49 protein-coding genes, 1 tRNA gene and 2 pseudogenes (1 of these 52 running past the window's edge) are annotated in these 56,163 nt (G+C 66.6%); 27 read left to right on the plus strand and 25 right to left on the minus strand.

Features of this window, described 5'->3' with window-relative positions; genetic code table 11:
* Positions 1-127: the end of a type 1 glutamine amidotransferase domain-containing protein gene (locus tag M673_RS07215; RefSeq protein WP_061977714.1), read on the plus strand. Its footprint begins 437 nt before the window's first position; only the last 127 of its 564 coding nucleotides appear in the window; the start codon falls outside the window, past its left edge; the stop codon is at positions 125-127.
* Positions 128-264: 137 nt separating this feature from the next.
* Positions 265-516 (plus strand): aa3-type cytochrome c oxidase subunit IV, encoded by a 252-nt coding sequence (locus M673_RS07220; RefSeq protein WP_061974875.1) that lies wholly within the window; start codon positions 265-267, stop codon positions 514-516.
* Between the two features lie 99 nt (positions 517-615).
* Here the strand turns inward: M673_RS07220 and M673_RS07225 are convergent, their stop codons facing one another.
* From M673_RS07225 to M673_RS07240, 4 genes are all read right to left on the minus strand, one after another.
* Positions 616-1,116, minus strand: a complete 501-nt coding sequence (locus M673_RS07225) for a DUF992 domain-containing protein (RefSeq protein WP_061974877.1) — start codon at positions 1,114-1,116, stop codon at positions 616-618.
* 202 nt (positions 1,117-1,318) lie between these two features.
* Complete coding sequence (locus M673_RS07230; RefSeq protein WP_061974879.1) at positions 1,319-2,194, minus strand: tetratricopeptide repeat protein; 876 nt, start codon at positions 2,192-2,194, stop codon at positions 1,319-1,321.
* A gap of 320 nt (positions 2,195-2,514) precedes the next feature.
* The gene (rpsU, locus tag M673_RS07235) at positions 2,515-2,754 is read right to left on the minus strand and encodes a 30S ribosomal protein S21 (RefSeq protein WP_061974881.1); all 240 of its coding nucleotides are present in this window, start codon (positions 2,752-2,754) and stop codon (positions 2,515-2,517) included.
* Between the two features lie 130 nt (positions 2,755-2,884).
* Complete coding sequence (locus tag M673_RS07240) at positions 2,885-4,906, minus strand: FUSC family protein (RefSeq protein ID WP_187301308.1); 2,022 nt, start codon at positions 4,904-4,906, stop codon at positions 2,885-2,887.
* Between the two features lie 232 nt (positions 4,907-5,138).
* Here M673_RS07240 and M673_RS07245 point away from each other — a divergent pair, with 232 nt between their 5' ends.
* Positions 5,139-6,047, plus strand: coding sequence for a hypothetical protein (locus M673_RS07245; RefSeq protein ID WP_061974885.1), 909 nt, complete (start codon positions 5,139-5,141; stop codon positions 6,045-6,047).
* Between the two features lie 117 nt (positions 6,048-6,164).
* On the opposite strand, the gene M673_RS07250 is transcribed toward M673_RS07245, so the two are convergent.
* Entirely contained in the window at positions 6,165-6,461 is a 297-nt protein-coding gene (locus M673_RS07250) for a hypothetical protein (protein ID WP_061974887.1), read from the minus strand.
* A 202-nt stretch (positions 6,462-6,663) separates the two neighbouring features.
* Here M673_RS07250 and M673_RS07255 point away from each other — a divergent pair, with 202 nt between their 5' ends.
* The 3 genes from M673_RS07255 (at position 6,664) to M673_RS07265 (ending at position 9,491) form a co-directional block, all read left to right on the plus strand.
* Positions 6,664-7,575 (plus strand): class I fructose-bisphosphate aldolase, encoded by a 912-nt coding sequence (locus M673_RS07255; protein ID WP_061974889.1) that lies wholly within the window; start codon positions 6,664-6,666, stop codon positions 7,573-7,575.
* A 217-nt stretch (positions 7,576-7,792) separates the two neighbouring features.
* Positions 7,793-8,215 carry a transcriptional repressor gene (locus M673_RS07260; RefSeq protein WP_061974891.1) on the plus strand — a complete coding sequence of 141 codons (423 nt, stop codon included), beginning with the start codon at positions 7,793-7,795 and terminating at the stop codon, positions 8,213-8,215.
* A gap of 487 nt (positions 8,216-8,702) precedes the next feature.
* Positions 8,703-9,491 (plus strand): outer membrane protein, encoded by a 789-nt coding sequence (locus tag M673_RS07265; protein WP_061974893.1) that lies wholly within the window; start codon positions 8,703-8,705, stop codon positions 9,489-9,491.
* A 157-nt stretch (positions 9,492-9,648) separates the two neighbouring features.
* Here M673_RS07265 and M673_RS07270 read toward each other — a convergent pair whose 3' ends face one another.
* Entirely contained in the window at positions 9,649-10,602 is a 954-nt protein-coding gene (locus M673_RS07270) for a carbohydrate kinase family protein (RefSeq protein WP_061974895.1), read from the minus strand.
* 87 nt (positions 10,603-10,689) lie between these two features.
* Positions 10,690-11,442 (minus strand): DUF3750 domain-containing protein, encoded by a 753-nt coding sequence (locus tag M673_RS07275; RefSeq protein WP_061974897.1) that lies wholly within the window; start codon positions 11,440-11,442, stop codon positions 10,690-10,692.
* A 218-nt stretch (positions 11,443-11,660) separates the two neighbouring features.
* Between M673_RS07275 and M673_RS07280 the strand changes: the two genes are divergently transcribed.
* Positions 11,661-12,671, plus strand: coding sequence for an asparaginase (locus M673_RS07280; protein ID WP_061974899.1), 1,011 nt, complete (start codon positions 11,661-11,663; stop codon positions 12,669-12,671).
* 54 nt (positions 12,672-12,725) lie between these two features.
* Here the strand turns inward: M673_RS07280 and M673_RS07285 are convergent, their stop codons facing one another.
* Positions 12,726-13,958 carry a TIGR03862 family flavoprotein gene (locus M673_RS07285; protein WP_061977715.1) on the minus strand — a complete coding sequence of 411 codons (1,233 nt, stop codon included), beginning with the start codon at positions 13,956-13,958 and terminating at the stop codon, positions 12,726-12,728.
* Between the two features lie 257 nt (positions 13,959-14,215).
* Here M673_RS07285 and M673_RS07290 point away from each other — a divergent pair, with 257 nt between their 5' ends.
* Both M673_RS07290 and pyc read left to right on the plus strand, forming a co-directional pair.
* Complete coding sequence (locus M673_RS07290) at positions 14,216-14,611, plus strand: VOC family protein (RefSeq protein ID WP_061974901.1); 396 nt, start codon at positions 14,216-14,218, stop codon at positions 14,609-14,611.
* Between the two features lie 149 nt (positions 14,612-14,760).
* Complete coding sequence (gene pyc / locus M673_RS07295) at positions 14,761-18,222, plus strand: pyruvate carboxylase (RefSeq protein WP_061974903.1); 3,462 nt, start codon at positions 14,761-14,763, stop codon at positions 18,220-18,222.
* A 43-nt stretch (positions 18,223-18,265) separates the two neighbouring features.
* Here the strand turns inward: pyc and M673_RS07300 are convergent, their stop codons facing one another.
* Both M673_RS07300 and M673_RS07305 read right to left on the minus strand, forming a co-directional pair.
* Positions 18,266-19,303, minus strand: coding sequence for a glycosyltransferase family 2 protein (locus M673_RS07300; protein WP_061974905.1), 1,038 nt, complete (start codon positions 19,301-19,303; stop codon positions 18,266-18,268).
* Between the two features lie 108 nt (positions 19,304-19,411).
* A complete protein-coding gene (locus M673_RS07305) occupies positions 19,412-21,730 on the minus strand; it encodes a Tex family protein (RefSeq protein ID WP_061974907.1) in 2,319 nt (772 codons plus the stop codon).
* A gap of 195 nt (positions 21,731-21,925) precedes the next feature.
* Between M673_RS07305 and M673_RS07310 the strand changes: the two genes are divergently transcribed.
* The 3 genes from M673_RS07310 (at position 21,926) to M673_RS07320 (ending at position 25,989) form a co-directional block, all read left to right on the plus strand.
* Complete coding sequence (locus M673_RS07310; RefSeq protein ID WP_061974909.1) at positions 21,926-22,747, plus strand: bifunctional allantoicase/(S)-ureidoglycine aminohydrolase; 822 nt, start codon at positions 21,926-21,928, stop codon at positions 22,745-22,747.
* 212 nt (positions 22,748-22,959) lie between these two features.
* Positions 22,960-23,916, plus strand: coding sequence for a substrate-binding domain-containing protein (locus tag M673_RS07315; RefSeq protein WP_082639220.1), 957 nt, complete (start codon positions 22,960-22,962; stop codon positions 23,914-23,916).
* A gap of 24 nt (positions 23,917-23,940) precedes the next feature.
* Positions 23,941-25,989: a HAMP domain-containing methyl-accepting chemotaxis protein gene (locus M673_RS07320; RefSeq protein WP_061974913.1), complete on the plus strand. Its 2,049-nt coding sequence runs from the start codon at positions 23,941-23,943 to the stop codon at positions 25,987-25,989.
* A 70-nt stretch (positions 25,990-26,059) separates the two neighbouring features.
* Here M673_RS07320 and M673_RS07325 read toward each other — a convergent pair whose 3' ends face one another.
* From M673_RS07325 to M673_RS07335, 4 genes are all read right to left on the minus strand, one after another.
* On the minus strand, positions 26,060-26,401 hold the full coding sequence (locus M673_RS07325) for a CsbD family protein (RefSeq protein ID WP_061974916.1): 342 nt from the start codon (positions 26,399-26,401) through the stop codon (positions 26,060-26,062).
* Between the two features lie 158 nt (positions 26,402-26,559).
* The gene (locus M673_RS07330; protein ID WP_061974918.1) at positions 26,560-26,739 is read right to left on the minus strand and encodes a DUF3606 domain-containing protein; all 180 of its coding nucleotides are present in this window, start codon (positions 26,737-26,739) and stop codon (positions 26,560-26,562) included.
* Between the two features lie 23 nt (positions 26,740-26,762).
* Entirely contained in the window at positions 26,763-26,927 is a 165-nt protein-coding gene (locus M673_RS24550; RefSeq protein WP_187301309.1) for a hypothetical protein, read from the minus strand.
* A gap of 236 nt (positions 26,928-27,163) precedes the next feature.
* Positions 27,164-27,886 carry an ArsR/SmtB family transcription factor gene (locus M673_RS07335; protein ID WP_306302807.1) on the minus strand — a complete coding sequence of 241 codons (723 nt, stop codon included), beginning with the start codon at positions 27,884-27,886 and terminating at the stop codon, positions 27,164-27,166.
* A gap of 382 nt (positions 27,887-28,268) precedes the next feature.
* Here M673_RS07335 and M673_RS24105 point away from each other — a divergent pair.
* A pseudogene (locus M673_RS24105) lies at positions 28,269-28,422 on the plus strand (EamA/RhaT family transporter); the annotation flags it as partial.
* Positions 28,423-28,741: 319 nt separating this feature from the next.
* Here M673_RS24105 and M673_RS07345 read toward each other — a convergent pair.
* The 6 genes from M673_RS07345 to M673_RS07370 form a co-directional block, all read right to left on the minus strand.
* Positions 28,742-29,758, minus strand: coding sequence for a DUF3829 domain-containing protein (locus M673_RS07345; protein WP_061974921.1), 1,017 nt, complete (start codon positions 29,756-29,758; stop codon positions 28,742-28,744).
* 40 nt (positions 29,759-29,798) lie between these two features.
* Positions 29,799-30,302 (minus strand): hypothetical protein, encoded by a 504-nt coding sequence (locus M673_RS07350; protein WP_061974923.1) that lies wholly within the window; start codon positions 30,300-30,302, stop codon positions 29,799-29,801.
* Between the two features lie 96 nt (positions 30,303-30,398).
* Positions 30,399-30,845, minus strand: a complete 447-nt coding sequence (locus M673_RS07355; RefSeq protein ID WP_061974925.1) for a hypothetical protein — start codon at positions 30,843-30,845, stop codon at positions 30,399-30,401.
* Between the two features lie 29 nt (positions 30,846-30,874).
* Positions 30,875-31,150 (minus strand): hypothetical protein, encoded by a 276-nt coding sequence (locus tag M673_RS07360; RefSeq protein ID WP_061974927.1) that lies wholly within the window; start codon positions 31,148-31,150, stop codon positions 30,875-30,877.
* A 9-nt stretch (positions 31,151-31,159) separates the two neighbouring features.
* The gene (locus M673_RS07365; RefSeq protein ID WP_061974929.1) at positions 31,160-31,402 is read right to left on the minus strand and encodes an ABZJ_00895 family protein; all 243 of its coding nucleotides are present in this window, start codon (positions 31,400-31,402) and stop codon (positions 31,160-31,162) included.
* Entirely contained in the window at positions 31,399-31,812 is a 414-nt protein-coding gene (locus tag M673_RS07370; RefSeq protein WP_061974931.1) for a hypothetical protein, read from the minus strand. The genes M673_RS07365 and M673_RS07370 overlap by 4 nt, the downstream gene beginning before the upstream one ends.
* 792 nt (positions 31,813-32,604) lie before the next feature.
* Here M673_RS07370 and M673_RS07375 point away from each other — a divergent pair.
* The 4 genes and pseudogenes from M673_RS07375 to M673_RS25215 form a co-directional block, all read left to right on the plus strand.
* On the plus strand, positions 32,605-32,985 hold the full coding sequence (locus M673_RS07375) for a hypothetical protein (RefSeq protein ID WP_082639222.1): 381 nt from the start codon (positions 32,605-32,607) through the stop codon (positions 32,983-32,985).
* A gap of 108 nt (positions 32,986-33,093) precedes the next feature.
* A complete protein-coding gene (locus M673_RS07380; RefSeq protein ID WP_061974933.1) occupies positions 33,094-34,683 on the plus strand; it encodes a DUF2125 domain-containing protein in 1,590 nt (529 codons plus the stop codon).
* A gap of 82 nt (positions 34,684-34,765) precedes the next feature.
* On the plus strand, positions 34,766-37,060 hold the full coding sequence (locus tag M673_RS07385; RefSeq protein WP_061974935.1) for an FdhF/YdeP family oxidoreductase: 2,295 nt from the start codon (positions 34,766-34,768) through the stop codon (positions 37,058-37,060).
* Between the two features lie 426 nt (positions 37,061-37,486).
* Positions 37,487-37,789 (plus strand): annotated as a pseudogene (locus M673_RS25215) (tyrosine-type recombinase/integrase); the annotation flags it as partial.
* A 218-nt stretch (positions 37,790-38,007) separates the two neighbouring features.
* Here M673_RS25215 and M673_RS07395 read toward each other — a convergent pair.
* Positions 38,008-38,081: transfer RNA gene (locus M673_RS07395), tRNA-Gln, on the minus strand.
* Positions 38,082-38,661: 580 nt separating this feature from the next.
* Here M673_RS07395 and M673_RS07400 point away from each other — a divergent pair.
* Positions 38,662-39,951, plus strand: a complete 1,290-nt coding sequence (locus M673_RS07400; RefSeq protein ID WP_082639626.1) for a Ppx/GppA phosphatase family protein — start codon at positions 38,662-38,664, stop codon at positions 39,949-39,951.
* Positions 39,948-40,691: an RlmE family RNA methyltransferase gene (locus tag M673_RS07405; protein WP_061974939.1), complete on the plus strand. Its 744-nt coding sequence runs from the start codon at positions 39,948-39,950 to the stop codon at positions 40,689-40,691. Before M673_RS07400 ends, M673_RS07405 begins: the two co-directional genes overlap by 4 nt.
* A 65-nt stretch (positions 40,692-40,756) precedes the next feature.
* Here the strand turns inward: M673_RS07405 and M673_RS07410 are convergent, their stop codons facing one another.
* Positions 40,757-42,145, minus strand: a complete 1,389-nt coding sequence (locus M673_RS07410; RefSeq protein ID WP_061974941.1) for an MFS transporter — start codon at positions 42,143-42,145, stop codon at positions 40,757-40,759.
* 592 nt (positions 42,146-42,737) lie between these two features.
* On the opposite strand from M673_RS07410, the gene M673_RS07415 reads away from it, so the two are divergent.
* Together M673_RS07415 and guaB are read left to right on the plus strand one after the other, a co-directional pair.
* The gene (locus M673_RS07415) at positions 42,738-43,742 is read left to right on the plus strand and encodes an MBL fold metallo-hydrolase (RefSeq protein ID WP_061974943.1); all 1,005 of its coding nucleotides are present in this window, start codon (positions 42,738-42,740) and stop codon (positions 43,740-43,742) included.
* Positions 43,743-43,846: 104 nt separating this feature from the next.
* A complete protein-coding gene (gene guaB / locus M673_RS07420) occupies positions 43,847-45,352 on the plus strand; it encodes an IMP dehydrogenase (RefSeq protein WP_061974945.1) in 1,506 nt (501 codons plus the stop codon).
* 19 nt (positions 45,353-45,371) lie between these two features.
* Here the strand turns inward: guaB and M673_RS07425 are convergent, their stop codons facing one another.
* Positions 45,372-46,322, minus strand: coding sequence for a hydrogen peroxide-inducible genes activator (locus M673_RS07425; RefSeq protein ID WP_061974948.1), 951 nt, complete (start codon positions 46,320-46,322; stop codon positions 45,372-45,374).
* A 97-nt stretch (positions 46,323-46,419) separates the two neighbouring features.
* Here M673_RS07425 and M673_RS07430 point away from each other — a divergent pair, with 97 nt between their 5' ends.
* The 4 genes from M673_RS07430 (at position 46,420) to M673_RS07445 (ending at position 50,635) form a co-directional block, all read left to right on the plus strand.
* The gene (locus M673_RS07430) at positions 46,420-47,925 is read left to right on the plus strand and encodes a catalase (RefSeq protein WP_061977718.1); all 1,506 of its coding nucleotides are present in this window, start codon (positions 46,420-46,422) and stop codon (positions 47,923-47,925) included.
* Positions 47,926-48,075: 150 nt separating this feature from the next.
* Positions 48,076-49,374, plus strand: coding sequence for an RsmB/NOP family class I SAM-dependent RNA methyltransferase (locus M673_RS07435; RefSeq protein WP_061977719.1), 1,299 nt, complete (start codon positions 48,076-48,078; stop codon positions 49,372-49,374).
* The gene (locus tag M673_RS07440) at positions 49,371-49,823 is read left to right on the plus strand and encodes a TspO/MBR family protein (RefSeq protein ID WP_061974950.1); all 453 of its coding nucleotides are present in this window, start codon (positions 49,371-49,373) and stop codon (positions 49,821-49,823) included. The genes M673_RS07435 and M673_RS07440 overlap by 4 nt, the downstream gene beginning before the upstream one ends.
* 158 nt (positions 49,824-49,981) lie before the next feature.
* Positions 49,982-50,635: a 5'-methylthioadenosine/S-adenosylhomocysteine nucleosidase gene (locus M673_RS07445; protein ID WP_061977720.1), complete on the plus strand. Its 654-nt coding sequence runs from the start codon at positions 49,982-49,984 to the stop codon at positions 50,633-50,635.
* A gap of 34 nt (positions 50,636-50,669) precedes the next feature.
* Here M673_RS07445 and M673_RS07450 read toward each other — a convergent pair whose 3' ends face one another.
* Complete coding sequence (locus M673_RS07450; RefSeq protein ID WP_061974952.1) at positions 50,670-52,034, minus strand: esterase-like activity of phytase family protein; 1,365 nt, start codon at positions 52,032-52,034, stop codon at positions 50,670-50,672.
* Positions 52,035-52,190: 156 nt separating this feature from the next.
* Here M673_RS07450 and guaA point away from each other — a divergent pair, with 156 nt between their 5' ends.
* Positions 52,191-53,747, plus strand: coding sequence for a glutamine-hydrolyzing GMP synthase (gene guaA, locus M673_RS07455; RefSeq protein ID WP_061974954.1), 1,557 nt, complete (start codon positions 52,191-52,193; stop codon positions 53,745-53,747).
* Positions 53,748-54,035: 288 nt separating this feature from the next.
* Here the strand turns inward: guaA and M673_RS07460 are convergent, their stop codons facing one another.
* Positions 54,036-54,938: a LysR family transcriptional regulator gene (locus M673_RS07460; RefSeq protein WP_061974956.1), complete on the minus strand. Its 903-nt coding sequence runs from the start codon at positions 54,936-54,938 to the stop codon at positions 54,036-54,038.
* A 105-nt stretch (positions 54,939-55,043) separates the two neighbouring features.
* Here M673_RS07460 and M673_RS07465 point away from each other — a divergent pair, with 105 nt between their 5' ends.
* Positions 55,044-56,069, plus strand: coding sequence for a zinc-dependent alcohol dehydrogenase family protein (locus M673_RS07465; RefSeq protein ID WP_061974959.1), 1,026 nt, complete (start codon positions 55,044-55,046; stop codon positions 56,067-56,069).
* Positions 56,070-56,163 lie beyond the last annotated feature (94 nt).

Consider the following 56,163-nt stretch of genomic DNA (forward strand, 5'->3'; position numbering starts at 1 on the left):
CGACGAGACCGTGGTGACGGATCAGGCGCTCATCACCTCGCGCAACCCCGGCGATCTCGACGCCTTCGTGGCGAAGATCATCGAGGAGGTCGAGGAAGGTCGGCACGAGAAGCGTCAGGCCGCCTGACGACGGTCTCAGAAGATTTCTAATGGCGGGGCGTCTTCGGGCGCCCCGTTTTCGCATCCATGCGTCAGCTCGATTGCCCGGCCTCCCGCTTTTGGCTATTCAGGGACAAGCTTTGAGCGATCGCGGGGGAGGAAAGCATGGCGGAGCATTCGGGTTTCGAGGTCGGCAAAAGCGCGCCGATGGACTACCGCGAGCATCAGAAGACCTATCTCGGTTTTCTCTGGCTGGTGAAATACGGCACGGCCGGCATCATCGCCATTCTGATCGGCATGTTGATGGGCCTCATTGTCGGGGCCGGCGTCATCATGAGCGTTCTCAGCGTTATCATCACCATGGTGGTTCTGCATTTCGCCGTTCTGAAGGGCGACGAAGTCACGATGAAGCACTGACGGTGCGCGGCTCCGGCCGTAGCGTTCTCAAGCAATGGCCTTCAAACGAAAAAGCCCCGCCGCGAGCGATCGCGGCGGGGCTTTTTCGTTGGTGGTGGATCAGGGCTTGTAGACGACGCCCGCCGACCCTGCGTCTTCCAGCGTCAGTCGGGCGACACCCACCGTCGCGTTGACGCCTTCTTGGATCTGCAGGCTGGTCGGCTGCAGCGTGAAGCCGCGATCCGGCCCGCCGATCAGCGACTTTCCGCCGAAGCCCGCGGCGAAGGAGGCGTCGATGCTGGTGCCATAGTAGCGGCCGGCCAGTGACTGGGGCTCGCCGCTAGTGAAGCTCCCCGCGAGGACCGACCAGACCATGCGGGTGCGCCCGGTAATGCCGAGATCAATGCCGTAGGTGTCCAGCGTCCCGACATAAGTCTCGGTCGCCTTGAGGCGGCCGAACGGGGCATAGGTGCAGAGCACCGTCTCGCTGGACGTGACGATCTGGTTGATCGTGCCTTGGCTGCGGCAGGTGAGGGTGCCGACCTTGGCGCCGGCGGAAGCGGGCGCGATGGAGGCGGCGAGGGCGAGCGCGCCGAGCGCGGCTGTGAGGGGGAGTTTCATGGTCTGCGATACTCGTGCTGACAAAGACTATATCGCATCAACCCCTTAGGTCGCTCTCTGGTTTCGCGCTGCGGAAAGATTTCGTTCACAAAGATTAACAGAGGTCACGAACCGTCGCCGGATTGGCTAATGAAAAACCCGCCGGCGCAGCGGCTGCTGCGTCGGCGGGTCGGGTCTTTGCGGAGGCTGGAAGCCTTTGGCGTCAGGCGCCGGGGGCCGAGCCGCGCGTGCGCGAAACGCCGTCCTTGGCCGGCTGGTAGTTGGGGTCGAGCTGCGCGGCATGGGCGAAGGAGCGATAGGCCTTGGCCTTATCGCCGCGCGCTTCCAGGACGAGGCCCTGGTTGGCCCAGAACTCGGCGCGCTTGCCGTCGAGCTGGATGGCGCGGTTGATGTCGTCCGTCGCGTCCTCGACATTGTTCAGCGCGAGATAGGAGATGGCGCGGCCGGAATAGGGCTCGGGCGCATTGGCGTCCATCGAGATCGCCGTCGAGAAATCCTCGATCGCCTGCCGATGCTGGCCGTCGAGCTGATAAAGAAGGCCGCGATTGTGGTAGGCGCGCGGATCAGTCGTGTTGAGGTCGATCGCCTTCTGGAAATCGACCAGCGCCTCGCGATTGCGATTGGCGACGCGGTAGATGTTGCCGCGTCCGATATAGGCCGTGTCGTAGTTCGGGTTGATCTGGAGCGCGCGGTTGTAGTCCGCCACCGCTTCCGGATTCTTGTTCATCTGGCGCAGCACCAGCGCTCGGTTGGCATAGGCTTGGTAGAACTTCGGATCGAGCTGGATCGCGGTCGAGAAATCCTTGATCGCCCGATCGTTGTCGCCCGAGCGGCCATAGGCGATGCCGCGCACGTTGTAAGCTTCGGGATTGCTCGGATCGGCGTTCACCGCCGAGGTCAGCGACGAGAGGTTCTGCGAGGAACCCTGCGCCTGATCGAGCGCGATCGACTGGAGCGCCGGCCCGGTCTGGCAGGCCGAAAGGGCGAGGCCGGAGGCGGCGAGCAGGATGCCCGGCGAACGGAGGAAGGCGGCGAGGGGACGGGCTTTCGTCCAGCAGGTCTTCGTGAGATTGAACACGCGGCGACTTCCTTCAAGGCACGGCGATCAAAGCCGGACGAATCCAGCGAGATGGTCTTGTGGCTGGCTCGGACAAGGGCCTCGGGCCGGCGCGCCAGAATAAGGGAACAAGCTTGTGCGGACCCGGCCACAGGCCGACGCGAATGGCAAGGCGCCCGGAATCACGATGCCGTTTGGCAACTCGGTCGGCGCAAGCCAAAACGCAAGCAGTGAGCGTCGCGCCTCCATTCGCCGAGCGGGGCCGGTCCCAAACGGGAAGAGGCGACGCAGCCCTTTGCCGCGTCGCCTCTCTCAATGCTTATAAAACGCGAGCCGTGCGATTAGCGCGCAACGGCCGGCTTGGCGCGGCCGCCGGCCACGAGGCCTTCGCGCTGAGCCTGCTTGCGAGCCAGCTTGCGAGCGCGACGAACCGCCTCGGCCTTCTCGCGAACGCGCTTCTCCGAGGGCTTCTCGTAGAAGTTGCGCATCTTCATCTCACGGAAGACGCCTTCCCGCTGAAGCTTCTTCTTGAGAGCGCGGAGAGCCTGATCGACGTTGTTGTCGCGAACGAGTACCTGCACAGAATGATCCGTTTCCAAGGGTTCAAAAGTTGCGCGGAGGGACGGCGGTGCACGCCGCGCCTCCCGCGGGAAGCTGTCTTCCCGTCATCGTGGCGGCTTCCATATCAGAAGGTCGAGCCGCTGTCGAGCGTCAACGCTCCTCCGCTCGGCTCTTTGGTCCGCCGCCCGCAGATCCCTTGCCGCCACCGTCCGGCTCGGCCAGCGCCTGACGGAGGATATGGCGAAGGGCATGCAAGGCAAGGGTCGCATCCTGCGCCGCCGGGTCTCTTCTATCGGTCAGCGCGTCGGACGGCGACAGGTTGACCGAGCCCGTCTGGCGGAAAAAATGCCCGACGCCCGAGCGCAGGGCCGCGATGTCGGCCCGGCACTGGGCGATCGTCCCATCGAGCGGGTCCGGCGCGTCGGCCGGGCGTTCGGGCGCGCCAGCTTCGGCCGCCGTGCTGGCGAGCCGATGGCCCCAATAGGCCAGCGCTGCCAGACGCAGGAGGCCCAAGCGCACGAGGCGGCGGCGCGGGGCGGAGATCCAGCCGCTTTCCAGAGGGCGCACGGCGGCCACGATGTCGAGATGGCGCCGGTCGAGCGCTCGCGTTACGGCCAGCACTTTCCAGGCCGAGGCATTGCCGCGCCGATTCTCCGAGAATACCTCCAGCAGCCGGTCGAGCTCGCCGAGGAAATGATCCACCGCGCGCCGGGAGATGGTCTCCGTGCGTTGCGGGAAGACGAAGAAGGACACGATCGTACCCGCCAGTGCGCCGACCAGCGTCTCCTTCAGCCGGAGCAGGAGTAGGTCGGGCGAGAAGCTGCCCAGAAGTCCGTAGACCAGCGACAGGCCCACCGTCATGAAGAAGGTGAGCGCGCCGTAGGAGATCTGGACGAGATAGAAGGCCGCGAAGATGCACGCCACGATGAGGCCGACGGAGGCCGCGAAGCTTCCGTGCAGGAGCGTCGCCACCACCATGCCCACCACGATGCCGGCTGCTGTGCCGATGGCGCGATCGACGCTGCGCAGAACCGCGTCGCCGCGCGACTGCGTGTTGACGAAGACGAGGAAGGCCGTCAGCACCGCCCAGAACCAGCGCTGCTCCGACACCCAGAGCCCACCCGCCATGGCCAGCGCGCAGGCCAGCGTCACCTGCAACGCCAGCCGAAAGGCTGGCTCACTGTGCCAAGCGTGAGCCGGCCCCATGGCCTTGGGCAGGGCCAGCGCGGGTCCTTCGAGCTCGGTGGCGCTCAGCCCGCCGGCCATGCGGCGCAGGTCGAGCCGGGACTTGGCCAGCCGATCGAGGGCCGAGGCGAGACGGCCCCCCGAATCAGCATCGCCCTCGCGCTCTTCCAGGGCGGCGGCCAGCGTCGTTTCCGTGGCGAGGTGAAGGTCGAACAGCTTGATCGCGAGCTTGGAGGCCAGCGTGTTGCGCGCCGCGCCTTCGGCGTCGTCCGGCAGCAGGCCTTCGGCGACGGCGATGGCATTCTTCACCGCCTGCTCGGCAGCGATCGCCTCGCGCCGCGCCTCGGGCGGCCAGCCCGCGCGCTTGCCGGCTCGAGTGCGCGACACCATGCTGCCGATTCGCTCCTCCACCGCGCGCAGGGTCTGCGCGAAGTCGAAGGCCGGCCGATCCGGCAGCAGATATTCGCGCACCGCATGGGCGACGAGGCCGGAAAGGCAGAGCGCCAGCGCGACGGAGGGCAGGTCAGCGAGAGCGGGCCGGAAATAAGCGCCAATGAAGCAGGCCATGAAGGCGAACATGCCGACCGCGTTCCACCGCACGCCCCATTTGCGGGCATAGACGGCGAGGAACGTGACGGCGAGAAACAGGCCGTCGATCAGCCAAGGCCGGTTTCCCAGCACGGAAGCGAACCCGAGCGTTCCAAGACCGGCCAGCGCGCAGAACAGGCGCGTCCGTGCGCGGGCGGCCAGCGTCCGGTCCTTGATCGCGACGGCATTCTGGAAGGCCAGGGTCAGGCCGGCCGAGAAACTGGCGACTGACAGCGTCAGAAAGCCCGTGAGCACCGCCAGTGTCAGGCCGACGAAGATGATGGTCAGGGTAACGCGCGCGGCCATGCGCAGGCGCACGAGGCCGGGGTCGGAGCCGGTGATCCGGCCGCGCACGCGTTCCAGAAATAGGCCGGTAGAAGGGCGGTCGGCTTGCAGCATGGCCATGGCTTGAAGCGAGGCCGGCCTTGCGTCAACCGGCTTGCGGCAGGGCGGCGCGCGATCTGAGGCCATTCAGGCGGCGGACGGCGCGATAGGGTAGTCGGGAAAGAAAAACGCGCTTCGCCATCTGGAAGCCCGGCGCTCCAGACCATTTACCTCTGCGTGGAGCCTTTGACGAAGGCCCGCCCTTTGCTGGCGCCCCCGAGGCGCCGCGCGAGTATGGAGTGAGGAAATGGTCGATATTGTGGATCGTGGCGCAGCCGCGGGTTTTGGGGCTCGCCGTATCTCATGGGGCGCGATCATCGCGGGCACGATCCTGACGCTCGTCGTTCAGATCATGCTGGCGCTGCTCGGCCTGGGCATCGGCTTGGCGACGATCGATCCCACCGCGGATGGGTCGCCTTCGCTTAGCACCTTTTCCTCGGCCGGTGGCCTCTGGACCGCGCTCACGGTTCTGATTGCGACCTTCGTCGGCGGCTATGCGGCGGCCCGCTTCGCCGGCACCACCACGCGCCGCGACTCGGCCCTTCATGGCATCACGACCTGGGCAACCTCGACGCTCGTGGTCATCTATCTTCTGACGAGCGGCGTTTCGGCGCTGGTGTCCAACGCCTTCGGCGCGCTGGGCTCGACCATCTCGACGCTCGGCTCGGCCGCACAGTCGGTCGTGCCGAACTCCATTGACTCGCTGCCGCCACAACTTCGCGATCAGGCACGCCAGCTTCTGGCACGCGGTCAGCAGCAGGCCGATCAGGCCGCCAACACCGCGCAGACGGAAGCCAACCAGGCCGCCGACAACGCGCGCCAGGCCGCAGGCACGCAGGATCTCGGCTCGGCCGTCTCTGAAATCTTCAAAGGCCTTGGCCGCGACGCGACGCCGGAGCAGCGCCAGTCCGCAGTGAACGCCATTTCCTCGCAGGCCGGCATCAGCCAGCAGGAAGCCGAACAGCGCCTGAACCAGTTCCAAGGCCAGTACGACCAGGCGATGGCGCAGGCGCGCCAGGCGGCAGCGGAAGCAGCAGACACGGCGTCGACCACGGCCTTCGTCGCCTTCATCGGCCTGCTGCTCGGTCTCGTCGTCGGCGCCGTCGGCGGCGTCCTGGGCCGCACGGACCGTCTCGCCGGCTACTACAGGGACTGATCGTTCCGACCGGTGCGGTCAAAATGGATCAAAGGAAAAGGCGGGCTTGGCCCGCCTTTTTCATGTTCGCTGTCTGAAGCGCCAGCGTGAACGCGAGACCTCTCTCGCGACGCGCTGTCAGAAGTAATTCAGGAAATACAGGCTCGAGGCCAACGCTATACCGAGCGCGGCGGAGGGCCAGAGGGCCGACATGGAGCGGCCATAGTTCACCTGCGGCTGCTGCGCTTCGATCTCCGCCAAACGGCTCGGCAACGGCCGGTGACTCCTCAGAGGCCGGGTGGCAGAGACGGGAAGGGCTGCGCCTAGTGATGCCAGGTCGGCCCTGCCGTTCGTGCGGCCGAGCTTGAGTTCGCCGCCGCTGAGCAGCGTCGGGTCGCATCCGAAGCCTGCGGGAAACTTCGTCTGCCCTTGCATAAGCGTCTTCTCCGTCACGTCCGAAGAGAAACGCGGGACGCATTAACCAGTTGCAACGAATTTGAACCTCAGCTCCAAAATTTCAAACGATTTTAATACCTTGCACTCTCTCGCGCCATCTTTACGCCCTTCACCCCAGCCGGCAAAAGGCTGTCTCAGGCCGCCGGCGAACGCGCGGACCGGAAGGAAAATGGGGAAATCGATGCTGAGAACCGACACCGTCCGCAAGATCCTGTCCTGGTACGAGGGCGAAACGCCGGGCCTGAAGTCCAATCTGTCCCGTCTGCTCATGCATGGACGTCTTGCCGGCACCGGTCGTGTGGTGATCCTGCCCGTCGATCAGGGCTTCGAGCACGGCCCCGCGCGCTCCTTCGCGCCCAACCCGGCTGCCTACGACCCGCATTATCTCTACCAGCTCGCGATCGAGTCAGGCGTTTCGGGCTATGCCGCGCCGCTCGGCCTCCTGGAGCAGGGCGCCGACACGTTCGCTGGCGAGGTGCCGTTGATCCTCAAGCTCAACAGCGGCAACTCGCTGGTGACCAAGCAGGACCAGGCGCTGACCGGCACGGTCGAGGACGCGCTGCGGCTCGGCTGCGTCGGCGTCGGCTTCACCATCTATCCCGGCGCCGACGAATCCTACGGCATGATGGAGGAGCTCCGCGAGATCACCCTGCAGGCCAAGTCGCGCGGGCTGATGACGGTGGTCTGGTCCTATCCGCGGGGCGGCAAGGTGTCGAAGGCCGGCGAGACCGGCGTCGACATCATCGCCTATGCCGCTCACATGGCCGCGCTGCTCGGCGCCACGATCATCAAGGTCAAGCTACCGTCCGACAATGTCGATCTGGCCGAAGCCAAGTCGACCTACGAGAAGAATGCCATCCCGATCGCGACCGCCGCCGATCGCGTGCGACACATCATGCAGGCCTCCTTCGCCGGCAAGCGTATCGTGGTCTTCTCCGGCGGGGCCGCCAAGAACACGGACGAGCTGATGGACGAAGTTCGCGCCATTCGCGAAGGCGGCGGCAACGGCTCGATCATCGGCCGCAACTCCTTCCAGCGCTCGCGCGAGGACGCTCTTAAGCTCCTGGCCGAGGTCATGGACGCCTACGCCTAAGGACCCGCGACGACATCTGCGCGCGGGCGACAGCCGGCCGATCGACCCGTCGGGCTTTTGTTCCGGCTTTCGAGCGGCTTGCGCCGCAAGTGCTTGTACTCGCGCGGGCGGACCGCTACCTGCAGGGGCGGGGGGACGATGCGTCCCTCCGCCTTTTCAGGTTCGGGGACTAGGCGGTCGGCGTCCGTCCTTCGAAGTCGAGGGAGCCGGTCCTGGCATGAAAGACGAACATCGCCTGACCCGCAACGAGACCCTGGTCCTTACCGTGCTGCGGGAGGATTGCGGTCCCCAGACCGCCTATCAGATCCTCGACCGGCTGCGCGGCGATGGGTTGAAAGCGCCGCTTCAGGTCTACCGCGCCTTGCGCTCCTTGTCGGACCGGCATCTCGTGCACCGGCTCGAGAGCCTCAACGCCTTTGTCGCCTGCAACCACCATCATGGCGACCATCACCACGCGGCGGTCTTCTCGATCTGTCAGGCCTGCGGGCGCGTCAGCGAGGCGACGGACCCGGCCCTGGACGAGGCGCTGGCCAATCTGGCCCGGCGCGAAGGTTTTGCACTGCGGGATGCCGCGGTCGAGATGCGCGGCTTGTGCAGCGCCTGTGTGGAATCGGGGCGCGAGGCCAAGCAGGCCTCCTGACCGCCTCGACATCGTGGCAGGATTCGGGCGTGATCGGGGCAAACAGGGTCTTCGTCGCGCCTAGCGTCTAGCCGACGCGACGGGCGAAGGGACCGAAATCGGCTTCGGGCAAGCCGCCGATTTTAGAATCCCGCTCTCTTTCGCAATTGCGAGCTTCAACTCTTCATTACATCTGCCGACAAGCGTGATCGGCCTCCCAAAATCAGCGGAAAGCCTTTCTGTGTCAGAGGTTTGACCGGAATGGGGCGATCCGGCTGAGTTAAGCAAGGCTTAAGATAGTCGCGGTATTTCTCTTACCGAACGCTGATGACGGTCTGAGGCCATGTTGCCCACCTGCCACACAGCGGTCGGTATCGAAATTGGTGCCATTGTTCGGGCACGGTGTCGAACCATAAATCATCGCAACCCCGAGGCAATCGGGTCAAAACTTCCGGGCCAGAAGGCTCGGCAGCACTAACGTCGCCCCGGCGACAGTGGAGTATCGAACATGAAACGCTTTGCCCTTCTTCTCGCTTCGGCCGCTTTCGTCTCGCCGGCTCTCGCCGCCGACGTCGTGTACGAAGAGCCCGCGGCTCCGGTTGTCGCTCTCGCTCCGGCTTACAGCTGGACCGGCTTCTACATCGGTGGTCAGGCCGGTGTGGCCTTCAACCGTGACGCCGGCGACGTTCGCTACACCCCCGGCACCGGCGTGTTCTCGACGACCGCTTTCTCGGGCGGCTCGGACAACAGCGACGACGCAGCCTTCATCGGCGGCGTGCACATCGGCTACGACTACCAGATCAACAACTTCCTGGTGGGCGCCGTCGCCGACATCAACTACATCGACGCGTCGTCGACCTCGACCTACACGATCACGTCGGCTCCGGGCGTCGTCGACTCGTTCGGCCTGACCAACGACATCAACTTCGTCGGCACGGTCCGCGCCAAGCTCGGCGTCACCGCTGACCGCTTCGCCGTGTACGCCACGGGCGGTCTCGCCTACGCCGACACCGAGACGAAGTACTTCGCTCCGGGCACGCTGCGCGCGACGAACGGCTTCGTGCCGACCGTCAACAGCAACTCGGACGACGTCGGCTACGCCGTCGGCGCCGGTGTCGACTACCTCGTCACGCCGAACCTCTCGCTCGGCCTCGAGTACCTCTACACCAACCTCGGCGAGACCGACACGAAGATCACCTACACCAACGGCATCACCCAGACCTCGTTCAACGCCAACTCGTCGAGCGACCTGGACTTCCACACCGTGTGGGCCAAGGCTTCGTTCCGCTTCAACTAAGAAGCGGCGGACCGGCTTCCTCGGAGGCCGGCGCCTCTATCCAGCCCGCTGCGACGCAAGTCGCGGCGGGTTTTTTGTTGATGCCAGAAGTCACACAACGAAAAAGGCCGCGTGGGCAAACCACGCGGCCTTTTTGCGAATGCGGGAGAGGGGCCTGTCAGGCGAGGGGAGGCAGGTCGAGATCGGCGCGCCGGGGCAGATCGGCGCCGCAGCGCGAGCAGGTGATCGCGGCGGCGCGCACAGCGAAGCCGAGAAGATCGCCCAGCGCTTCCTCGTTCAGCGACCCGGCGGCTTCCGCGCTCAAATGCCCGGCCTCTTTCAGCCCGGCCAGCAGGGCCGCCTGGAACGTATCACCAGCGCCCACCGTGTCTGCCACGGTGATGGAGCGGCCCGGCACGCGGACGCTGACGCCGGAGCGCGTCGCCGCGATCGCGCCGTGCTCGCCGAGCGTGACGACGGCGAGCGCGGCACCCGCCGAAATCCAATCGGCCAGCACCGACTCCACCGTGCGGCCGGGATAAACCTGTTCGAGATCCTCTTCGCTGGCCTTGACCAGCGAGGCGAGCGGAACGGTCGCGCCGATGCGCGAGCGCCAGATGTCGAGATCGGGCTCGATGCTGGCGCGAATGTTGGGATCGTAGGAAATGAAGCGCCGGGAATGCTCCTGCGCGGCGAGGCGCGACAGTGCGCTGGCCGTCGGCTCCGTCACCGTCGAATAGGAGGCGAAGTGGATGGCCTCGACGGCGTCGGGAAAGGCGGAGGGCACTTCGTTCGGCTCGATGGAGCGGTCAGCCGTCCCCTCGATATAGAAGTCGTAGCGCGGCGTGCCGGCGCTCGACAGCGACACCATGGCGAGCGTCGTGTTGCGGTCCGTGTTGATCAGAAACTGCTGATCGATCCCCTCGCACTCCATGAAGGCGCGGATACGCCGGCCGAACAGATCACCCGAGACCTTGGTGAAATAGGCGGTGGAATGGCCGAGCCGTGCCAGGCCCAAAGCCACGTTCAGCGGCGAGCCGCCGATGCGGCCGGACAGGGCGATGGAGGCGACATCCGCTTCCTCGCCGCCGGCAAATAGGTCGAACAAGGCATCGCCGCAGCTCAGAAACATCCGCTTCCCCCAGAGTGAGCATCATGTACCCACGCTCGCTAGCAAAATTGCGCCAGCGTGCAAATGCGCAGAGCCGGTGCTTGATGCTCAAACACGGCCCGAAGAGAAGGAATAGGCGCCGAAGGCGGGGATCTTGATCTGCCAGCGGAACGGATCGACGCCCGCGACCAGCCCCAGGAGATTGAGTTCGAACCCGCTCCGAAGGCCGACCGCTACGCCGGCATAGCCGAATAGGGACGCCTGGAATTCGCCAGCCTCCGTGTCGAGGCGCAGAAGATGTCCGTCGGTCGGATAGTCCCGCCCGACCGCAGCCGGCGGCAGCACGGCGCCGAGCGCCGGCACTTCGCGCAGGACATAGGCAATGAAACTGTTGGAGTTCGGCCCGGGGAAGAGGCGATAGCCGCCCTGCGCCGCGAAGGGGTAGCTCGCGATGGCCTTTTCGATGTCCGGAAGGGCGCGCTCCGCTGCCTCGCCCTTCAGTGTCGCGACGAGGCGAGGCTCGTTGGAGTACCAGCGGCCATCGGCGGCATAGGCGTTTCGGCGAATAGGCGCGCCCCAGCCAACCTTGTCGTAGCGCTCGTAACGCCGGGCGTCCCGTGCCTTGGTCACGATCCAGGAGTGTTCGGAGAGCGCGCCTTTAAGCCCACCGGTGCGGGCCGCGAGCACATAGATCGCCGCCTCTGGGCTGGCGTCGGGTTTCGGCAACAGCGCGGCCGACGTCCAGTCCGCGTCGCGATAGGAGGCGGGATGATTGCCGCTCCACCAGAGGATGGCGGCGAGCGCGGTGGGAAGGAGATAGACCAGCGCGAAGCCGATCAGGAGGAATCGCAGGACGGGCATGGCTCGGCTTCGGTGGCAGGGCAGGGGTTCGGCATGGTAAGGGCGGACCGGGACGACAGGGGGTGTATGGCGCCCCCGGCATGGGGCAAAGTCGGCACCCTTCGAACCAGTCGATCCGAGGGGCGCCATTCGCATATGGGTCCGCCCTGCCGCACAATCGATAAGCCGCCAGTGCCTTTCTTTTCCGAGGACAGCGCGAACATGGGAAGAGGGCTGGGATGCAGGAACTCGCGGTTGAAGTGACGAGGGGCGGTCTGGTCGAGAGCCGCCATCGCGTCATCTTGTCTGTGGTCGACGCCGAAGGGCGGGACGTGATCGCGGCGGGCGATGTCGACCGCTTCGTCTTTCCGCGATCGGCGGTGAAGGTTTTCCAGGCCATCCCATTGATCGAAAGCGGCGCGGCCGATCGGTTCGGCCTGGGTGACCGCGAGCTGTCCCTCTGCTGCGCCTCGCATTCGGGCGAGGCGGGGCATGTGGCTCTGGCATCGGATATCCTGTCCCGCGCCGGTCTCGGCGAGAGCGATCTCGAATGCGGCTGCCATTGGCCCTTCGACCCCGCCGTCTCGCGCGAGATGGCGCGCGGCGGGGCCGCGCCGACGCAGCTTCACAACAACTGCTCGGGCAAACATGCCGGCTTTCTCTGCACGGCCGCTCATCTCGGCGAAGATCCCAAGGCCTATGTCGGGGCGGAGCATCCCGTGCAGCGGCGCGTGCGCGAGGTCATGGGCGATCTCACGGGCCAGCCGGCGGGCGACCTGCCGATGGGCATCGACGGCTGTTCCATCCCGACCTTCGCCGCCCCGCTGCGTTCCTTCGCCGCCGGCTTCGCGCGCCTTGTGAGCGGCAACGGCCTGGATCTGGCACGGGCCGAGGCTGGGCGCCGTCTGATGGCGGCCTGCATGGCCGAGCCCTGGATGATGTCGGGCACGAAACGCGCCTGCGCTCGCCTCATGGAGGCCGCGCCCGGCCGGGTCTTCGCCAAGACGGGCGCGGAGGGCGTGTTCTGCGGCGCGGTCCCCGAGCTTGGCGTCGGATTGGCCTTGAAGGCGGAGGATGGCACGACGCGGGCGGCGGAAGCCACCGTCGCGGCCTGTCTGGCGCAGCTGTTCTCGGACAGCGATCCGACTTTGTCCGAGGTCTACGGCGAACAGTCACGCACGGCGCTGCGCAACTGGGAGGGGATCGAGGTCGGCGAGGTTCGCGTCGTCGGTCTTTCGGCTGTGGTCTGACGGCGGCGGGAGAAGGCTAACGCGGTTGGCTCCCCATGGGGCCGCGCGGTGCTCTCAAGCCTCGTCCGCGCCACCGAGCCAGCGGTCGATACCGAGAGCGGCGGCCCGCCCGGTGGCAAGGCAGGCGGTGAGGAGATAGCCGCCGGTCGGCGCTTCCCAGTCCAGCATCTCGCCTGCCGCGAACAGGCCGGGGCGGCGGGTCAGCATGAAATGCGCGTCGAACTCCGACAGGGCCAGCCCGCCGGCCGTCGAGATCGCCTCCGCGATGGGACGGGGCGCCTTCAAGCGCAGCGGGAGGGCCTTGATGGCAGCGGCGAGTCGCGCCGGGTCGCGCCGGTCCTCCTCGCTCGCGACCTCGCGGAGCAAAGCCGATTTCACCGGATCGAGACCCGCCGCCTTGCGCAGGCGGGTGGAGAGGCTCGCCTTGGCCGGCTGGCGCGCGAGGGCGGCGAGCAAGTGCTCCTGCGCGCGTCCGGGGGCGAGGTCGAGATGGAGAAGGGCCGAGCCGTCGCGCTCGATCGCATCCCGCAAGGCGCTGGCATGGGCGTAGATCAGGCTGCCTTCGACGCCGGTGCGGGTCAGGACGAATTCGCCCTGAAGGCTACTGGCGACTGACCGCGCGACCACCGCCTTGACCGGCGCGCCGGCGAAACGCTCCACGAGGCTTTCGCTCCAATCTACGTCGAAGCCACAATTGGCGGGGCGCAAGGGGGCGATTTCGGCGCCGATCTCCCGGAGGAGCGGCACCCAGGCGCCGTCCGAACCAAGCTTGGGCCAGCTCGCCCCGCCAAGCGCCAGAAGCGTCGCCTTCGGCGCGACGGTCAGCTCTCCCTCCGGCGTCGCGAAGCGTAGGTTCGCTCCATTGAAACCGAGCCAGCGATGCCGGGGATGGAAGGTGACGCCGGCCTCGCCGAGGCGCCGAAGCCAGGCGCGCAGGAGGGGGGAGGCCTTCATCGCGGTGGGGAACACCCGCCCCGAGGAACCGACGAAGGTCGGCGAGCCCAGCGCCTCGGCCCATTCGCGCACCGCCTCGGGCGCGAACGCGGCCAGCGGCGGCGCCAGATGTTCGCTCGCCGCGCCGAAGCGCGTCGCGAAGCGCTCATAGGGTTCGGAATGGGTGAGGTTCAGCCCGGACTTGCCGGCCAGGAGAAACTTGCGACCGAAGGTCGGCATGGCATCGAAGACCGCGACGCGCCGCCCGCGCGCAGCAAGAATCTCGGCCGCCGCCAAGCCGGCTGGGCCGCCGCCGACAATGGCGATCTCGATCGAAAGGTCCGTTTTCGTCATGAGGGGCATGTGAACGCTTCCGCGCCGTCGAACAAGAGGGGAGGCCGACCACTTCGGCCGAGTTTCGCAGACCGCCTATGAATGGGAGAAGATGCTCATTCGCGTCGATATGAGCGCAGACGAGTCGGCCAACCGGCCCGGCGAGTTCGTTCCGGGCTGGACACTGGCGGCGGCGCCACCGCGCCTTACTCTCTTCGCCATTGTCAAGGCGCGGCTCGCAGAGCCCGAGCCGTAGTCTCAGTCAGGATCGCACGAACGTGGCCAAGCTCATCCATTCCATGATCCGCGTGCGCGATGAATCGCGCTCCGTGGCGTTCTATAAGGCTGCCTTCGGTCTCGAGATCGCGGAGCGAATCGACTTCGACGCTTTCACGCTGATCTATCTCAAGAACGGCGAGAGCGATTTCGAGCTGGAACTGACCATCAACAAGGACCAGTCGGCCCCCTACGATCTCGGCAACGGCTACGGACATCTCGCCGTGTCGGTCGAGGTGCTGGAGGGCGAGCATGCGCGGCTCGCCGAAATCGGCCTCGCGCCCAAGGACATCAAAGCCCTCGCGACGCCGGACGGACACACCGCGCGCTTCTTCTTCATCGAGGACCCCGACGGCTACAAGATCGAGGTTCTGGAGCGCAGCTGGCGGTTTCGCTAGCGAAGCCGGGAGCCGGGCGAGTGCCCGATCGAGCCGATCGGAGGCGAGAATTTGCCGCTGGAGGGCGCTGAGGCCTCTCTGTTGCATTGCAACCCGATGGCACTTGGCGTTAGCTCCCCATCCATTGCGTCGCGTTGGGGAGTGGACAGTTGGCGATAGCGAAGATTCTCGTGGCGAACCGGTCGGAGATCGCGATCCGGGTGTTCCGGGCGGCGAACGAGCTGGGCTTGAAGACCGTTGCGATCTGGGCGGAGGAGGACAAATACGCTCTTCACCGCTTCAAGGCCGACGAGAGCTATCAGGTCGGCCGAGGGCCGCATCTGCCGCGTGATCTCGGGCCGATCGAGAGCTATCTGTCGATCGAGGAGGTGATCCGCGTCGCCAAGCTGTCTGGCGCCGACGCGATCCATCCAGGCTACGGCCTCCTGTCGGAAAGCCCCGAATTCGCCGACGCCTGCCGCGAGAACGGCATCACCTTCATCGGCCCGAGCCCGGAGACCATGCGCCGGCTCGGCAACAAGGTCGCCGCGCGCAATCTCGCCATCGAAGTCGGCGTGCCCGTCGTGCCGGCCACTGACCCCTTGCCCGACGACATGGCGGAGGTGGCGCGCCTTGCCGAGGAGATCGGCTATCCCGTGATGCTCAAGGCGTCCTGGGGCGGCGGCGGGCGCGGCATGCGCGCCATTCGCGAGGCCAAGGATCTGGCGCGCGAGGTGCTGGAGGCCAAGCGCGAGGCCAAGGCCGCCTTCGGCAAGGACGAGGTCTATCTCGAAAAGCTTGTGGAGCGCGCCCGGCATGTCGAGGTGCAGATCCTCGGCGACACGCATGGCAACGTGGTCGACCTGTTCGAGCGCGACTGCTCGATCCAGCGCCGCAACCAGAAGGTCGTGGAGCGCGCGCCCGCGCCCTATCTCGACGACGCTCGGCGGCGCGAGCTCGCCGCCTATGCCCGCACCATCTGCTCCGCGACCGACTATGTCGGCGCCGGCACGGTGGAGTTCCTGATGGACGCCGACACCGGCGCCTTCTACTTCATCGAAGTCAATCCGCGCATCCAAGTCGAGCACACGGTGACCGAGGTCGTCACCGGCATCGACATCGTGAAGGCGCAGATCCACATCCTCGACGGTGCCGCGATCGGCACGCCGGAATCGGGCGTGCCGCGCCAGGAGGACATTCGCCTCAACGGCCACGCCCTCCAGTGCCGCATCACGACCGAGGACCCCGAGCACAACTTCATTCCCGATTACGGTCGCATCACCGCCTATCGCGGCGCGACGGGCTTCGGCATCCGGCTCGACGGCGGCACGGCCTATTCCGGTGCCATCATCACCCGCTTCTACGACCCGCTTCTGGAAAAGGTGACGGCCTGGGCGCCGACGCCGCAGGAGGCGATCGCGCGCATGCACCGCGCGCTTCGCGAGTTCCGCATCCGGGGCGTGGCGACCAACCTCACCTTCCTCGAAGCGATCATCACGCACCCGGCCTTCGCCGATAACTCTTACACGACGCGTTTCATCGATACGACGCCGGAGCTCTTCGCGCAGGTGAAGCGGCGTGACCGCGCCACCAAGCTCCTGACCTATCTCGCCGATGTGACCGTCAACGGCCATCCCGAGACCAAGAGCCGCCCGCGCCCGGCAGCCGACGCGCGCCTGCCCGTCGCCCCGACCTTCCGAGGCGACATCCGGCCCGGCACGCGCCAGAAGCTGGAAGAGCTGGGCGCCAAGGGCTTCGCCGACTGGATGCTGGCCCAGCGTCAGGTTCTCGTCACCGACACGACGATGCGCGACGGGCACCAGTCGCTGCTTGCCACGCGCGTGCGCACGCATGACATCGTCGGCATCACTGAGGCCTATGCGAGGGCGTTGCCGCAGCTTCTAAGTCTTGAGTGCTGGGGCGGGGCGACCTTCGACGTCGCCATGCGCTTCCTGACCGAAGACCCTTGGGAGCGCTTGGTCGCCATCCGCGAAAAGGCGCCCAACATCCTTCTCCAGATGCTGCTGCGCGGCTCGAACGGCGTCGGCTACACCAATTATCCCGACAATGTCGTGAAGCAGTTCGTGCAGGAGGCCGCGAGCGGCGGCGTCGATTTGTTCCGGGTGTTCGACTGCCTGAACTGGGTCGAGAACATGCGCGTCTCGATCGACGCGGTGCTGGAGTCCGGCAAGCTCTGCGAGGGCGCGATCTGCTACACGGGCGACCTGTTCGACCCCGCGCGCTCGAAATACGATCTCAAATACTACGTCTCGCTCGCCAAGGAGATGGAGCGCGCCGGAGCCCATATCCTCGGCCTCAAGGACATGGCGGGCCTCCTGAAGCCGCAGGCCGCGCGGGTTCTGGTCAAGGCGCTGAAGGAAGAGGTGGGGATTCCCATCCACTTCCACACGCATGACACGTCCGGCATTGCGGCCGCCACGATCCTCGCCGCCGTGGAAGCGGGCGTCGACGCGGTCGACGCGGCGATGGACGCTTTGTCCGGCAACACCTCGCAGGCCTGCCTCGGCTCGCTGAACGAGGCGCTGCGCGGCTCGGAGCGCGACCCCGGCCTCGACCAGGAAGCCATCCGCCGCATCAGCTTCTACTGGGAAGCCGTGCGCAACCAGTATGCCGCTTTCGAGAGCGACCTGAAGGGGCCGGCCTCGGAAGTCTATCTCCACGAAATGCCGGGCGGTCAGTTCACCAACCTGAAAGAACAGGCGCGCTCGCTCGGCCTTGAGACCCGCTGGCACGAGGTGGCGCAGGCCTATGCCGACGCCAACGCCATGTTCGGCGACATCGTGAAGGTCACGCCCTCTTCCAAGGTCGTGGGCGACATGGCGCTGATGATGGTGGCGCAGGACCTGACGGTCGCCGATGTCGAGAACCCCGCGCGCGACATCGCCTTCCCCGATTCCGTCGTCGCCATGCTGCATGGCGATCTCGGCCAGCCCCCCGGCGGCTGGCCGGAAGGGCTTCAGCGCAAGGCGCTGAAGGGCGAGGCGCCGATCGACGTGCGCCCCGGCTCGCTGATCCCTGAGGCCGATCTCGCCGCCGAGCGCGCCAAGATCGAGGAGAAGCTCGGCCGCAAGGTGACGACCCAAGAGTTCGCCTCCTATCTCATGTATCCCAAGGTCTTCACCGACTTCGCTGTTGCCGCCGACACCTACGGGCCGGTCTCGACCCTGCCGACGCCGAACTATTTCTACGGCATCGGCACGGAAGAGGAGATCCTGGTCGATCTCGAACCCGGCAAGACGCTGGTGATCCGGTGTCTCGGCACCGCCGACACGGACGAGAAGGGCCGGCGCACAGTCTTCTTCGAGCTGAACGGCCAGCCGCGCCGGGTGAAGGTGCCCGATCGCTCCAAGGCCGGCGGCGCTGGAGCCTCGCGCCCCAAAGCCGAGGCCGGCAATCCCGCCCATGTCGCGGCGCCCATGCCCGGCGTCGTCTCGACGCTCGCCGTGCAGGCGGGCCAGGTGGTGAAGGCCGGGGACATTCTCCTGTCCATCGAGGCGATGAAGATGGAAACGGCGCTCCATGCCGAGCGCGACGGCACGGTCTCGCTCGTGCATGTGCGCTCGGGCGACCAGATCGACGCCAAGGACCTGCTGGTCGTCTTCGCGGCCTGACGGCCAACTTAAAGATTGAGTGGGCGGCCTTCGGGCCGCCCTATCAGTTTCGGATATCGCGCATGAAGCCGCGCCGGACGAGGTCTTCCGAGCCGCTGAAGCGCACCGAGCCCTCGTAGCGAAAATCCGTCTGGGGCCCGAAATCGCCGCTGTCCAGGATCGTCTTGTAGAACTGCGATCCGTTGAAATGCGTGCCGCGTTCCGCGATCGTGCGGAAGGTTTCCACCGCTCCCGGCGCGAACTTGTGGTGCAGCAGCACCGCGTCGGGCGGGACGAAATTGCGGGTGATCGGCAGCGGGCCGTGATGGCTCCCGCCGGCGAAGGCAAGCGCGTCATCGGCGAAGACCAGCGGGAACTTGGTCATCCGCATCGTGATGCCGAACAGCCGGTTGCGCGGTCCGCCCCGGATCGAGGTGCAGAACTTCTCGTCGTTCACGCTGTAATGCGACCCGTCGAAGAGCGGGCAGATGTCGGTCGGCGCGGCGGCAGGGTTCTCGGGCGCCTCCAGCGCGCCGATCGGCCCCTCGGGATAGAGATCGAGCATGGGCGCCAGAGCGCGCTTCAGCCCCGCCCGCTCCAGATCGGCCACGAAGGCGGAAAGCTTGCGCGTCTCGCAGCCGGGAAAGACGAGATATTCGTCGCTGTCGATCGAGACGTACCAGCGGCCCCGGCCAAAACGCTCCACCAGCCGATCGCGCCAGAGAAGCCCGCCCTCGGCCTGGCGAAAGCCGACATTGGAGGTGAAGACGGCGACATCGGCCTGAGCGTCCAGAAAGGCGCGGCTGCCGTCCGCCGAGCCATCGTCCACGATTGCGAAATGACGCAGCCCCAGAGCGCGGTAATGCGCGAGAAAGGAGGGAAGGGTCGCCATGCCGTCCTTCACCGTCGCGAGCAGCACCATGTCGCCGGGGCCGGGCGGGGCGGCCATGGGCTTGGCCTCGGTCAATTCAATCCCGTCGCCCGAAGCGGCGCGGCGGCGATAGCGCCGGTCGCGCAGAAGCAGCGACAGGCGATGCCAGGGCGAAAGAGCGCCGAAGCGCGGCCAGAGCGCGGGGTCGGGATTGGGATAGGCGTTCGCCACGCGGCGACCTCGCTTGAGAGCATTTGCAGGCGAAGCGGCTCCGATTCGCCATCTGACAATGGGTTGGTCTCTGGAGAACCGGCTCCAGACGGAAGGCAGGGAATGGCGTCAGCGGCGCCTGAAGGCTTCCGCCAGCGCCGCGCCGAGCGCGCCGCCTTGCGGGGCTGGGGCGGATTTCGCCTCGCGCCGCTCCGGCCGCTGGCCGGGCTTGGTCCCCGCTTCGGCCTCGCGGCGCGGGGGCGGCGCGCCGGCCTCGACCTGCGTCTTCATGGACAGCGAAATGCGCTTGCGCTTGGCATCGACCTCCAGCACCCGCACCCGCACCACCTGACCCGCCTTCACCACGTCGGCCGGGTCCTTCACGAAACGGTCGGCGATCTGCGAGACATGGACGAGACCGTCCTGATGCACGCCGATATCCACGAAGGCGCCGAACGCCGCGACATTCGTCACCGTGCCCTCCAGCATCATGCCGGGCCGGAGATCGGCGATTTCATTGACGCCGTCCGTGAAGGTCGCCGTGCGGAAGGCGGGGCGGGGATCGCGGCCGGGCTTTTCCAGCTCGGCCAGGATGTCGCGCACGGTCGGCAGGCCGAACCCGTCTCCTACGAAGCGCTGGGGATCGAGCCCCTTCAAGGTCGCGCCATCGCCCATCAGCGAGCGCAAGTCCCGCCCGCAGGCTTCCACGATCTTACGCGCCACGGGATAGGCTTCGGGGTGAACGGCCGAGGCGTCCAGCGGCTCCGTGCCGCCCTGGATGCGCAGAAAGCCGGCGCATTGCTCGAAGGCCTTCGGACCGAGGCGCGGCACCTTGAGGAGGGCGCGGCGGGTCTTGAAGGGACCCTCCTTGTCGCGATGGGCGACGATGGCCTCGGCCAACGTCGGGCCGATGCCCGAGACATGCGACAGCAGCGCGGGCGAGGCCGTATTCACGTCCACGCCGACCGCGTTCACCGCATCCTCCACCACTGTTTCCAGCGCGCGGGACAGGGCGGGTTGATCGACATCGTGCTGATACTGGCCGACGCCGATGGCCTTGGGGTCCACCTTCACGATCTCGGCCAGCGGGTCCTGCAGCCGGCGCGCGATGGAGGCCGCGCCGCGCAGCGACACGTCGACGCCCGGCAATTCGCGCGAGGCGATCTCGGAGGCGGAATAGACCGACGCGCCGGCCTCCGACACCACGACCTTGGTCGGCTTGGCGCCGGGCAGGGCGGCGATCACGTCGGCGGCCAACTTCTCGGTCTCGCGGCTCGCTGTGCCGTTGCCGATGGCGACGAGCTCGACCTTGTGCTTGCCGATCAGGCCGGCCAGCACCGCCATGGCGCCCTGCACGTCGTTGCGCGGCTGGAAGGGATAGACGGTGGCGGTCTCCACCAGTCGGCCGGTCGGGTCCACCACGGCGACCTTGACGCCGGTGCGAATGCCGGGGTCGAGGCCCATCGTCGCCTTCGGCCCCGCCGGCGCGGCCAGGAGAATGTCCTTCAGATTGCGTGAGAAGACACGGATTGCCTCGGCGTCGGCGCCTTCCTTCATGGTCGCCATCATCTCGGTCGAGAGAGAGCCGTGGATCTTCTGCCGCCACGCCCAGCGGGCGACACCCATGAGCCAATCGTCGCCGGGCGTGCCGCCGGAGGTTTTGACGCGGAACTCGCGCGCGATCATCGCCTCCACCGGCTTCACCGGAGAGGGATCGTCCGCGTCCACCTCGATGTCGAGCGAGACGACGCCTTCCTTGGCGGCGCGCAGCAGCGCCAGAACGCGGTGGCTCGGCGCGCTCGCCCATTTCTCCTCATGGTCGAAATAGTCGGAGAACTTGGCGCCGGCCTCTTCCTTGCCCTTGGCGACGCGGGCGCGGATGCGCGCCTTGTCCACGAGATGGCGGCGGATCGCGCCGACCAGCACGGGCGTTTCGCTCATCGTCTCCGCCACGATGTCGCGCGCGCCCTCCAGCGCCGCCTTAGCATCCGGCACCTGGTCGGAGAGGAAGGCCGTGGCGAGCTTTGCCGGGTCGAGCGAACGATCGGCCAGGATGCGCTCGGCCAGCGGCGCCAGACCCTTCTCGCGCGCGGCGTCGGCCCGCGTGCGGCGCTTGGGGCGGAAGGGGAGGTAGAGATCCTCCAGCGTCGCGCGGGTCGTCGCGGCGGAGATCGCGCCCTCCAGTTCGCGCGTCAGCTTGCCCTGGTCGCGGATCGAGCGCAGCACCGTGTCGCGCCGCGATTCCAGCTCCCTGAGATAGGCGAGCCGCGTTTCCAGCGTGCGCAGCTGCGTGTCGTCCAGGCCCCCTGTCGCTTCCTTGCGGTAGCGTGCGACGAAGGGCACCGTGGCGCCGCCGTCCAGCAACGCGACGGCGGCCGCGACCTGCTCGGGCCGCGCGCCGATCTCGCTGGCGATGATGTGGTCGATCGGCGGGCGCGGACTGGCCATGGCAATGCGTCTCCTCTAGCGGCGCGAGGCATAGCCTTAAGCAGGTGCAAGCGGCAAGAAAGAGGTCGCCCCCTTCTCGGCCAGCCAGCGGGCGAATCGAACCCGGCGCGCTATAAGGGTTGCGAAACCCGAACGGGGCGGCTCGGCTCAGACCGCCCCGGCGGGCGTCATCGAAACCAAGGCGGCAGATCGGCCATGACCCAGCGCACCTATTTCTCCCCGCCCGGCGGCCTGCCTGGGCAGGACCAGCTCCTATCGGGCAAGGCCGTGTCCACCACGGCCTATGCCGTGATCCCGCGCGGCGTCTACAGCGACATCGTCACGAGCTTCCTGCCGCATTGGGAGAAGACGCGGCTCTGGATCATCGCCCGGCCGATGACCGGCTTCTCCGAGACCTTCTCGCAATACATCATGGAAGTGCAGCCGGGCGGCGGCAGCACGCGGCCCGAGCCCGACGCGGAAGCGCAGGGCGCGCTCTTCGTTGTCTCCGGTGAGATCACTGTCGAGCTCGACGGCGAGGCGCATCGGCTGGAGGAGGGGGGCTTCGCCTATCTGCCGGCGGGCCGCGCCTGGACCGTGAAGAACGAGGGCCAGACGGCCGCGACCTTCCACTGGATCCGCAAGCGCTACGAAGCGGCGGAGGGCCTGGAGGCGCCGGAGCCGATCTTCACCAACGAGAAGCTGATCACCCCAACGCCGATGCCCAAGACCGACGGCGCATGGGCGACGACGCGCTTCGTCGACCCGGCGGATCTGCGCCACGACATGCATGTCACCATCGTCACCTTCCAGCCGGGCGGCACGATCCCCTTCATGGAAACCCATGTCATGGAGCACGGGCTCTATGTGCTGGAGGGCAAGGCGGTCTACCGGCTGAACGCCGACTGGGTGGAAGTCGAAGCGGGCGACTTCATGTGGCTGCGCGCCTTCTGCCCGCAGGCCTGCTACGCCGGCGGCCCCGGCCCCTTCCGCTACCTCCTTTACAAGGACGTCAACCGCCACGCCGCGCTCTGGTAGGCGCGCGAGCAAGCGGGCGTCCGCCAGGCTCCGCTGTCGTCCTATCGGATGTCTGGCGGGGCTCGAAGCCTGCACCTTTATACTCTGGAAGGGATACTCTCGTTTTAACCGTAAAGTGCGGGAACGAGGGAGGAGAATGCTAAGGCGGCTAGTGTTTGTATCGAAACAGACAGTTTTCGTCTGTCCGATGCAAGCACAAGGGATACTTCGCCATGCGGTTGCTTTCTCTCGCCCGAACGCGGCCCGTGCCACGCCTCTTGGCAGCGTTTCTGCTTCAGGCGGCCTTCGTTTCGCCGGTCCTGGCGCAGACGATCGGCCTTGCGATGCCGGTCACCACGGACACGTTCCGCATCACCATCGGCAAGGGGATCGAGGACGCCGCCAAGGCCGCCGGGCTGCAGATCTCCAAGACCGACGCCCAAAACGACGAGACGCTGCAGATCGCTAATGTGAAACAGCAGATCGCCGATGGCGTCTCCGCCTTGATCGTGCTCGGCATCAGCGCCAGGGTGGAAGCCGAAACGACGGCGATGGCCCGCAGCGCCAAGATCCCGATCGTCTTCGTCAACCACGAGCCGGACCATGCGCTTCTGGGCGACGGCGTGGCCTATGTCGGTTCCGAGGAGCGCGTGGCGGGAACCTTGCAGGCCGAGGAAACCTGCCGGCTCATGAACGGCAAGGGCTCCGTGGTCGTGCTCCTGGGCGAGCTGACCCATCCCGCCGCCAGGGCGCGGACGCGCTACGTTCACGAGGTCCTGGCCAAGCCGGAATGCCGCGGCATCGAACTTCTGGAAGAGCAGGGCGCCAACTGGGACCGGGCGGAAGCGCAGGCGTTGGTCAAGTCCTTCCTCGATGGCGGACTGCATCCCGGCGGCGTGATCGCCAACAATGACGACATGGCGCTCGGCGCCATCGACGCGCTGAAGCCGACCGGCGTCAAGGCCGTGATCACCGGCATCGACGCGACGGACAGCGGTCTGGCGGCCATGAAGGACGGCGATCTCTCCGCGACCATCCTTCAGGACGGCCCGGCCCAAGGCGCTCTCAGCGTTCAGATCGCGCGCAAGATGATGGCCGGCGAAGCCGTCGAGCCGCTGAATTGGATTCCCTTCGTTCTGGTGCGACCGGACGACGTTCCCGCCCTTCTCGCCTCGCGCGCCGCCCGCTAGCCGCCTTTTTCAGGAACGATCCCCATGCGTATCCGCACCCGTCTTTTCATATCCTTCGGCGCCGTGCTCGTTCTGGCGGCCGTCTCCGGCACGCTTGGTATCCAAAAGCTGTCGGAGGGCAACGAGCGCATGAACGCCTTCGTGGCCGGCCCTTTCGACCGGAGCGCCAAGCTCTCCGAACTGCGCGAAACCGTCGCCCAGGCCCAGCAGGTGGCGGGCGACACGATCCTCTCCCATGTCGACGCCGACATCGCCAACGGCCGGGCGCGATACGACGCGCTTTACAAGTCGGCGCTCGGTCAGATCGAAGCCTTCCGCGCCAGCGGGTCGCCGGTTCAGGCCGCGCAGATCGACGCGTTCAAGGTTAATCTGGAACGCTTCGATGCGCTGGCCCGCAAGGCCTCCGACCTCGCCATGCAGAACGACGCGACGCGCGCATCGGAGCTCGACCGGTCCGCGATCCAGCCGATCGGCGGCCGGCTCGATCTGTCCATGGGAAGCCTGCGCGACGAGATCGTTCTCCTGAACGGACCGGAAGCGGCGATCACCACCGCCGGCCAGCTGCGCGCCGACGTGCCGACCTTCCGCCGCATCCTGATCCGCAGCCTGTCGGAAACCGACGACGCGGAGCTGGCCAAGCTCGCGGACAACGCCCGCGCCTTCACGCAGATGATCGACCAGAAGCTGGCGCGCCTCGCCAAGGCGCTCGACGTCGCCAAGATCGATCCGCCCGCGTTCGTTCGCGTCAAGACGCTCTGGGCCGAGTTCAAGCCCCAGACCGAAGCCCTGCTGGCGCACGGCGTCGCGAACTCGACCTTCCATGCCGGCCAGATCCTGCGCAACGACATCGCCCCGGTTCTGACTCAGCTTCAGGACGAGCTGACCCGCTTCACCGCGGCCGAGAAGGCGGGCGCCGAGGCGGTGTCGGCTCGCGACGCCGAGGCCTTCGCCTCTACCCGTCTTCTCCTGATCGGCTTCGGCGTTCTGGCCGTCCTGGTCGGCGTGATGGCGGCGCTCTGGATGGCCTGGTCCCTGTCGCGCGGCCTGAAGCGTTCCCTCGCCATGGCGGAGACGATCGGCTCGGGCGACTTGACCGAGGTCGAGAACGTGCGGGACCGCGACGAGTTCGGGGACCTCTACCGCGCCACCACGGCGATGACGCTGCGGCTCCGCGAGATCGTGGGCGACGTGGTGAACTCGGCTGCGCAGGTTTCTTCCGGCTCGGCCCAGTCGGCGCAGGCCGCCGAGCAGCTCTCGTCGGGCGCCACCGAACAGGCGGCGGCTTCCGAGCAGGCCTCGGCCGCGATCGAGCAGATGGCCGCCAATGTCCGCCACACCGCCGAGAACGCGACAACCACCGAAAAGATCGCGGTGCAGGCGGCGGAGCGGGCCGGACGCAGCGGCATGGCCGTCACCCGTTCGGTCGACGCCATGCGCACGATCGCCGAGAAGATCGCGATGGTGCAGGAAATCGCCCGGCAGACCGATCTCCTGGCCTTGAACGCGGCGATCGAGGCGGCGCGCGCCGGCCAGCACGGCAAGGGCTTCGCGGTGGTCGCCTCCGAAGTGAGAAAGCTTGCCGAGCGCTCGCAGAAGGCGGCGGCCGAGATCGGCACGCTGTCCACCGAAACGCTGCAAGTGTCGGAGGAGGCCGGGCAGATGCTGGGAACCCTCGTGCCGGACATTCGCAAGACGGCCGAGCTCGTCTCGGAAATCTCGGCGGCCTGCCGCGAGCAGTCGATCGGCGTCGAGCAGATCAACCAGGCGATCACGCAGCTCGATCAGGTCACGCAGGGCAATGCCGGCGCGTCCAACGAGATGGCCGCGACGGCCGAACAGCTCTCGGCGGAAGCGCAGCGGCTGCAGGAGCGCGCGAGCTTCTTCAAGCTCGACGGCCATGACCATGGCCATCGGAGCGCGGCCAACGCGCCTGCCGCCGCAGCCACCGGGGTAGAGAACGTCACCGCCCTCAAGCCGGCGCCCGCTAAGTCTGCGGCCAAGGCTGCCCCGGTTCGGCCGGCCAAGGGCATCGAACTCGACCTCGAAAGCGACTTCGAGCGCCTGAGCGCCTGACAGTGGGTAGACCGCAAACAGAAAGGCGCGCTCGAACGAGCGCGCCTTTTGGCATCGGATCGGAAATTCGTTAGTGGCGGTCGCGCAGCGTCAGCCCGAGAAACAGGCCAACAAGGCCGGCGACGAGCAGGGCCGACAGCGGATTGTCATGGACCTTGCGGCGCATGACCTTCTGGCCCTCCTGAGCGTAGGAGCCGGCGTTCTCGTAAAGGCTCGCGGCGTATTTGGACGCTTCGTGCGTGGCCTCGCGCAGGGCGTCGCGGCCTTCGCCATAAAGGTTCTGCGCGGTGCCCTCGGCCTGGCGCAACCGGCCCTCGGCCGCGTTTCGGTCGGAGCCCACGGCGTCCCCGAACGAACCCTGCAGCTTTCCGCCCCAGTTCTTCGCGGCGCCTTCGATACGGTTCTTGTCCAAGACTTGAGGCCTCCTTGCTGACGGGCGCTCGCTGGCCCTGTCCGGTAAAGCGATTGGGTGGCCATTGGTTCGATCCCGGCCGGATTTTTCGCGCAAAGGAGGCTGCGTGGGAAAAGAAAAAGCCCAGCCCCGGCTCGCGGCAGGGCTGGGCTGAAGCCTCATGCTTGGCGTGCGGCCATGTAGGAGTCGAGCTTCTTGCGCGAGGGCCCGTATCGCTTGATGATCGTCTTCGCTTCGCCCGGCGGAATGCCGTATTTGCGCGCGAAGGACTCTGGATCGTAGGGCTCTTCGGTCGCCTTCTTCGGCGCGCTCGGGCTCTGTGTCTTGGAATCGACCATGGGGTTCCCCCTTCTGGGGCTAGCTAGTCCGCCGCATCGGATTGAGGTTCGGGCCGCTCATCGGCCTCTTCCTTCGTGCGGGTCTCGGTCTGGCGCTTGGAGGCCTTCAACTCGGCCTTTTCGGCCTTCTTGGCGGCCTTGGCCTTACTGCGCTCCTGACGCTCGAAATTGTAGTTCGGTGCCCGCATCCGTGTGCCTCTCTCAAAAGTAAGGTCGTGTACATATAGGGGAACATCGCGAGAACGTAAGTGTTTCGCGCGCGCTTGCGGGGTTTTCCCGGGGGAGCCGTGACGGAACATACTCGGGATCGCGCTCTCGCCTCGTTCGCCCGTCGTGTTTTGCATCGCGGATGGTGAAAAGGCATCTCGCCATCGGGCGAATCGGCGGGTGCTCCGACGGTCTCGAAATGCTGACCCCCGGCCGATCAGGCCGAGGGCGCGCCGGTCCGCTGCTTAGCGGGTTCCGCAGGCGCCTCGACAGAATCTCCCGCAAAAGGCAGGGGCTCCTTCATCTCCCGCGAGGACGGGCTGCTCCAGACCTGCTCGCAACGGAACGTCTCCGCGAAGCCGCGCTCGCCGGCCGGGCTGATCCGCAGCGTTCGGCTCTTCAGTGTGCGCACGAGCCAGCCCAGTTCCACCGAGCGGTCGAGAAGGGCGGTGCCGAGCTTGCCCGCCAGATGCGGACGGCGCTCGCTCCAGTCGAGGCACGAACGGCAGAGCGGGCGCTTGCCCCCTGACAGCGACGCGACGTCGACACCACACGCCGCAAGGAAGCACGCCCCTTCGTCGGTGACCAGTCCGACGCCATCCTCCACCCGGACGAAATCCCGCAGCTGGAGCGCATCGGCGATCGCGACGCCGAGACGGCCCGCGATATGGTCGTAGCAGGACCGAGCCAGCCGCATCGCCGCATCGCGAGGCCCCCGCACCCGCTGCGGCTTGACGGCGATGTGCCCCGAGAGCGCCATCAGCCCTTCCAGCGCTTGCGCGACGGCGGGGGAGGCGAGGCTGACATAGCGGTGCCGGCCTTGCCGCAGGGTGGCGACGAGGCCGCCCTCCGTCAGCTTGGCGAGATGGCCGCTCGCGGTCTGCGCGGTGACGCCGGCATGGGCGGCCAGTTCGCCCGCCGTCAGCGCTTCGCCGGACATCAGCGCCGCCAGCCATGTTGGCGCGGGCGGGGTCGCCCATCAGAAAGGCCGCTTTCGCGATCGTGTTGCCGGTCGGAGGATCGATCATGGGCGGGGATGATAGGCGGCACGGGCCGGCTTGTCAGGCCGCAACGCTTCGGCCAAGACCGAAGCATCCGGCACGGGCGCCGGGCTAAGAGCCTAGGCAAGACCATTGGGCCGGAGGACGGTCGAGGGAGTTTCGTCCGAGGATGGGGACCGAAGCTAAAGCGACGCGAGGGCGCAGGCTTTAGAATTCGCGACGAAATCAGCGGAGGAATAACCTGACCAGCCGACGCCAAGTGGTTTTACCAGGCGCTCCAAGGCTTCTCGGCATCGTTATCTCCTTTTCGAAAGTCCCTACATGGCGGATCACCAGCCACGCCTTCTGGTCAGCCTCCTGATGCTGCTCGCCCTCGCCACGCTCTGGGGCGCGTCCTACAGTTTCATCAAGGTGGGCGTCGCCACCATTCCGCCCGTCACGCTCATCGCCGCACGAGCGCTGATCGCGGGAAGGGCCTGCGACCGTCTGTCGGCCGTGAGGTCGATCTCCTTTTCCCCTTCCGCCTCGATGACGTCATCCATCGCGCGGCAAACCGCGAGGTTCTCGGCCCGGCCGATCGTGTTCCCGTCCTCGAAGTCGGAGCCGTCGTCGAAGCGCAGGGAGGGCGGCTTATCCTCCCTCCCGGTGCGGCCACCAAGGATTGAAAGAACCTTCCTGACGATGCTCAACAATGCCTCTCTGGTGTGGCGATAGACAAGACCCGTCTCGAATGGTCGAAGCTCGCCGGCGGGAATGGAGCTGTGAACGCAACGCTTCGGGCAGGATGCAGCGGCTTATTGGCCATTGCCGGCGCGCATGTTGAAATCGTCCACGAGGCCGTTCAAGGCCTCCGTCATATTGTCCAGGTCCGCCTCGGCCGTTCCCGGATCGCCATGAGCTGTGTTGCGCCGCACCGTCTTGATCGCCGCGAGAAGGTCTGCGGCGCGCGGCCCGATATGGAACAGGACGGGCTTGTTCCCAAGAGAGGTCGTCACCGACGAGTGCGCGGACATGTAGGTGCGGGCGTCCTGAAGCGCGTCCTCCAAGGCGCGTTCGGCCTTGACGACGTCCGGGACACGGACCTTTCCGTCCCGAATGGCCTGCCGCGTCTCGTCGAAGCTCAGTCGGGCTTGGTGGATCAGGTTCAGCGCGTGCCATCGATACGCGCGCCCCTCGCGACGCTCGATCTCGACGAGTTCGAGGCGCGTGCTCGCAAGGTTCGCGGCGGCAACGACCTCGCGCATCCGGTCGGAGACATCGAGAAACCGCCCGAACAGGGGCAAGAGCCTGGGATGCAGGTCCGCACGCATCTCGTGCCAATCGTCGTCGCGGTAGGTCTCCTGCCCGAGATAATCGTCGGTCCGGTTCAGGACCGGTACAAGCGCTTCCAGCGCATCGGCATAAAGGAGCCCCAGGTCGTCGAGCGCGGGATCGTGCGGGGCCGCTCGACCTGCCGCCCTGAGGCCTGCAGCGCAGTCGCGAGAAAAACCGTTGTCGACCTCATAGGGCGCGATCTTGAAGCTGCGATGCAGGATCGGCCCGCCTTCGAAGGCCGCCGGAAAGCTTTGGCGATACCGATCGTAGTTCGCTCGCATCGCGGCATCGACGCGATTGATGCAGGTGACGAAGGCGCCAAGCTTGGTCGCAAGGTCGTCCACGTTATCAGCCGAGGGTTCGGCGCCCGACCGAGCCGCTTCCGGCAGGCCAATGTCGCGCAGCAGCGAGGGCACATCGCCGCCTTTCGCCACGAAGACGATGGCCAGGACGATCAGGGCCAGGACGATCTTAGCGACCTGTTTCAGGATGGGCATGGCATGGCTCGCCGAACGGAATGCCCCGGCTGGACGCGGATCAGAGATTCGCTTCGAGAACCGTGGTGATGGCCTTCACGCGCGGGTCGAGGTCGTCCACGTTCGTGAACGGCTTCCAGTTCAGCGTCAGCACACCAGCCGAGAAGCCGACGCCCTCCTGATAGTTCGAGCTCGGCGCACTCGCCTCATCATAGGTGATGACAATTGATGTCAGTCTGTCCTTCAAAGCCTGCTTGCCGATGTCGTCAGAGGAGATGGCGGACAGAGCTCTGATCAACGGATCGATGATCGGCTTGCGCAGGTAGTCGTCGTTTGCGTAGTTTTCCGCTGAGCCGGGCAGAGCCAGACTTTTCAGGTCCAGCGTCACGGGCACGGAAAAGCCGGCAGCGTCCTGGATCGCCCGTTCGAGAGGCGGCCAGACATCTTTGGAATAGGCCGCGATGGCCCGGCGCTCGGCCAGTCCGCCGTCGCCCTGCGCCAAGGCGTTGGACATCGGCAGGACGAGCAGGGTCGAAGCGAGGAGAACGGGACGGACGAGCGACATAAGGAATCCTCTTGTGGTCTCATCGAGAGAACGGGGACGCCTCGAAGGCGCGCCTATCCGTTTTGTGAATGTTGACGGGTGCGCAGGCCGACGGCGCTACTGCGCGGCCTTCAGAGCCTCGGCGTTCTCGTCATAAGACTTGCAGTACTCCGGCAGCGTCTGACTCACGCCTTCCGCCATCTGCTCGACGGCGATCTGACTGTCCTCGCCATTGTAGATGACGCCTTCCGTCCCCTTCTTTCGATAGTGAGCCGCTGTCGCCGGGTCGGCGGGCGCGGGCAGCGAAGCGAGGAAGCTCTCGTAGATGACTGCGGCACCCTGTGAGGGGAAGCCTTTGCCAATGCAGTATTGGAGAACGCCAAGCTGGTTGCTTATCTGACGATACAGGCTGTCGGGATCAGGCGCCTGGGCCGCGCTCGTCTGGATTGCCAGCACGGAAGCGCAAGTGGCCAACACCATCGGGGCCGTGATCAGAAAGCGGGCAAGGCGGCACACAAATCTCAACGCAATTCTCCTGCTGTTGGGAAAGACGGTGTCGGACATCGCGGCGCGGGTGATCCCGCGCGTAGCAGTCAGCGGGAGCGGCGAGCCGCGTTCGCCGCCTGTTTCTCGCCGTGCTTTTCGGTCGAGCGCGCGCCCAGATACAGGGCGAAACGCCCAACGAAGAGCCAAAGCAGCGTCAGAACGGCGATCAAGGCAGGAAGCAGCCACCGGTGATCCTGCACGACGGCCGCCATGTCCGTGTCGCCGACGAGTCCGAGATCCACGCCGCTTTCGCCTGGTCTGTTCAGCCACTGCGCAACGCCGGCGTAGAATGCCAGCGCGATGAGAGCGAGAAGCGTGTTCATCAGGGTAAACTAGATCGCCAGACGCCAGGAGAGCGCCTTGCCGGGACATCGCCCCGAACGCTTGGAGTCTTGGTTGCCGACCATCATGGCGGCGCCCATCAAAGCCAGGACGTTCACGGCATGAGCCGGCATCTCGAAGCCGACGAGGGATGCCACGACGAAAGACAAAATCCCGTAGATGAGGCTGATGGCGATGAGCAAAAGAGCGAAGGCTCCTACCAGACTCTGCTCCGACAGGGCGGGGCTCGTCATTCGCCGCTCGCGCCCTGGAAGCGTTCGCATGCCGCGAAATAGTCGTCCGCCTTGCATCGAAGCGTCGCCGCCTCACAGGTCGCGCCGCCGCGGTGACCCTTGACGACCAACGTCGCACCGGCGGGGATGAAGGCGACGGACAGAGTGTTCCAGTTGTTCGTTGTGATGTCGGTCCAAGCGATCGGCGGCTTGCCGCGAATGCTGACGCCATCGCCGGACAAGACGACGGCGGGGCGGCTGGTTTCGCGCCACAACGGCAGGACCCGGATCAGAAACAGAAGCACGGCGAAACCGGCCAAGCCGGCGAGCCAGTAGAACGTGTGATCCAGGGGGACGGCGGCGCGATCGATGTAGCGACCGGATGCCAGAAACACTAGAACGGCAGCAAAACCCAGTATGATGGCCGACATGACAAGGAGCTTAGGCGTTGATCGATAGATTTCGTGCCGCTCTGTCGTCGGTTGTGCTCCTCTCATTCGCGTCTCCCTTGAAAACAAGGCTAGGATGCCTCGACTGGACCGCCATATCTGCCCTATACCAGGCAAATTGCCCAAAAATCTTGCACATATTGCCGGCTATCAAATTTTCGATTGTTAGGCAAGACGGATTCGAAGTGAAGAAAATCAAGCGCAGGATTGGTTGGCGCTCGATATTATCGACACAAAAATAGTTCAGGCTATATAGAGATATGGTAATATGGCGATTATCTGTGATTTTTGGACGTGAAAACAAAATAAAAATCCATATATATTATTAATCATCTGATGTTTAAGCGCAAAAATCAGATGTTTACATCTGATATATTCAAATACAATAGTAAAATACGAATGTTAAAGCCGATAAATTCCCTACGATCATGTTCCATGAAATTTTCATGCGCAGCAACTTGACGGATGTGTGGCCGGCTAGCCATACAGGTGGTCGATTAGCGACTGTTTCCTGATTCGACGATCGGTGACGGAACGTCTGTTCCGTTCAGCGGCACTTATCTACGCTCTTCGCGCCCTCACGACCTCAGCCATCGTGTGGTGATAAAGGCAAGGGTGCTAACTGGCTCGCCGCGCGCGTCCTCGCGCCCATCGTCAAGCAGACTCAGGCATCACGCCGCCGCGCGATCCGATGGTCCGTCGTGGGTCAGGGCCTGCGGCGCCGAGCGGTCCGTCATCGGCTGGATCATAAGGCGAAATGGGAAGCGTAGGGTTATGCGTTTGCGGGTTTTATTGGCATCGTTCCTTCTACTCCCGATCGCGCAGGCCATCGCCCAGGACAGCGACCCGTTCTACTTGGAGAAGCGGAACGATCTCGGCCTCGTCGCCTATTGCAGCGCACATGGCATGCTGCCGGACGACGGCTACCGCTTCTTCAAGGCCGGTGTGGACGAGATTTTCGGACCTCGTACGAACACACCGGAAGGCGACCTGCACGAGCGAAAGGGGCGCGACGGCATCGCTTATCTGCAAGGCGAGGAGCAGTCGATCCAAGAGATGGCGGCGGCTTACGACGTCGATATCGCCGAAGTCTGCGGACAGTACAAGGTGCACATTTCGCTGGGGAAGATAGCCGCGAGCCGGCGTGCAAAATGAAGCTTCCACGTTCGCAGCGAAACCGCCCACCCCGATCGCGGACACGGTCGTCGAGGTCGCGAGCCCACGTCTCCCGCTCGTAGCATCCACACAGACATAGGATTTCCAATGGTTCGCCGTCTTCTCGCGACGACCGCTCTGGTCGCCTTGCTCGCCCTGCCTGCCTATGCCGAGCCCCTCTCGCCCGAGCCGGCGTCCGCCGGGACCAGCGAAGAAGCGGCCGCGCTGCGTGCCTCGCTCGCCGAATATGTCACACAGGTTCCCTTCGAGAAGGGCATTCTCAGCGTCGAGCCCGATCCGGCGGGGCAGCGCGTCACGCTCAACGGCGCACCCTTCCTGAAGGATTATTTCGGCCTCGAGGCGAAGGTCGCGCCCCTGTCGTTCCTAGTCAGCCCGCGCGCGGACGGAGACTGGAATGTCTTCACGAACGACCCGATTCGCGTCACCTTCGACACCAAGGTCGGCGAGCAGGTCCATGCCTTCGAGTATTCGCAAGGGGAGCAGGCCTTCAAGGGCGTCTTCGCGCCCAACCTCTTCGCCTATCGCGCGGTCGAAGGCTTCGTGCGCGACACGGTCAATATTCAGAACGAGGGGGCCACAGACTCCAGCACGACCATAGCGGGCACCAAGCTCTCGATGAGCGCGGGGCCGGGCGACGCGGGCGGCGTCGATCTCGACTTCCAGCAGACCTTGACCAATTACGGCCAGACCGTCGGCGTCAAGGCGCCTCCCCCGGTGGAGGGCGAGACGCCCGAGGCGCGGAGCCAAAGGGAACTCGCCGCCTCGCTCTTCATGAGCTTTGGCCTCAAGGCGGGGGAGGTGGAAAGCACCGCCTCGGTGAAGGGCGCGCGCAACGTCGAGGGGCGCGATCTCTACACCCTCCTGCTAGCTCATACAGAGGCGCTGGAGGCCGACCACAGGAAAGCCCTCGCTGGCCCGTTGGGCGAAGATCTGCGCGCGGCGCTCCAGAAAACCATGCCGTTCTGGACCTCCCTCGACGTCGCGGTGACGGCGCGCGAGGCGTCCTTCCAGTCCATGCTCGGTACGCTGCGGTTCGGCGAGGCGAGCCAAGCCACGAGGATGACGGGGCTCGCCGAGGATGCGCGCCTGGAGACCGACATCTCCTTCGATGGCTTCTCGGTGGACGGCGCGGTCGTGCCGACCTGGGCCGCCCGCTTCGTGCCGAAGGCGGCGCAGCTCGGCGTCGTCGTGTCAGGCGTGGATCTCAAAGCGCCCGCCGATCTCGCGATCCGGCATATCGATTTCACCGCCGACGAACCGTTCCCGGAGGAAGCGAAGGCCGAGATCGTCGAGGCGCTCGACCCCGCGCGGATCAAGATCACCCTTAAGCCGAGCGTGATTCGCTCCACCGACCTCGATCTGCATCTGTCCGGCGAGATGGGCTTCGTGGACGAGAAGCCCACAGGCACGCTGACGGCGCGCGCTGTTGGGCTGGACCAGACGATCGCCAGCCTCAAACGCGCGGCCGAGCGCGAGCCCGACCTCCAGCAGGTCGTCGGCATGGCCCAGATGGCGCAGGGTCTCGGCCGCAAGACCGCGGACGGCGACTGGGAATGGGTGGTGGACGTTGCCGCCGACGGCTCCGTCTCGGTCAATGGCGCCTTGGTGAAGGCGCCCGATTCCGAGACCCTGCCAGAGACCGAAGCAGGGCCCGCCGAGGACGCCGGCCAACAGTAGGCGACGGCCGGAAACGGCTGGAGCAAGGCGGGCCGCCGAGGCGCCCGGCCCCTATCCCTCGACGATAACGACAGGTCGCACCATGACGACAGAGTTCATCGGCAAGAAGTCGGCGGCCGCTGGAGGCTGGGGCGCGCTCAAGAGCTGCGGCAAGCGGCTGCTCGCAAGCGGCTCGCCCATCGCCGGCGCACGCGCCATGCTGAAGGCCAACCAGCCCGACGGGTTCGACTGTCCGGGCTGCGCCTGGGGCGACCCCGAGCACGGCTCCTCCTTCGAGTTCTGCGAGAACGGCGTGAAGGCCGTGGCCTGGGAGGCGACGGACAAGCGTGCGACGCCCGAGTTCTTCGCTCGGCACACGGTAAGCGAACTGTCCAAACTATCGGACTACGAACTTGAGCTGAACGGGCGCCTAACGCACCCGATGCGCTACGACCGCGCGAGCGACCGCTATCTCCCGGTCGCGTGGGCCGACGCCTTCGCCGAGATCGGGGTGATCCTCCAAGGTCTCGACAGCCCGAACCGGGCCGAGTTCTACACTTCGGGGCGCACCTCCAACGAGGCGGCCTATCTCTACCAGCTCTTTGTGCGCCTTTACGGCACCAACAATTTCCCCGACTGCTCCAACATGTGCCACGAGGCGAGCGGCGTCGCGCTGCGCCAGGCGATCGGCGTCGGCAAGGGCACGGTGCTGCTCGAGGATTTCGAGAAGGCCGACGCGATCTTCGTGATCGGGCAGAACCCTGGCACCAACCATCCCCGTATGCTCGGGGATCTTCGACGCGCGGCCATGCGGGGGGCGGGCATCGTGGTCTTCAATCCTGTGCGCGAGAAGGGACTGGAGCGCTTCGCCGATCCTCAGGACAAGATCGAGATGCTGCGCGGCGGCAGCCAAGCTATCTCCAGCCATTACTATCAACCCCGGCTCGGCGGCGACATGGCGGCCGTGCGCGGCATGGCGAAAGCTGTCTTCGCCGCAGAGGACGCGGCTCTTCTCGATGGCCGCCCGCCGGTGCTCGACCACGCCTTCCTTGCCGAACACTGCGAGGGCCTAGCCGCGTACCGCGCTATGGTGGAGGCGACAAGCTGGGAGGCGATCGAGGACCAGTCGGGCCTCGGCCGACGCCAGATCGAGGAAGCGGCGGCGATCTATATGTCCGCCGAGCGCGTGATCTGCACCTGGGCAATGGGGGTGACACAGCACCTTCATTCGGTGGACACGATCCGCGAAATCGCAAGCTTCATGCTCCTGCGCGGGCAGTTGGGAAAGCCAGGCGCCGGCCTTTGCCCGGTGCGTGGCCACTCCAACGTGCAAGGGGACCGAACGGTCGGCATCAACGAGAGGCCAGGCTCTGCCTTCCTCGACGCGCTGGAGGCGCGCTTCGGCTTCGCGCCCCCGCGCGAGCCCGGCCACAACGTGCTCGCCGCCATTGGCGCGATGCTGGACGGGACCGCCCAGGCTTTTGTCGGGCTTGGTGGCAATTTCGCAAGGGCAACGCCCGACAGCGCCCTGATCGCCGACGCGCTCCGCCGCCAGAAGCTCACCGTCCACATCGCCACCAAGCCCAACCACTCGCACCTGATGCCGGGGGAGGTGAGCTTCATCCTGCCCTGCCTCGGGCGCACGGAGATCGACAGCCGCCCGGGCGGCGGCACCCAGCTCGTCAGCGTCGAAGACTCCATGAGCATGGTCCACGGGTCGGCAGGCATCAACCCGCCAGTCTCGCCCCATCTCCTGTCGGAGGTCGCGATCGTGGCGGGCATGGCCGAGGCGACGGTCGGCAGCGCCACCGTGGACTGGGCGGCGCTTGCGGCGGACTACGATCGCATTCGCGACCTCATCGAGGACACGATTCCCGGCTTCGAGCGCTACAATGAGCGATTGCGCGTTCCGCGCGGCTTCCACCTGCGCAATGCGGCGGCGAACCGCGAATGGAAGACGCCGAAAGGCCGGGCAATCCTCTCCGATGCCCCCCTGCCGTCCGAGACGGTGCATCAGCGGGCGCGCCGGGATGCGAGCCGCTTCGCCCTGCAGACCTTTCGCTCGCACGATCAGTACAACACGACGATCTACGGCCTCGACGACCGCTATCGCGGTGTCTATGGCGAGCGCAACATGATCTTCATCCACCCGGACGACCTGACCGCGTTGGGCGCCAAGGCCGGCGATCTCGCGGATGTGGTGGGAGCGTTCGACGATGGGATGGAGCGCGTCGCCCCGTCGTTTCGCTTCGTGCCCTATGACATCCCGCGCGGCAGCGTCGCAGGCTATTACCCCGAGCTGAATGTTCTCGTTCCCCTTGCTTCAGCCGGACGGGAAAGCGATACCCCGACTTCGAAATCGATCCTGGTCTCGTTCCGCCGCCGCGAGGGCGCGTGACTCACGAGGCAGCCCCGGACGCTGAGCGTCTTGAGGCGCTCATAGCAGTACTCATGGGTCTCGACCCGGCTCTATCGCCGATTGGAGCCGCCATCGTCGCGGCTTGCGCCGAGGGTTTGGCCAGCGACAGTCGCAGCGTCTCCAATGGTCTTGGTATTGCCCATGCCCTGGTGCTGCGCGAGATCCATGCGCTTAGAGCGCAAGGGATACTGGACATCACCCGTCGCGACGCAAGAACGATGCGGACATTCTACGCATTCGCCACCCCATCCTGCTAGGCAATCAAGCGTCGGATGATCAAGGCCACCCCCTGCAAGACGGGCGGGCGGCTCTGCAGGTGCGGCGCGCGACGCGCAATCACATGGTCGCGCGAGCAGGAGCGGGCGTTTCTTAGCTCACTCGACGGGTGGCATTCGCCTCGCATTCTTGCTGGCGCTCCACACCGGGCAGCGGCAAGGCAATCTCCTGAGCATGCCCTGGCGTGCCTATGACGGGGAATCAATCCGCCTCAAGCAGGGCAAAACGGGCGCGCGAGTGCGAGTGCCTGTAACGGCTGAGCTCAAAGCCGCGCTTGACGCTGTGCTGCAGCCGCCGGGCGTGATCCTCACGAACCGCGATGGCGAGGCGTGGACCGCAGATGGCTTCCGGTCGTCATGGCGCAAAGCCTGCGCGAGGGCAGGTGTGGAAGGCGTCACCTTTCGCGACCTGCACGGAACGGCTGCAACACGCCTGCAATCGCGGGATGCTCGGAAGCGGAGATTGCGACCATCACGGGCCACTCGCTTTCGGAAGTCCGCTCGACTTTCGATCAGAACTATCTCAGTGGGGATTATTCGCTGGCACTATCAAGCATCACCAAGCTTGAAGCGACCCAAAAAAAACCCGATCAATCACCCGACCAATAGGGCGGGTCCAATAACAAAGCAGAGAAAGATTAGAAAAAACAGTGGCTGGGGAACCTGGATTCGAACCAAGACTAGCGGAGTCAGAGTCCGCTGTTCTACCCTTAAACTATTCCCCAGCAGGAGAACGCTTCTTTTCGAAGCGTCTTCGCTCGTTTCGGTCAGCTTGGCTGTCCGCTGCGGCGATGAAGGGGCATTTAGTCGAGTCGAGCGGGGGTGTCAACCGTCTTCGTTTGGATTCGCATTCGTCGCCGGATCGTCATGTGGCCAGCGTAGCGGGCGAGCGGCGAGGCTCCGGCCGTGGTGGATATCGCGGGGCGCACGGGCAAGGGGCGAAGAGGGTGCCTTGTGTAAAAATGGCGGATGACTACACTTCGATTCAACGAAAGCGGCCCTAAGCGGGTCGAGGGAGCGCGCCTTGCGCCGCTCCGGAGATTTGAAGTGATCCATGACACGAGACAAGGGCGAGCGGCGGCGAGGGTAAAGGACGCAAACGGCTTCGGGGCAGACGGGTTTTCCGGCGCGTCCGCCGGGGGCGAGCGACGGGGCGGCGAGGCAGGCGAAAGCCGGCCGCCGCGCCCGCCCGCCGGCTCGTCCGACGCCAAGGCCGGCGAGGCCGTCGGCAAGCCGTCCAAGCGCCAGAAGCGCCGCCGCCGCAAGAACAACGCTCCGGCGGCTCCGCCCGCCGGGGGCGGAGCCATGCGCGAACTGCCCCCCGCCCTCGGCGCCAAGGTGGCCGAGGCGGAGCGCGCGCTGCGCGAGCGAAAGAACGGCAACGCGCCTCGCCCGGCCCCGGTCAAGAATCGCCGGCGGCGCAAGGGGCGCAGCGGCTTTCCGCCGGCTCCCGCCAACGGCGGCAATGCCCCCGCTCCACGGCCCGCCGTGGCGCCGAGTGCGCAGGCCCCGGCGATCGCCCGAGCCGCCGCGCCGAACGGCGCCCATGGTTCCAACGGCGCCCACCGCGTTCCTGCCTATGCCGCGCTCGATCTCGGCACCAACAATTGCCGGCTCCTGATCGCTGTGCCGACGCGGCCTGGCCAGTTCCGGGTGATCGACGCGTTTTCGCGAATCGTTCGCCTCGGCGAAGGGCTGGGGCGCACGGGGAGCTTGGCCGGAACGGCGATGGACCGGGCCGTGGCGGCGCTGGAAATCTGCAGCCAGAAGCTCTCGGCGCGCGAGATTCGCGGGGCGCGGCTGATCGCGACGGAAGCGTGCCGTTCGGCCGCCAACGGGCGTGAGTTCATCAACCGCGTGTTTCGCGAGACGGGACTCCGGCTGGAGATCGTCAGCCGCGAGACGGAGGCGCGGCTGGCCGTGTCCGGTTGCGGCTCCCTGATCGACCGCACGGCGCGCGGCGCGGTGCTGTTCGACATCGGCGGCGGCTCCTCGGAGATCGCGCTGCTCGATCTCCGGCGCGGCACCAGCCGGCGACTGGCCAACAACATCGTCGCCTGGACCTCGCTCCCGGTCGGCGTGGTATCGCTGGCCGAGCGTCATGGCGGGCGCAACGTGACGCCCGAACTCTTCGAGCGCATGGTGAGCGAGGTCGAGGCGATGATCCTCGCCTTTCCCGGGCGCAACCGGCTGGCCGACATCGTCGGTCGGGACGGGTTCCATCTTCTGGGCACCTCGGGCACGGTTACGACGCTGGCTGGCATCCAGCTGGAGCTGGAGCGCTACGACCGGCGGCAGGTGGACGGGCTCTGGCTCAGCGACGGGGATGTCGACCGGCTGGTCGCCCAGCTTCTCGGCTGGAGCTTCGAGGAGCGGGTCGCCAATCCCTGCATCGGCTCGGACCGCGCCGATCTCGTTCTGGCGGGCTGCGCCATCCTTCAGGCCATCCGCCGCATCTGGCCGGCCAAGGTGCTGCGCGTGGCCGACCGGGGCCTGCGCGAAGGATTGCTGACGGAAATGATGGTGGCGGACGGCGTGTGGCGCCGCCCGGCACCGAGCCACACAGGAACAGGACAGGCAGGGTCGGGCGCGTGACGAGTTCGGGACGAGGCGACGATCGCGGGCTGACGGTCCGCGTCAAGAAGAAGCGCGGGCTGAAAGTGTCTTCCCGCCGCTGGCTGGAGCGCCAGCTCAATGATCCCTATGTGCGCCGCGCCAAGGCGGACGGGTATCGCTCGCGCGCGGCCTACAAGCTGATCGAGATGGACGACCGCTACAAGCTTCTGAAGAAGGGCATGCGCATCGTCGATCTCGGCGCGGCGCCGGGCGGCTGGTGTCAGGTGGCGGTGGAGCGCACGGCCGGCAAGCCGGAAGAAGCGAAGGTGGTCGGCATCGACTATCTGCCGGTGGACCCGATCCCCGGCGCGACGATCCTGGAGCTCGACTTTCTCGACGACAGCGCGCCGCAGCGGCTGATCGAGGCGCTGGGCGGCGATCCCGATATCGTTCTGTCCGACATGGCGGCGCCGACCACGGGCCATCGTCGGACCGACCATCTGCGCACGCTGCATCTGTGCGAGGTCGCGGCCGACTTCGCCATTCGCACCCTGCGGCCCGGTGGGCACTTCCTCACGAAGACCTTCCAGGGGGGCACCGAGGGCGAGCTTCTGGCGCTCCTGAAGAAGAATTTCCGCTCGGTCCACCATGTGAAGCCGCCGGCCTCGCGCGACGGATCGGTGGAGCTCTACGTGCTGGCCAAGGATTTTCGCGGCCGTCGCAAGCCGGAGGACGCGGAAGCCGACGAGAGCGACGACGAGCCGGGCGAGGAGGGCTGAGTCCTTCTCCCCCGCTAGCATGACGAGGGCGGCCCCTTGGGAGGGCCGCCCTTTTTTCGTCTGGGCTATTCGGCGGGAACGCGCCGGCCCGCGACCTCCGCGCCCGCTTCTGCGGGAAGGCGCAAGAAGACGAGCGCCGAGAGAACGGTGACCACGCCCACCACGAAGAAGGCAACCGAGAAGTCGGCGAGCGAGGCCGTGGTGCGCCCGCCCAGCACCATGCCCGCTTCCAGAACGGCGCCCGCTGTCGCAACGCCACCGGCGATGGCGACCTGCTGAAACGCCGCGAGCAACGCCGTCGCGTCGCCCGTCTTGGCCTGCGGGACGTCGGCGAAGGCCAGCGTGTTGACGCCGGTGAAGAGCAGCGAGCGGAAGAAGCCGCCGATGAGTAGAAGCAGGACCAGAACCAGGATCGGGGTTTCCGGCCTGTAGAAGCCGATCGAGCCCATCAGGACGCCGCCGACCAGGGCCGCGCCGACCAGCGTCGTGCGGAAGCCGAACTGCTTCAGGATCGGCTTCACCAGCGTCTTCATCATCATCGCGCCGCCGATCGACACGGCGCTGATAAGACCGGACTGGAAGGGCGAATAGCCGAAGCCGAGCTGCAGCATCAGCGGAAAGAGGAAGGGCACCGCGCCCGCGCCGATGCGAAACAGGCCGCCGCCGACGACGGCCGCCCGCAGCGTCGGAATGCGGAACAGGCGAAGCTCCACCACGGGCCGCTCGTGCCGGCGGGCATGGCGAATGTAGAGAAGCGCGAAGACGAGGCCGAGCAGCGTCGTGGCGACGCCCACCCACGGCGGCAGGGCCGGCAGCGAAACCACCGACAGGCCGAACACGATTCCGGCGCAGGCAAGGCCCGACATGGCGAAGCCCGGCCAGTCGAACTCGACATCGCGGATCGGCGCGATGAAGGGGAGGAAGCGCTGGGCGAGCATCATGCCAAGGACGCCGATCGGCAGGTTGATGAAGAAGATCCAACGCCAGTCGGCATAGGTCGAGATCGCGCCGCCGAGCGGCGGTCCGATCAGCGGGCCGACAAGGGCGGGGATGGTGAACCACGCCATGGCCCCCACCAGATCGGAGCGCGGCACGGCGCGCACCAGAAGGAGGCGGCCGACCGGGGTCATCATGGCCCCGCCGATGCCTTGCAGGAAGCGCGCCGCGACGAAGCCCTCCAGCGAATTGGCGAAGCCGCAGGCGAGCGAACCCGCCATGAACACGCCGATGGCGCATTGAAACACGGCGCGGGCGCCGAACCGATCGGCCATGCGCCCCGAAATCGGAATAAACACGGCCAGAGAGACATAATAGCTGGTCAGCGCCAGCTTGAGCGCGATCGGGCTGGTGCCGATGTCGCGGGCGATGGTGGCGAGGGATGTCGCGATGACCGTCGAGTCGATGTTCTCCATGAACAGGGCGACGGCAAGGACGACCGGGACGATGCGTTTCACGAGCGAAAGATCCGGCAGGATAGAACGGAACCCGGGCGGAGGCTGGAGCTCGGAGGCCGCCTCAAGGGCGGCGCGATGTCCAGACCCGTCCAGAGGCGGGACCGGCGCTGGTGCGAACCGCCTTCCAGCTTCCTTCGTGGCCCGCTGCCCGGAGGGGAGAGGAGGGCTCCTCCTTCGGACGGACCGCGAACGAAGCCGACGCGAATCGCCGCCTGCGACGGGATGGGGTCGACGACACCCGGCAAACCTCAGCGGAACGTCCGGTCTCGTTTTCTCGCCATGAACGCCGTCGCGAGGCCTTTGCCATGCGCCCTCGCATCGCTCGCTTCTCGCGTCCTGTCCTTGGGCGAAAACCCTTGACCAGCCTCCGCGCGAGGCGCGTCAGGCACTTCATGTCAGCTTCAACAACGGCGGGAAAATGGAAGCGTTGCGCCTCCAGACCCCCTTACGCGAATTTTACGAAACGCGGAGCGTCTTGCCGCGCGGCTCTCCCTTCGCATCTAAGGCCCGAAGCGGCCGGCGCATGGCTCGTTCCCAAGCGCCAGCACCAGGCGCTAGGGATAGCAGTCTGGGGCGTCAGGGGAGAACGCCAATGTCCGACACGATTTGTATCAACCGCCGACACGCGATGATGTTGGCTGCGGGCGGCTTGGCCGCGACCGGCCTGGGGTTCGGCCCCGCCAACGCGCAGAGCACGGAGACGAGCATGACGAGCGCCGACACCCAACCCCTGGCGCCGGGCTGGCACCGGTTCCGCATCGGCGAGGCGGAGATCACCGTGGTTCTCGACGGCATTCGGCCGGGCGAGGGGCCGCATCCCACGTTCGGCGAGGACCAGAGCGCCGATGCCGTAGGCGACCTCATGGCGGCCAACCATCTGCCGCGCGCGCGGTTCGTCAATTTCTTCAACGTCGTCGTGGTGAAGCTTGGCGACCAGCGCATCCTGGTGGACACCGGCTTCGGCGAAGGCGGCCGGGCCAACGGCATGGGCCTCCTGCGCGAGCGCCTGGCGGCGGCAGGCCTTTCGCCGGACGACATCACGCTGGTCGCGCTGACCCATCTGCATGGCGACCATATCGGCGGCCTCACCGAGGGCGGCGCGCCGGCCTTCCCGAAGGCGAGCTATGTCGTCGGCCGCGCGGAGATGGCCTTCTGGACCTCGGACGAGGCCAAGAACGGCCCGCGTGCCGAGAACGCCAAGGCCGTGGAGAAGCAGTTCGCGGGAATCAAGGACAAGGTCCGGCTGATCGAGGACGGCGAGGCGATCGTGCCGGGTATGGTGGCGCGCGCCGCCTTCGGCCACACGCCGGGCATGCTGGCCTTCGAGGTGACGTCCGGCGGCAAGGGCGTGATGCTGACGGCCGACATCTTCTCGCAGTTCGTGGTCTCGTTCCAGAAGCCGGACTGGCAGGTCCGTTTCGACCAGGACAAGCCGGCGGCGGCCGAGACGCGCAAACGCTTCGCGCGCCAGCTTGCCGAATCCGGCATGCCGCTTCTCGGCTATCACCTGCCGTTTCCGGGCCTCGGCTATGTCGCGACTGAAGGCGAGTCGTTCCGCTTCGTGCCGGAGACATACCAGACCCTCGCTGAGGGCTGAGCCGCCGGCCTTTCCAACCGGCGGGCCGCGTGCTACGAGCCCGTGCCAATCCTCGACAATCCGGCGCCCCTCCAGGGCGCCGCGTTTCATTTAAGGACTGGTCCATGGCTCGCATCATCGAAACCGCCACCGGTGCGCTCGCGCTCACCTTCGACGACGTGCTGCTTCAGCCGGGCCATTCGGAGGTCATGCCGGGGCAGGTGGACGTTCGCACCCGCATCACGCGCAGCCTCTTCCTCAACATTCCCATGCTTTCGGCCGCGATGGACACGGTGACGGAATCGCGCCTCGCCATCGCCATGGCGCAGGCCGGCGGCATCGGCGTCATCCACCGCAACCTGACGCCCGCCGAGCAGGCCGAGCAGGTGCGCCAGGTCAAGAAGTTCGAATCCGGCATGGTCGTGAACCCCGTCACGATCGGCCCGGACGCGACGCTGGGCGACGCCCGCGCGCTGATGCAGGCGCACCGCATTTCCGGCATCCCGGTGGTGGAAAGCGGCGGCCGGGGCGGCCAGACCAAGGGCCGTCTCGTCGGCATCCTGACCAATCGCGACGTGCGCTTCGCCTCGGACGATCGGCAGAAGATCTTCGAGCTGATGACGCGCGAGAATCTCATCACCGTGCGTGAGACGGTGGACCAGGACGAGGCCAAGCGGCTCCTCCACAAGCACCGGATCGAGAAGCTCCTCGTGGTGGACGGCGAAGGCCATTGCATCGGCCTCATCACGGTCAAGGATATCGAGAAGTCGCAACTGAACCCCAACGCGGCCAAGGACGCGCAGGGTCGCCTTCTGGCCGCTGCCGCAACCAGCGTCGGCGAGGACGGGTTCGAGCGCGCCGAACGCCTGATCGACGCCGGCATCGACCTGATCGTGGTGGACACGGCCCACGGCCATTCGCAGCGCGTGTTGGACGCCGTGGCCCGCGTCAAGAAAATGTCCAACGAAGTGCAGGTGATCGCCGGCAACGTCGCGACGCCCTCGGGCACGCAGGCGCTGATCGACGCGGGCGCCGACGGCGTCAAGGTCGGCATCGGGCCGGGCTCGATCTGCACCACGCGCATCGTGGCCGGCGTCGGCGTGCCGCAGCTCTCCGCCATCATGGATGCCGTCAACGTCGCCGACAAGGCGGGCGTCCCGGTGATCGCCGACGGCGGCATCAAGTATTCCGGCGATCTCGCCAAGGCGCTGGCGGCCGGCGCTTCCGCCGCCATGGTCGGCTCGCTGCTCGCCGGCACCGAGGAAAGCCCCGGCGAGGTCTACCTGCACCAGGGCCGCTCCTTCAAAGCCTATCGCGGCATGGGCTCGGTCGGCGCCATGGCGCGCGGCTCGGCGGACCGCTACTTCCAGGCCGAGGTGCGCGACACGCTGAAGCTCGTGCCGGAAGGCATCGAGGGGCAGGTTCCCTACAAGGGCCCGGTCGGCGCGGTGATCCACCAGCTGACCGGCGGCCTGCGCGCCGCCATGGGCTACACGGGCGCCGCCAATCTGGAAGACTTCCGCACCAAGGCGACCTTCGTGCGTATCTCCAACGCGGGCCTGCGCGAGAGCCACGCGCATGACGTCACCATCACCCGCGAAAGCCCGAACTATCCCGGCTTCGGCGCGTAAGCCCCGAGCATCGGTATCGTCAGTCGGAGGCCGGCGTCGCGGAGGCGTCGCCGGCCTTTTCATGTCCGGCCGCAGTCTCCGAGAGACCCAGGCACGCCCGGATCATTTCCGCCAGCCGCTCGAAGTCCGACCGCCGGCCCGAGGAAGAACGGAAGGCGAGGGCGAGGCGGCGGGAGGGGACGGGGGCCTCGAAGGGCAGAAAGCGGATACCGCCGCCGCGCGCTTCGGTCTCCACCGCGCTTTGCGGCACCAGCGTCACGCCGAGGCCGCCCGCCACCATGCGCATCAGCGTGGTGAGGCTGGTCGCGCCGAGCGTTGCCAGATCGCGCTGCTCCACGATGCGACAGACGTCCAGCGCCTGATCGCGCAGGCAATGGCCCTCTTCGAGCAGGATCAGTCGCTCGCTCTCCAACTGGCTCGGTGCGACGGGCGAGGGGATGCGCCCGGCTTCCGCGTCCGGCACCGCCAGAAAGAACGGGTCCTCGCAGAGCGGGATGGTCGAGACGCCCTTGCGCTCCACCGGCAGCGCCTGGACCACGCAGTCGAGATCGCCCCGCGCCAGCTCGTCCGCCAGGATCGCGGTGACGTTCTCGCGCACGCCGACCGACAGGCGGGGATAAGAGCGGGCGAGTTCCGCCAGAAGGCCGGGCAGGAGATAGGGGGCGAGCGAGGCGATGATGCCGATGCGCAATTGCCCGACCAGAAGTTCGCCCTGGCCCTCGCTCAAGGCTTCGAGATCGCGCACCTCGGCGAGAATGCGTCGCACGCGCCGCTTCACCCGCTCGCCCTCCGGCGTCAGCGAAATGCCGCTGGAGCGGCGCTCGAACAGGGCCGTGCCGAAATGCTCTTCGAGCTGCGCGATCTGCGCCGAGAGCGCCGGCTGCGAGATGTTGAGCCGCCGCGCCGCCTGCCCGAAATGCAGGGTTTCGCTGAGCGATTCGAAATAGCGGAGCTGGCGCAGGGTGAGCATGCCGATCAGATAAACTGATCGGCGGGGATTGGAAATACGATTGGAAATTATCGAGAGAATCGGTTGGAATGGTTCTCAACTTCCTATGGAGTTTACGATGACCGACAGACCTCGGCTGACGACCACCGCCGGCGCGCCCCTTTCGTCCAACCAGAATTCCAAGACCGTCGGCCGCAACGGCCCCGTGCTTCTGGAGGACTACCAGCTCATCGAGAAGCTGGCGCACCAGAACCGCGAGCGCGTTCCCGAGCGCGTCGTGCACGCCAAGGGCTGGGGCGCCCACGGCACGCTGACCGTGACCGAGGACATCTCGCGCTACACCCGCGCCAAGCTGTTCAGCCAGGTCGGCAAGAAGACCGAGATGCTGGCCCGCTTCTCGACGGTGGCCGGCGAGCAGGGCGCGGCGGATGCCGAGCGCGACGTGCGCGGCTTCTCGCTGAAGTTCTACACCGAGGAAGGCAACTGGGATCTGGTCGGCAACAACACGCCGGTCTTCTTCGTCGCCGACCCCTACAAGTTCCCCGACTTCATCCACACGCAGAAGCGCCATCCGCGCACCAATCTGCGCTCGGCGACGGCCATGTGGGACTTCTGGTCGCTCTGCCCGGAATCGCTGCATCAGGTGACGATCCTGATGTCGGATCGCGGCATCCCGGTCGATCCCTCGCGCATGAACGGCTACGGCTCGCACACGTTCTCGCTGTGGAACGATCAGGGCGAACGCTTCTGGGTGAAGTTCCACTTCAAGACCCAGCAGGGCCATAAGACCTTCACCAACGAAGAGGCGGAGAAGGTCATCGCCAAGTCGCGCGAATCCTATCAGGAAGCGCTCTATTCCATGATCGAGGAAGGCCGCTTCCCGAAATGGACCATGTTCATCCAGGTCATGCCCGAGCTGGAAGCGGACGAGTTCGAGCGGAAGACCGGCTGGAGCGCGTTCGACCTGACCAAGGTCTGGCCGCACGGCATGTATCCGCTGATCAAGGTCGGCGAGTTCGAGCTGAACCGCAACCCGGACAACTACTTCACCGATATCGAGCAGTCCGCCTTCAACCCGTCCAACGTGGTGCCGGGCATCGGCTTTTCGCCGGACAAGATGCTGCAGGGTCGCCTGTTCTCCTATCCCGACGCGCATCGCTACCGGATCGGCGTCCACTACGAGTCGCTGCCCGTCAACAAGCCGCGCTCGCCAGTGAACCACTACAATCGCGACGGCTCGATGCCCTTCGGCATCATGACCAACCCGGACGCCTATTACGAGCCGAACTCGTTCGGCGGCCCGGTGGAAGACCCGAGCGTGGAAGAGCCGCCGCACCGCTATAGCGGCCAGGTCGGGCGCTACGAGTTCCGCGCCGAGGCCGACCACTATTCGCAGCCGCGCGCGCTGTTCAATATGTTCGACGACGCGCACAAGCAGCGCCTGTTCAAGACGCTGGCCGGCGCCATGCAGGGCGTTCCGCAGTTCATCGTGAACCGGCAGCTCGCCCATTTCGACAAGGTCGATCCGGCCTATGGGGCGGGCGTTCGCAAGGCCTTGTCCGAGCAGGGCCGCGACGACGAGCAGGCGAGCCTGACCACGAGCCATAGCGCCGCGGCCGAGTAAACCGCTTCGCCAGCGTGAGACGACAGGAGGGCCGGGAGCGATCCCGGCCCTTTTTGCGTGCGTGGGTCTGCGCACCGAAACCCTTTGCGGCTTGTGATCGTGCGCCGGCGAAACTACCAAGCATGTCTGACGGAGAAGGAAGGAGCCATCATGCGGCTTGGCGGGCGGATCGCGGCGGCGGTCGAGGTGATCGAGGACATGACGGCACGCCGCCGTCCCGTGGCCGATGCGCTGAAGGACTGGGGCCTCGCCCATCGCTTCGCCGGTTCGGGCGATCGCTCGGCTATCGGCAACATGGTCTACGACGTCCTGCGCCGACGCCGCTCCTTGGCCCACCGCATGGGCAGCGAGGCGCCGGCGGCGCTGGTCTTCGGCGCCGTGCTGGATGCCGGCGTGGCGCCCGAGCAGCTGCGTTCCGCGCTGGAGGGCGACCGGTTCGCGCCTCCGCTCCCCTCGGAAGAGGTGCTCGCGCGCTTCCTGTCGCCCGAAAGTCTCGAAGGCGCGCCGGAGGCCGTGGCTGCCGACGTGCCGGATTGGCTCGCCGCGCCGCTTGCCGCCTCGCTCGGGACGGATTGGGTCGCGGAAGCGCGCGCCCTGTCGGACCGCCCGCCGCTCGACATGCGCGCCAATCTCCTGAAAAGCACGCGTGACGAGGTGCTGTCCGAACTCGCGCCCTTCGCGGCCGCGCCGACGCCGCTATCGCCTTGGGGGCTTCGCATCGCGCCGATCGAGGGGGAGGGGCGCCACCCCAACGTTCAGGTCGAGCGCGGCTTCCAGACGGGCCTGTTCGAAATCCAGGACGAGGGTTCGCAGATCGCGGTGCTGCTCGCCGGTGCGGCGCCCGGCAGCCGCATTCTCGACTATTGCGCCGGGGCGGGCGGCAAGACGCTGGCGCTCGCGGCCGCGACGGGCAACGCGGCGGAGATCCACGCCTTCGACGCCGACCGGCAACGCCTCGCTCCGATCTGGGATCGTCTGGCGCGCGCCGGCACGGAAGGGGTGACGGTTCATGCCCCGCGCGACGATCTCTCGCCCCTTCACGATGGCATGGACCTCGTCCTTGTGGATGCGCCCTGCACGGGCGCGGGCACGTGGCGCCGCCGGCCCGACGCCAAGTGGCGCCTGTCCGAAAGCCAGCTGCAGAAGCGAACCGAAGAACAGGACAAGGTGCTGAGCAACGCCGCGCGCTTCGTTAAGGCCGGCGGGCGGTTGGCCTATGTCACCTGCTCGGTGCTGCGCGAGGAGAACGCCGCGCGCGTCGAAGCCTTCCTCTCGCGCGAGCCCGGCTTCCGGCTGGCCGACGCCGAGGCGATCTGGCGCGAGCGACTGCCCGAAGCCGCTGCCGCCTATCAGGCCGAGCGGATTGGCGAAGGCGCCGTCCTGACGCTGACGCCGCTTCGCTCAGGGACAGACGGGTTCTTCTTCGCCATGCTGGAGCGTACGGCGTGAAGGCGCTGGCGAGCCTGATCGGCTTCCTCCTCGTCTCGCTCGGCGGCGGTTTCTGGATCGGCCAGATCGCCCGGCCGGACGGCTGGTTCCGCCATCTCGCAAAGCCCTGGTTCAACCCGCCCGACTGGCTCTTCGCGCCGGTCTGGAGCGTGCTCTACGTTTTGATCGCTGTCGCCGGCTGGCGCGCGTTCCGAGCGGGCAACGGCAAGGCGCTGACGGCCTGGATCATCCAGATGGCGCTGAATTTCCTTTGGCCGCCGCTCTTCTTCAACGCCCATGCGACGCTGCCGGCGCTGATCGTGATCCTCGGCCTTCTCGCCGCAATCCTGATCTTCCTGGCGCGGGTCGGCACGCGCGATCGCGTCGCCTTCTGGTGCTTCGTCCCCTATGCCATGTGGGTGAGCTACGCCACGCTTCTCAACGCCGCGATCTGGCGGATGAACGGATGAGCGCGGCGCTTAGAGTGCCTAACGAAACCTCTGGGTGGAGGATGGTCGATGGATTTTCGGCCGAGGACGAGGAGCGAAGCGCAGTCGATGCCGGCGGCATCGGCGAGCATTCGCGACGACGCCCTCGACGGAAAGACCCGACCAGCCGACCCCACGAGATTTCGTTAGGCACTCTCAACCACGCCGTCGAGACCTGGGGCGGGCGGCGCGTCCTTTTCGTCATGGCGGCTCCGCCTGAATACGGCCCCGAGCTTCAAAGCCGTATCCGCCCGCTCATGACCGGCATCGGCCCGATCGAGGCGGCGCTGGAAACGGGCATCGCGCTGCAGGGTCTGGCCGATGCCGATGGTCTGCCGCATCTCGTAGTCTCGCTCGGCTCGGCCGGCTCGCGGCTGCTGGAGCAGGGCCGCGTCTATCAGGCGTCGAGCGTCTCATGGCGCGATATCGACGCCTCGCCGCTCGGCTTCACCAAGGGCGTGACACCGCTGGTCGACCATCCCGTCGCCGTGCCCCTGGCGACCCCGCTGCCCGGCTGGCCCTCGGCGCGGCTGTCGACCGGTGGCAATGTCGTCTCCGGCCTCGGCTACGACACGATCGACGCCGACATGGTGGACATGGAGACCTTCGCGGTCTGGCGCGCGGCGCATCGCTTCGGCGTGCCGCTCCTGGCGCTGCGCGGCATTTCGGACGGCGCCGAAGAGCTGCGCCATTATGGCGACTGGGCCGCCCTCCTGCCGCAGCTCGACCGCGAACTGGCGCTCGCGATCGACGCTTTGCGGGCCGGCCTCGAAGACGGCTCTCTGGAATTTTAAGTCGCCGGAGGCTGTGCACTTCCGGCGACAAGTCTCACTTGGCCTTGAGGAAATCCCCGACCTCGAGCTTCACGAACTCGTTGTCGTCCGCCTTGTCGAGCGCGCGTCCGGCGGAGAAGGGGTAGTTGTTGTCGTTCGCGACGATGATGTGCGTCTCGTCCAGCCGGTCGACATTCTCGATCGTCACGAAGGGCATGTCGTAGACGCCTTCGAGCGTGCCTTGTTTGGCGACCCCTTTCGGGTCCTTGATGTCGAGGAGATCGATATAGCCGATCTTGCGCACGGCCTTCCCGAGATTGGCCTCTGTCATCTCGATCTTGGTGATGCGCTTCAGCTTGGCGGGCGTCGCGAAACAATCGGGCTTCGGGTCGCCCTTGCAGGCCTGCGACGCGCGGCCCGCGCCGTTGTCGCGCTCGATCACCAGCGCGGTGGTCTCGTCCAGCATGTTGAAGTCGCCGATCGCCGCGCCGCCGGGGCTCAGCGGATAGAGCCAGAACCGGCCGGTCCACTCGCCCGACTTCGAATCGAACTCGCCGATTCGCAGCGCGGTGCGCCCGTCCTCGGTCTTCTCGCTCGCGCCCTCCTTATAGAGTGGGCCTTCCAGAAGGCCGTAGAGGCGCGAGCCGTCCTTGGCCATGGCCAGACCCTCGAAGCCGCCGGAGCGCTTGAGGTTGAAGGCGGGGAGGGGCTTGGTCGGGTCGCCCGGCAGGCTCAAAGCGGGATGGTCGGGCGAGCGGACCGCGACGTCGCCCATCTTCGTCTCGTGGACCGAAAGCAGCTTGCCGGTCTTGTCGACATGGATGAGATAGGGACCGAACTCCTCGCCGATCCAGAACCCGTCCTCGGTCGGCTGGATCGACTCGACGTCGAAATCGGCGCCCGTGAGATAGCGCTTCTCCGCGCCTTCCAGCACGATCGGGAAGGGCGCGACATGGTCGGGGTCGGAAAGGAAGATCGTCTCCAACCGCTCCACGCCGCCCTTGTCCCAGTCGATCCGAAGCTTGTGCAGCATCAGCGCGGCGTCGCTGGAATTGGCCTTGGTGCCGAACCCGTTGTCGGACAGGCTCCAGAACGTGCCGTCCGGCATGGCCTTGATGCCCGAGAATCCCTGCAAGGCCTGTCCATCCACCGGCAGCGCGCCGCCGGTCGGGCGCACGCCGTCCATGCCGGGCACGCTGCCGAGCTGGGTGGTGCGCTTTCGGTCGGGCGTCGTGAACTTGCCGGCCTGACGCAGATGCTCGGGCGCATCCGCCGGGGCGGGGACCAGCGAAGCGGCCGGCAGGATCGCCTGGGCTTCCAGCGTCGCCGGGAAGGCGCGACCTTCCAGCGACTCGTCGGCCATGGCGGGCAACGGCGCCAGCGCAACGAGCGCGGCGACGGCGGTGAGAATCGATTTCATGAAGCATCTCCGATGGCAGCAGGACTGCCGGGAGAACAGCGCCGGAGGGTGACGGCTCGGCTACGAAACGGCGACGCTTGCATGACAAAAACGGTCCCGCACCCGCGTCGGGGCGGAAGGGCTTGCCTTTTGCCGCGCCTTATCTAGAAGTCCGCCATGACCCAGCACCTCGATACCATCCTCATCGTCGATTTCGGTTCCCAGGTCACGCAGCTCATCGCGCGCCGCGTGCGCGAGGCCGGCGTCTATTCCGAGATCGTGCCCTTCCAGTCGGCGGAAGACGGCTTTCGCCGGTTGAACCCCAAGGCCGTGATCCTGTCGGGTTCGCCGGCCTCGACCACCGAGGAGAACGCCCCGCGCGCGCCGGACGTCATCTTCTCCTCCGGCGTGCCGGTGCTCGGCATCTGCTACGGGCAGCAGACCATGTGCGCCCAATTGGGCGGCAAGATCGAGGGCGGGCTGCACCGCGAGTTCGGCCGCGCGTTCCTCGAAGTGCAGAAGTCCTCGCCGCTCTTCGACGGGATCTGGGCCGAGGGCACGCGCCATCAGGTCTGGATGAGCCATGGCGACCGCGTCACCGCGCTACCCAAGGGCTTCGAGATCATCGCGGCGTCGCCGGGCGCCCCCTTCGCTGCCATCGCCGACGAGGCGCGGCGCTTCTACGGCGTCCAGTTCCACCCCGAAGTCGTCCACACGCCGGACGGCGCCAAGCTCATTTCCAACTTCGTCCACCGCATCGCCGGCCTGAAGGGCGACTGGACCATGGCCGCGTTCCGCGAAAAGGCGGTCGAGGAAATTCGCGCCAAGGTCGGCTCCGCTCGCGTCATCTGCGGCCTGTCGGGCGGCGTCGATTCCTCGGTCGCGGCCGTGCTGATCCACGAGGCGATCGGCGATCAGCTCACCTGCATCTTCGTCGACCACGGCCTGCTTCGCATGGGCGAGGCCGAGCAGGTGGTCGGCATGTTCCGCGACCATTACAACATCCCGCTCGTCCACGTTCAGGCGCAGGACCTCTTCATCGGCGCGCTGGAAGGCGAGATGGACCCCGAGGTCAAGCGCAAGACGATCGGCCGCCTGTTTATCGAGACCTTCGAGGCCGAAGCCAAGACGATCGGCGGCGCCGACTTCCTGGCGCAGGGCACGCTCTATCCCGACGTGATCGAAAGCGTCTCCTTCACCGGCGGCCCGTCGGTGACGATCAAGTCGCACCACAATGTCGGCGGCCTGCCCGAGCGCATGAACATGAAGCTGGTGGAGCCGCTGCGCGAGCTCTTCAAGGACGAGGTGCGCGAGCTCGGCCGCGAGCTCGGCCTGCCCGAGCAGTTCGTCGGCCGCCACCCGTTCCCCGGTCCGGGCCTCGCCATCCGCTGCCCCGGCGGCGTGACGCGCGAGAAGCTCGACATCCTGCGTCAGGCCGACGCGATCTATCTCGATGAGATCCGCAAGGCCGGCCTCTACGACGCGATCTGGCAGGCCTTCGCCGTCCTTCTCCCCGTGCAGACGGTGGGCGTGATGGGCGACGGGCGCACCTACGAGTTCGTCTGCGCCCTGCGCGCGGTCACCTCGGTCGACGGCATGACGGCGGACTTCTACGCCTTCGACATGGAATTTCTCGGCAACGCCGCGACCCGTATCATCAACGAGGTCAAGGGCATCAACCGCGTCGTCTACGACGTGACGTCGAAGCCGCCCGGCACGATCGAGTGGGAATGATTCCCGTCCGCGCGGGCCTTGTGGGCTGAGAGGAGTTGAGCCATTCGTCGCCTGACGAGTGGCTTGGCAGGCCGGTTCAGAGGCCGCTGCCGAAAACTGGCATCAGGGCGGCGTAGCGTCCTCTCCATCAAAACTACGATAAGGAGGATCGATTCGCATTGAAACCTCTGGCGCGTCCTGGTTTCAACGACGGCTCGCTGCCTCGCGACGTTCTTACCGCCAAGTGCGATCGGATCGTCGGCCCTGCGGATGTCGCGGGGACACGTCCGCGCGAATATCGCCTATCGGCTAGAGTTCCGCGCTTCCCGGCAGCGCTTGCGCGAGGGCGTCGATCGCGAAGCGCACGCGCAGGGGCAGATGCGGCGTTTCCGGCCAGAGCGCATGGGTCGCGAACACGGAGCGTGGCACGCTTTCCAGAAGCGCGACGAGCGCACCGCTTCGCACCCGATCCCGGATCAGCCAGCAGGGAAGCCAGGCGAGGCCATAGCTCGCTTCCGCCGCATCGGCGATCGCCTCCAGATCGTCGAATCGCAGTCGGTTCGGAGGGGTCAGCTCGCGTAGACCGTCCGCTAGGGGAAACTGCCAAGCCTTGATCCGGCCAGCGCGGCCGTAGACGATCGCCTGATGGCCGGCGAGATCGGTGAGGCTTTCGGGCCGTCCGCAACGCGTGAGATAGGCCGGCGAGGCGCAGATCGTCATGCGCTGCAGGCTGACGGTGCGCGACATGAGGCCGTTGCCGTCGCCGATCTCGCCATTGCGGATCGCCAGATCGAAGCCGTCCACGATCAGATCCACCTTCCGGTCGCTGAAAGAGAGCTCGAGTTCGAGCCGGGGATGCTCGGCCGCCAGCTGGGCTAGAACGGGCGCCACGCAGCGCCGCCCGAACAGAACTGGCACGGACACGCGCAAGCGCCCGGCCGCCTCGCGCCGCCCTGAATCCAGGGCGGCCTCACCAGCGCGCAGCTCGTCCAGGGCGCGCACGCAGCGCTCGTAGTAGATCTGCCCGTCTTCCGTGAGGCCGAGGCTGCGCGTCGTGCGATGAAACAGGCGAACGTTCAACCGGGCCTCGATCCGACCGATCGTCTTGGCGACGGCGGAGCGGGTCAGATGCAGACGCTCGGCGGCGGCGGCGAAACTGCCGGTCTCCACCGCCGCCACGAAGGCATCCAGTCCGTTCGTCATCTCGCTCATGATTGTCGCCCATTCGGAACCGATAGGAAGACGAGATATCCGCGCTGGGGACGACGCGTCAACGATAAGATACCGCTTGTGGAATCGCGACAAAGGAACGGAGCGATGACGGCGATGATGCAGCGTTGGGAAATGGATGGGATCGGGCCGGAGCGGCTGGTGTTGAAGGAGGCGCCGAGACCCGAAGCCGGTCCGGGTGAAGTGTTGGTCAAGGTGGCGGCGGTTTCTCTGAACTACCGCGACAAATTGGTGGTCGAGAGCGGCATGGGACTGTCGCTCGCCTTTCCGTTCACGCCAGGCTCCGATCTGGCGGGAACCGTGCAGGCGGTGGGGCAGGGGGCAACACGCTTTGCTGCTGGCGACAGGGTGATCTCGACCTTCGCTCCGGGTTGGATCGACGCGGCGCCGCTCGGCAATGCGCGCGTGCCGCCCTACCGGACGCTTGGCGGCGTCTATCCCGGGGTCTTGTCGCAATATGTCGCCTTCCCCGAAGACTGGTTCGTGCGCGCGCCGGAAACGCTGAGCGACGCCGAGGCCAGCACCTTGCCCTGCGCCGGCCTCACGGCCTGGTTCGCGCTGGTGGAGCGGGGCCGGGTGCAGGCCGGCGAGACCGTCCTGATCGAAGGCACGGGCGGCGTCGGCCTGTTCGGCCTGCAGATCGCTAAGGCGCATGGGGCGCGCACGATCGTCGTGTCCGGCAGCGCGGAGAAACTGGCCCGCGCCAAGGCGCTGGGGGCCGATATCGGCATCGACCGGTCTGCCGAGGATTGGGTGGAGGCGGTCTATCGCGCCTCCGATGACACGGGCGCCGATCATATCCTGGAACTCGTCGGCGGCGCCCATCTCGGCAAGGCCGTTCAGGCGGCGGCCGTCGGCGGGCGCATCTACCAGATCGGGGTTATCGATGGGTTCGAGGTCTCGGCCCCGGCTGGTCCGCTCATGCTGAAGGGCGTGACGATTCAAGGCATCGGCGTCGGCCACCGCCGTGCCCTGGAGGATCTGGTCGCGGCGGTCGATCGCACCGGCCTCAAGCCTGTGATCGACAGGACCTATGCGCTTGCCGATCTGCCGGACGCGCTTCGGCATCTCGACCGAGGCGCCTTCGGCAAGATCGTGATCGATCTGACCTGAGAGCCACATTCGAAGAGCGGGATAGCCGCGTCGTCATCGCCTTTGTCGGCCGCGTCTGGAAGAGGCGCCGGTATCGCAGGGGCGATGGCGTTCT

The organism is Aureimonas sp. AU20, assembly GCF_001442755.1.
Classification (GTDB): Bacteria; Pseudomonadota; Alphaproteobacteria; order Rhizobiales; family Rhizobiaceae; genus Aureimonas.

What these genes read in the sequence shown, in the direction of transcription:
- M673_RS07310 (WP_061974909.1), top strand. Translation starts at nt 21,926, where the DNA reads ATGACCCAGCGCACCTATTTCTCCCCGCCCGGCGGCCTGCCTGGGCAG.
- M673_RS07355 (WP_061974925.1), bottom strand. Translation starts at nt 30,845, where the DNA reads ATGTCCGACACCGTCTTTCCCAACAGCAGGAGAATTGCGTTGAGATTT.
- M673_RS07315 (WP_082639220.1), top strand. Translation starts at nt 22,960, where the DNA reads ATGCGGTTGCTTTCTCTCGCCCGAACGCGGCCCGTGCCACGCCTCTTG.
- M673_RS07360 (WP_061974927.1), bottom strand. Translation starts at nt 31,150, where the DNA reads ATGAACACGCTTCTCGCTCTCATCGCGCTGGCATTCTACGCCGGCGTT.
- M673_RS07320 (WP_061974913.1), top strand. Translation starts at nt 23,941, where the DNA reads ATGCGTATCCGCACCCGTCTTTTCATATCCTTCGGCGCCGTGCTCGTT.
- M673_RS07260 (WP_061974891.1), top strand. Translation starts at nt 7,793, where the DNA reads ATGAAAGACGAACATCGCCTGACCCGCAACGAGACCCTGGTCCTTACC.
- M673_RS07285 (WP_061977715.1), bottom strand. Translation starts at nt 13,958, where the DNA reads ATGACGAAAACGGACCTTTCGATCGAGATCGCCATTGTCGGCGGCGGC.
- M673_RS07365 (WP_061974929.1), bottom strand. Translation starts at nt 31,402, where the DNA reads ATGACGAGCCCCGCCCTGTCGGAGCAGAGTCTGGTAGGAGCCTTCGCT.
- M673_RS07305 (WP_061974907.1), bottom strand. Translation starts at nt 21,730, where the DNA reads ATGGCCAGTCCGCGCCCGCCGATCGACCACATCATCGCCAGCGAGATC.
- M673_RS07265 (WP_061974893.1), top strand. Translation starts at nt 8,703, where the DNA reads ATGAAACGCTTTGCCCTTCTTCTCGCTTCGGCCGCTTTCGTCTCGCCG.
- M673_RS07425 (WP_061974948.1), bottom strand. Translation starts at nt 46,322, where the DNA reads ATGCTCACCCTGCGCCAGCTCCGCTATTTCGAATCGCTCAGCGAAACC.
- M673_RS07350 (WP_061974923.1), bottom strand. Translation starts at nt 30,302, where the DNA reads ATGTCGCTCGTCCGTCCCGTTCTCCTCGCTTCGACCCTGCTCGTCCTG.
- M673_RS07280 (WP_061974899.1), top strand. Translation starts at nt 11,661, where the DNA reads ATGCAGGAACTCGCGGTTGAAGTGACGAGGGGCGGTCTGGTCGAGAGC.
- M673_RS07330 (WP_061974918.1), bottom strand. Translation starts at nt 26,739, where the DNA reads ATGGTCGATTCCAAGACACAGAGCCCGAGCGCGCCGAAGAAGGCGACC.
- M673_RS07400 (WP_082639626.1), top strand. Translation starts at nt 38,662, where the DNA reads ATGCGCGAACTGCCCCCCGCCCTCGGCGCCAAGGTGGCCGAGGCGGAG.
- M673_RS07385 (WP_061974935.1), top strand. Translation starts at nt 34,766, where the DNA reads ATGACGACAGAGTTCATCGGCAAGAAGTCGGCGGCCGCTGGAGGCTGG.
- M673_RS07275 (WP_061974897.1), bottom strand. Translation starts at nt 11,442, where the DNA reads ATGCCCGTCCTGCGATTCCTCCTGATCGGCTTCGCGCTGGTCTATCTC.
- M673_RS07465 (WP_061974959.1), top strand. Translation starts at nt 55,044, where the DNA reads ATGACGGCGATGATGCAGCGTTGGGAAATGGATGGGATCGGGCCGGAG.
- M673_RS07255 (WP_061974889.1), top strand. Translation starts at nt 6,664, where the DNA reads ATGCTGAGAACCGACACCGTCCGCAAGATCCTGTCCTGGTACGAGGGC.
- M673_RS07430 (WP_061977718.1), top strand. Translation starts at nt 46,420, where the DNA reads ATGACCGACAGACCTCGGCTGACGACCACCGCCGGCGCGCCCCTTTCG.
- M673_RS07240 (WP_187301308.1), bottom strand. Translation starts at nt 4,906, where the DNA reads ATGCTGCAAGCCGACCGCCCTTCTACCGGCCTATTTCTGGAACGCGTG.
- M673_RS07270 (WP_061974895.1), bottom strand. Translation starts at nt 10,602, where the DNA reads ATGTTTCTGAGCTGCGGCGATGCCTTGTTCGACCTATTTGCCGGCGGC.
- M673_RS07245 (WP_061974885.1), top strand. Translation starts at nt 5,139, where the DNA reads ATGGTCGATATTGTGGATCGTGGCGCAGCCGCGGGTTTTGGGGCTCGC.
- M673_RS24550 (WP_187301309.1), bottom strand. Translation starts at nt 26,927, where the DNA reads ATGCGGGCACCGAACTACAATTTCGAGCGTCAGGAGCGCAGTAAGGCC.
- guaA (WP_061974954.1), top strand. Translation starts at nt 52,191, where the DNA reads ATGACCCAGCACCTCGATACCATCCTCATCGTCGATTTCGGTTCCCAG.
- M673_RS07220 (WP_061974875.1), top strand. Translation starts at nt 265, where the DNA reads ATGGCGGAGCATTCGGGTTTCGAGGTCGGCAAAAGCGCGCCGATGGAC.
- M673_RS07225 (WP_061974877.1), bottom strand. Translation starts at nt 1,116, where the DNA reads ATGAAACTCCCCCTCACAGCCGCGCTCGGCGCGCTCGCCCTCGCCGCC.
- M673_RS07415 (WP_061974943.1), top strand. Translation starts at nt 42,738, where the DNA reads ATGTCCGACACGATTTGTATCAACCGCCGACACGCGATGATGTTGGCT.
- M673_RS07335 (WP_306302807.1), bottom strand. Translation starts at nt 27,886, where the DNA reads ATGTCCGGCGAAGCGCTGACGGCGGGCGAACTGGCCGCCCATGCCGGC.
- M673_RS07250 (WP_061974887.1), bottom strand. Translation starts at nt 6,461, where the DNA reads ATGCAAGGGCAGACGAAGTTTCCCGCAGGCTTCGGATGCGACCCGACG.
- M673_RS07435 (WP_061977719.1), top strand. Translation starts at nt 48,076, where the DNA reads ATGCGGCTTGGCGGGCGGATCGCGGCGGCGGTCGAGGTGATCGAGGAC.
- M673_RS07370 (WP_061974931.1), bottom strand. Translation starts at nt 31,812, where the DNA reads ATGTCGGCCATCATACTGGGTTTTGCTGCCGTTCTAGTGTTTCTGGCA.
- M673_RS07345 (WP_061974921.1), bottom strand. Translation starts at nt 29,758, where the DNA reads ATGCCCATCCTGAAACAGGTCGCTAAGATCGTCCTGGCCCTGATCGTC.
- M673_RS07375 (WP_082639222.1), top strand. Translation starts at nt 32,605, where the DNA reads ATGCGTTTGCGGGTTTTATTGGCATCGTTCCTTCTACTCCCGATCGCG.
- guaB (WP_061974945.1), top strand. Translation starts at nt 43,847, where the DNA reads ATGGCTCGCATCATCGAAACCGCCACCGGTGCGCTCGCGCTCACCTTC.
- M673_RS07450 (WP_061974952.1), bottom strand. Translation starts at nt 52,034, where the DNA reads ATGAAATCGATTCTCACCGCCGTCGCCGCGCTCGTTGCGCTGGCGCCG.
- M673_RS07380 (WP_061974933.1), top strand. Translation starts at nt 33,094, where the DNA reads ATGGTTCGCCGTCTTCTCGCGACGACCGCTCTGGTCGCCTTGCTCGCC.
- M673_RS07460 (WP_061974956.1), bottom strand. Translation starts at nt 54,938, where the DNA reads ATGAGCGAGATGACGAACGGACTGGATGCCTTCGTGGCGGCGGTGGAG.